The organism is Rhodococcus sp. 06-470-2 (genome assembly GCF_002258235.1).
Classification (GTDB): Bacteria; Actinomycetota; Actinomycetes; order Mycobacteriales; family Mycobacteriaceae; genus Rhodococcoides.
The window spans coordinates 55,491-113,161 of the sequence record NZ_NOYB01000037.1 but is presented as its reverse complement, the minus strand read 5'-3'; the positions used below and the strand labels follow the sequence as shown (position 1 = coordinate 113,161).

Here is a 57,671-nt window from a genome sequence, read left to right as displayed (position 1 = left end):
CGGCCGACGCACTGATGCTCGTCGGAGCTCACTCCGGGCGGGCACGCGTACTGCGTCACTGGATCGACCCCGCGGTCACCGACGAGAACGATCCGTTCTCCACCGACCCAGAGCTCGATCTGTACGATCCCTCTCGCACTGTTCCCCTGGACAGGGGCTGGGTCGAGCAGTACCGCGCAGCTCAGCTCGAACGCATCAGAAGGATCGACGACTGGGCGATTCGCGAGCTCGACACTCTCTCTGCACGGGACGCTTCGGATCACGCATTCGTGGTCCACCGCACCGTCGCCGATCCCCGGTTCGTCGACCTCACGCTCGATCCGAGCGATCGAGAACTGGGCAGCATGTACGGAGATCCTCAGCGCGCCAATACCGCTGCCGGTGGACTCGCACGATTCGTATCGGTACGCAGTTGGCTGAGTACCTGGAGTTCGGATCACACCGGAGCCGACGCCCTGAAAAATCTGCCGAGGATCGAAGCACCCACGCTGATCGTCTCGCTGCTCGGCGATCAAGCCGCATTCGCCGACGACGCCCGAGCGATGCACGATGCCAGTCCTGACTCGACACTCGTCGAGCTGCCCGAACTCAATCACTATCTCGTCGACCAACCCCACGGTGTCGGCGTCGTCACCGACGAATGCGGCACCTGGATGGAGAAGAACGTATGACCCTCACCGCGGACACCGGACGCGTCCCGACCGCCTTCACCTACTGGGAGCATCGGAAGAATCCGCGTCTCGCCCGAGTGGAATCGACGGTGCGAAAGCTGTTCGGCACGTCGCTCTTTCCGTCCGACGACCTCGCCGCCGACTTCTGCGACAGCCTGTTCCACGGAGACCCCGTCGCCGAGAATTTCGTCGACGAGGTGTTCGCTGCGGATCCGAAGGCCGGGCGCGCACTGCTCGACCGAGCGTTGGTGGAGGGCATCGACGCCCTCGACGACGTACCGGCCACCATGCGTGTTCTCTTCGACGAGTTCGAGACGCTTCCGGAGTGGGTGCGGCCGGAGCTCGTCGAACAGGGCGCGGCCATCTGGCGGCGCTGGGGAACGATGTTGTTCGCTGTTGCGGGCGGCATCACCCTCGAGATGTACACCGAAGCGGCCGTTGCGACGCCCCTGTCCCTTGCCGGCGGCTACGCGGGCGACAACGCGCTACGTCGATTCCTCGAAACCTGCCAGTTCTGGGTCGACACGTCGGAGCCGGGGGCACTGCTGCGCATCGGCTCGACCGGCCGCGCAACCGCGATGAAAGTGCGGGTGATGCACGTTGCAGTCAGACGTCGCATCGACGGGCATCCCGAATGGCACACCGAGAAGTGGGGCTACCCCATCAGCCAGGGCTATCAGATGCTGACGCTGCTCGGAGGCAGCACCGTACCCGCGTTGGCGCTGCGACTGGTCGGGCTGCAAACCACACCCAGCGAGATTCGCGCGCTGTTGCATTTTCAGAAGTTCATGGGTCATCTGCTCGGGGTGAACGTGGACAACTTTCCGACCACGATCGCCGACTCACTGCGCATGACGGCCATGGTCTCGGCAGCACGCAGTTACGACGCCGGGGTACACGGCAAGGAACTCATCGAGTCGTTTCCCGCCAGCTTTGCGCCCAGGCCGCACCAGAAGGGATTGGCGCGCTTACGAGCTCGGTACAACCACGGAATCTACGGCGCGTACACCACGTTGTTCATGGGCCCGGCGACGCGTGCGAAGTACGACATGCCGTCTGCGTTCCCGTGGATTCTGATCGTGATCGCACGGTTCCCACTCATCACCGTCCTCGAGCTCGTTCGCCGAATCGTGCCCGGGGCCGCGCAGCGCATGGAGCGAATCGCCGACGCGCACCGACGCAGTTGGCTTCGTGCCCAAATGGACGGCAGAGAGGCCGAATTCGACGCCCAGGGAGCGTTACGCCGATGAGCGAGAACCTCGAATATCAGACCGGATTCGGAAACGAGCATCACTCGGAGGCGGTTCAGGGCGCTCTGCCCTGGGGCCAGAATTCTCCTCAGCGAGCGCCCTACGGCCTCTATGCCGAGCAGCTCTCCGGAACCGCATTCACCGAGCCGCGCGAGATCAACCGGCGCACGTGGGTCTACCGCATCAGCCCATCGGCGCGGCATCCCAGGTTCGAGCGCATCGACAACCGCCACTTCCGATCGGCTCCCTTGGTCGACGGCGTACTCGACGTCAATCGACTGCGCTGGAATCCGCTGGACACCCCGTGGCCGGACCAAGACTTCCTGGACAGCATCTACACCATGGCAGCGAACGGTGATGCGCTCGAGCGCAACGGAATCGCCGTGCACATGTACCACGCGACGAAGTCCATGACCGACCGATACTTCGCCGACCTCGACGGTGAACTACTCGTGGTTCCGCAGTCGGGTGGGATACGAGTGCACACCGAGCTCGGTCTCTTGGACGTCGTCCCCGGCGAGATCGCCGTGGTCGGTCGTGCGGTGAAGTTTCGTGTCTCGCTGCACGATGATTCCGCGGCCGGATACATCTGCGAGAACTACGGGGCCTATTTCGCGTTGCCCGAACTCGGCCCGATCGGTGCCAACGGTCTCGCGCATGCCCGGGACTTCTCGTATCCGGTTGCCGCGTACGAGGATCGGGCAGACACCGTGCAGGTGGTCCAGAAGTTCGGCGGCCGGCTCTGGGCAGCGGAGTACGACCACTCCCCCTTGGACGTCGTGGCCTGGCACGGTACCCACAGCGCGTACAAGTACGACACGAACCGTTTCAACACGATGGGCACCGTCGGATGGGACCATCCCGACCCGTCCATCTTCACCGTCCTCACCTCTCCGTCGGAGCGACCAGGGCAGGCCAATGTCGACTTCGCCATCTTCCCGCCCCGTTGGAATGTTGCCGAACACTCGTTCCGGCCGCCTCACTTCCACCGCAACATCATGACCGAGTTCATGGGACTCGTTCGTGGACAGCACGATTCCAAGGCCGAGGGCTTCGTTCCCGGCGGGGCGAGCCTGCACAACATGTGGGGAGCCCACGGTCCCGACCTCGAGACGTTCACCACTGCGTCGAATGCGGAGTTGGTGCCCCAGAAGTTCGACGGCTCCTTGGCTTTCATGTTCGAGACCCGACTTCCGTTGATCACGACGGACTTCGCGCACAGTGCTGGGCACCGCCAGCCGGACTACGACTCTTCGTGGAGCGGCTTGCAACGACATTTCGTTTCCCGAGATTCCGCATCCACAGGAGATCCACGATGACCACAGCAGACATCACCCGACCTGAATTCGAGCTACCCGAACCACTGCTTCGCATCGGTGGTGCACCTGTCGCGGCCGCCGACGGTGCCACATACACCTCGACGAATCCTGCCACCGGCGAGGTGGTCGCCCAGATCGCTGCGGCCGGTCAGGAGGACGTGGATGCGGCGGTTCGTTCTGCGCGAGAGCAGTTCGACCACGGTGAGTGGTCTCGTACCAGTGGCCCCGAACGAGGAAAGGCACTGACGCGGTTGGCAGCGCTCATCGATGCGGACGCCGAGACTCTCGCTGCCCTCGAAGCCGTCGAGATGGGCAAGCTCTTTCGCGACTCCGTCGGCGGTGACATTCCCTGTGCCGCCGAGGCGTTCCGTCACTTCGCCGGGTGGGCAGACAAGATCTCGGGTTCGACGATGTCCCTACCCAACTTCGGACCACAGAACAGATTCGGCTACACCGTCCGCCAGCCGCTCGGTGTCATCGCTGCGATCACTCCCTGGAACAACCCGGCCCTGATCGCGGCCTGGAAGCTGGCGCCGGCTCTCGCCGCGGGGAACACCGTCGTCGTCAAGCCGGCCGAGGACGCCTCGTTGTCCACGCTGCGACTGGCCGAACTCGCCGCCGAAGCAGGCATCCCAGACGGGGTGATCAACGTGGTCACCGGGCTCGGTCCCGTCGCCGGTGCAGCCCTGGCCGCGCACCCCGGTGTCGACAAGGTCTCGTTCACCGGCAGCCCCGCTGTGGGGCAATCGATTCAGAGTTTCGCGGGCGACAGCTTTCGCAAGCTCGTTCTCGAACTCGGAGGCAAGGCGCCCCAGCTGATCTTCGAGGATGTGGACCTCGACGCTGCGATGCCCTGGATCGCGATGGGCAACTTCTACCATCAGGGCCAGGTGTGTGCTGCCGGGACGCGGGTCCTGGCCCACGAGTCCGTCATCGATCAGGTCGTCGACGGTCTCGTTGCCGCGGCCGAGAGCGCAGTGGTCGGAGATCCGTTCGACGACAGGTCCACGATGGGAACCATCGTCAATGCGAAGCAGCTCGCCCGTATCGAGGGGTACATCGATTCCGGAATATCCGAGGGCGCACAGTTGATCTGCGGAGGTAAGCGCGAACCCAGTACAGGGATCTACGCGCAGCCCACGGTGTTCCGCGGTACCAACGAACTCACCATTGCGCGCGACGAGATCTTCGGCCCGGTTGCCACGGTGATCAGCTTCCGCACCACCGAGGAGGCAATTCGGATAGCCAACGACACCCGCTACGGTCTCAACGCAATGGTTTACTCACAGAACATCTCTCGCGTCCATTCCGTAGTCGAGAAGCTTCGCGTGGGAACTGTCTGGGTCAACGGGTGGGGTGTACCGGATCCAGCACTGCCCTGGGGCGGCCGATCAGGGAGCGGCATCGGCCGCGAGCTGGGCCGATCCGGCCTCGAAGGCGACACCGAGGAAAAGACCGTACACATCGGCTTCGACGGCCTGTGATGCCCGACTTCACCGCACGAAACGGAGATACACGGATGACAACGACCGAAATCGTCGAAACCTGGAACGGCCCCGGCAGAACCGATGCCGCTCTCACCACGGTCCAACCGCGGCACAACGGTGCGCACCCGGTGCCGGGGAGTCGAACGGGGTTCGAGCACTGGTACTTCGACGCGCACCTCGACGACGGCCACACCATCATCGGCTTCCTCAACCTGCGCCGGCCGGAGGAACCGGCCTTGGTGGCCAAGCCGAGTGTCGAGATCTTGATCTACGCACCGGACGGGACTCGGCGTCAAATCCTCACGCGGTACTCCAAGAAGCAGGCCTCGGCGTCGATCGCTCGGTGCGATGTGAGGGTGGGACCGAACCACGCCTGGGCCGAGTTTCCGCAGGACGGCTTGCCGATTCATCATCTGTCGCTCTCGGAAGAGGACGTGACGTTCGATCTGCGGTTCCACAACGAGCTGCCCAGTTGGATGCCGGGCGAAGGCGAAACCCTGTTCGGCGCAACCGATGTGTTCGGTTGGGTCGTCGCTGCTCCCCGTGCACGTGTCGAGGGGTCGATCACGATCGGAGCAGAGACCAAGGCCGTCACGGGACGGGGCTACGCCGACCACAATTGGGGTGCCGGCGACATGAAGAGTGTCATCGATCGGTGGCACTGGGGGCGTCTGTACGACGACGACTACTCACTGCTCTACGCGCTGGTCAAAACGAAGGACAGACTCGGCGCGCACGAGAGCCGACCGCTCATGCTGGCGTACAGGGACGAGGTGATTCTCAGCTCCGGTGAGGCGGAGGTATCGGAAGGGCCGATGGTGTACAACGCGATTGCCAATCGCGAGTACCCGGAATGGCTGAAGATCGAGATCCCTGGCGTGGTGAAGCTGATCTTGACCGTCGAGACTGTGGTCCACGCTCACGACTTGCTCAGCGACGTACCGGTGGCCGGCCACAAAGCCGTCCGCCCGTTGCTCTATCGACTCGTCGGGCACCCCGGATACTTCCGTTTCGATTCCACCTTCGAGCTCACAGTGGTGCGAGACGGTGTCACCGATGTTCGCACCGGCAGAACGTTGCACGAGCTCGTGGCTCTGAGCTGATCCCCTCACCCCGAGTCGACGGGGACCGAGCGGGCACGGAATGTTCGACCGGTGACGCGAGGCTCAACCGTGCCGTCTGCGATATTCCTGTTCGGCTCCGGGGTGGAGGGGGATGCTGCCGGTCATGACCAGCGACCGCGCATCGAGAAATTGGCTGCCGATCGCCTGGCTGGGAACCAGCCCGGACGACTGATCGAGAAGCACACCCACCAGTGCAGCGACAACGCGGTCCGGCACGTCCGGATGTGCCAGGAGAAGATTCGGAATGCCCACGGAGGTCACCTCCGGATGTTCGCCGTACACGTTTGCCGGTACCAGCACAGCCTCGTACGCGGTACCGAATTCGCGTCTGAGATCAGCGACGACGGTACCCAGATCGAGTAGACGAATCGCGGCTCGAGGCTGGGCAAATGCCGGTGTCGGCAACCCGCCCGCCCACATCACGGCGTCGACTTCGTTGGCCGTCAGGGCATCTGCCGCTGAGCTCATCGAGAGCTGAACCTCTTCGACAGCGCCGTCTTCCGAAACACCCGCTGCACGGAGGACTCGCTGAGATACTTCGGTGGCACCGGATCCCGGGGCACCGATGCTCACGTTTCGTCCTCGCAGATCGTCCACGGACTCGATGGTCGAGTCTGCTCGCACGGCCACTTGGAAGTAGTTCTCGTAGACGCACCCGACTGCCGCCAGCTCTCCGCTCGGATGACTGTAAGCAGCGTCCATGAGCGTCAGTGCCAGCTCGGCCTGCCGAGAACCCAATGCCTCGAGGTTGTCGACGGAGCCGGCAGAGGTGAGCGGAACGATCTGTGCTACAGCGGTTTTCGCGACAGATTCGGACAGCAGTCCGGCGAACTCCCAGAAGAAGCCACCGACCTCGCCTGCAGCGAGGCGCAGCTGCATCGGCGGATCCGAGGCGCAGGCACCCGCGAAAGCAGCGCTCAGTGCCAACAGACCGGCCTGCAGCGCCGTTCTACGCGAGAGCGACGCTGCATGCTCGGCCATGTCAGTCACTGTAGGGCGTCGCAGGTCACTGGAACGCTCGACCCTGCTCTCGGTCGAGTACGGTCTCGGACTTGTTGCGCAGTACGAAGATGTACACAAGCAGCGAGATGGCGATCACGACCGTCACGTAGAGGATGAACCAACCCACGTGCCCGCCGTTCTTCGCGGCTTGGTAGATCAGTGGTGCTGTGCCGCCGAAGGCCGAGTTGGCGAGCGCGTATCCCAAGCCGACGCCGAGTGCGCGGACGTGAGAGGGGAACAGCTCTGCTTTGACGATCGCATTGATCGAGGTGTAGCCGGTGAGGATGACGTAGCCGACGCACACCAGTGCGAGCGACTGCACCACTGACGTCGCCGTCGGCAGGTACGTGATGAGTACGTAGGTGTACAGCACGGCTCCGATACCGAAGAAGACGAGCAGCGGCTTGCGGCCCACCTTGTCGCTGATCATTCCGCCGATGGGCTGCAGCAGCATGAGGAAGACCAGGCCGGCGAGGTTGATCCAGGTACCGGTCATCCCCCGGTCCTCGTACGCGGTCTTGACCATCGAGGGTGCGTTGACGCTGTAGGTGTAGAACGCAATGGTGCCACCGGCCGTCACCATGAAGCAGATCAGCAACGCCCGCCAGTGGTTGGCGACCAATTCCTTCAAGGAACCGGAGGCTTTGTCCGCACCGCTGCGAACGGCGTCGAGTCGATCCTCGGTCAAGGATTCGTCCATGCTGCGGCGCAGCCAGAAGACCACCACTGCCGCGACTCCGCCGATGAAGAAGGCTATGCGCCAACCGAAGTCCTCGATCTGTTCGCGCTCGAGGAACACCTGCATCAGCAGCAGAGTCACCTGTGCGAGCACATGCCCACCGACGAGGGTGACGTATTGGAACGACGAGAAGAATCCCCGACGCTCGCGCGTGGCGGCCTCGGACATGTACGTCGCCGACGCACCGTACTCACCACCGGTGGCGAAGCCCTGAACCAGCCGGCACAGGATCAGGATCACGGCGGCCCACACGCCGATGCTCTCCCGTCCGGGAGTGAGCGCGATGACCAGCGAGCACGCCGCCATCATCGAGACGCTGAACGTGAGTGCAGCCCTGCGCCCGTTGCGGTCCGCGTAGCGGCCGAAGAACCACGACCCGACCGGTCGCATCAAGAACGTGACCGCAAAGATCCCGTACACGTAGATGGTGGAGTTCTTGTCGGCGGAGTCGAAGAACTGATTCTCGAAATACGTCGCGAAGACGGTGTAGACGTACACGTCGTACCACTCGACCAGATTTCCGGACGACCCCCGCAGCGTGTTGAAGACGGCACGGCGGGTGGCAGCGCGAGAGGAAACGGGTGGACTCGGGAGCGTCGAACCGGTGATCGAGGTGGCCTCGTTGGCCATGGTTTGGTCCTTCCACATTCAGCGGACAATTGGGCTGCCGGTCATTGATCGGCAACCGAAGCCTCCCTACTGTGACGGTAAGCACAGCCCGGAACCAAGCCGTTTCGGATTTCCTAACACTCCCTTAGGAAACGACTTTCGGAAGGTGCAGTTCGATCCGCAGTCCCACTGGCCGACGCTCCATGACCCGGAGGGATCCGCCGGCTCGCTCGGTCAGGGCGTGGACGATCGACAGACCCAGACCGGTACCGTCGCCGTGCGAACCGGACGCTCGATAGAACCGATCGACGACCTTGCCGAGTTCGTCGGTGGGCACGCCCGGTCCGTTGTCGGACAACCACATCGTGACGTCCGCGTCACTGCTTCGATAGTCGATCTCGATGCCGGAGCCGGAGCCGGCGTACTTGGTTGCATTGCTCAGCAGAGCGTCGAGAATTCGAGTCAGGTCGTCCTCCGACATCGCAACGCGACAATCCGCATCGGCATCCGGCTCCGAGACGTGAACGGTCATTCCCGCCACGACTATCGTGCTGGACCAGAATTCGACTCGATCTGCGACAACCGCACCGAGATCGCAGCCGGGAGACCGGGTGCTCGCCGGGGTTTCGGCAGCTGCGAGAACGAGCAGACCTTCCACCACGGAGCTCAAACGATCCACCTCGAGTGTGGTCCGCCGGTGCGCATCGGTTGCCGAATCCGGCACCCGCATTCCCAGAACGTCCATCCGAATTCGCAATGCTGCCAGTGGGTTCCGGAGAGAATGGGCGGTGTCGGCCACCAATCGACGTTGCGCAGCGGTGGCGGCCTCGACGTCGTCGGCCATGGCCTCGAAGGCACTGGACAGCTCACGCACCTCCGGTGGCCCGACGTAGGGCACCGGCTCGAGTCGGTGCGACCCCTCGACCGACACCTGATCGTGGAACTTGTCGCCGAACGAATGGACTCGCGAGGACAATGCGCTCAGCGGACGAACGACCCAGCGCGACAAAGCAACAGCGATCACCGCGACCGTCGCGAGGATCAGCATGGCACCGACAGCGATGACCACCCAGGCAATCGCGACGTCCCTGCGCGCAGAATCGGTGGACGCCTCGAGCACCACTGCGCCGTCCACTTGCGTTCCCCCACCGACCGGGGCGGCAATCAACACCGAGGAATCCGACCACGGCGTCAGACTCGACGGTAGGTCTCCGCGCTGATTGCGCAGCGCTCCTGCCACCGACTGCTGGACGTCGACACTCTGCACGTCCAGGCCTGATTCCGCCCGCACCCCTCCGGTGCGATCGACGACGGCAACTCCCTCGTCGTACAGACTGTTGTAGCGCTGCAACGATTCTTGGATACGGGCTACACCGGATTCGTCTTCTCGCGAGCTGAGTTCCGCAAAGAACGATGCTGCGGCGGCCCGATTCTCGCCGAATCGTTGGGCTCGTTCGCGACCGACCAACAGCGCGAGGGGAACCGACAGAGCAAGCACGACCACGGTGGAGTAGATCATCAACACCAAAAGGACACGCCGCCGCACGTCAGGTATCCCAGCGGTAGCCGAAGCCGCGGATCGTGACGATGGCACCCGGGCGAGAAAGCTTGGAACGCAACGCCGTCATGTGTACGTCGAGCGTTCGTGAGATCGCGACGTAGGCGTCACCCCAGATGGCGTCCATCAACTGTTCCCGGCTCACTGCTTCACCGCGTCGCGTCACGAGATGAGCCAACAGGTCGAACTCCTTGGTGGTCAGCGCAACAGCGCGTCCGCCGACTTCGACGGCACGGCCGGAGAGATCGACGACGATGTCACCGAGCGTCAGCCTGTCGGCCGTGGGTTCGGTGGCCGCGCTTCGGCGATGCGCGGCCACCTCGAGTCTCGCGTGCAATTCACCCAATCGAGCCGGCTTGACGACGTAGTCGTCGGCACCGCCGCGTAGGGCCCGCACCACCGAGCGCTCGTCGTCTCGCGCCGTCAGCACCACCACCGGAACCGAACTCAGCGTCCTGAGCTTTCGAAGAACGTCGAGGCCATCCATGTCGGGCAGTCCGAGATCCAGCAGCACGATGTCCATCTCGTGATAGCCGAGCAGGGCGTCGGCACCGCGGCGCATGCGGACAGGCGTGTGCCCCACCTCGGTCAACGCGTCCACCAACGCATCGCCGAGTCCGTCGTCGTCCTCCACCACAGCTATTCGCATCGAACTCAAGATAGGCCACTGGACGCGCGCGGACGTGACTGTTCACCATCGGGTGTCATCCGCGGGATGCCGCCGGTGAGTGACGGTAGTGAACGCACGGCTGCGGCCCGTGGGAGCACCCAGTTCGTCAGGCAGGTGTACTTGCGCGAAGTCCGGGTGCCAGAGCGATATCGATGACTTGCTCGAGCGTCAGTACACCCTTGGCGTTCACGTCGATTCGGGTGCCGTCGAGCGCGCTCGCAACGACGCGAGTCGTGTGCGTGCTGTCCTGGATGTCGAGCACAGTTCCGTCTGATTGCGTCGACCGCTGGTCGACGAAGCCCGCGAAGCACGGACCAGCGGGCTGATCGGACAACCCGACGGTGACTGTCAGCGTGCCGGTCCGGTTGCCGACGGTGACGGTTCCGAGCGCGTCGGCCTGGCCGTCGAGCGACTGCCGTACTGCGCCCGCGTCGAAACCGAAGGTCGGTGCGAACGGTTCGGGTTCGACGGTCGCTCCGGTGGGAAGTGCCGCGATCAGGGCATCGGTCATCGACTGTGCTTTGGAGTCGAATCTCCACGGCACTTCGGAGTTGTCGGCGTCGCCCTCGATGGCGAATGCGTAGTTCACTCGCACCGAGTCCTCGGGCTGAACGACCTCCGCGCAACCTGGAATCGTGATCGGGTCGGGCTGCGGTTCGTGCAGCAGTCCGGCAACAACCGTGCCGACAGCAACAATCCCGACGATCACTGCAACCGTCGACCACACCGAGCCCCGTGCGCCTGTCGATGTCATACGGTCCTTGTCATTTTCGGAACGTTGCGTGTCGCGGGGTGTAGTTCTGTGCTCACTGGGGCACACCCACATTGTCCAACCTATGGCGACTCCTCGCCCCGACCCTGTGGAGACTTCATGACAATGCCGACCGACGCAAGCGATGCAGTTCCGTCCGAAGGCAGCAACGACGGCCCACGCGAGCACACCGCCGAAACGGACGCGGTCGAGGGCGCACACGTGGACGACGAGAACGTGCCACACCCTCCCGAAAACGGCAACGTGCAGAACTGAACCGCGAGTCGACGGCATGATCGGTACGTGATCACGAACCCGTCCGTCGAACAGTTTCGCAGGTTGGCGCAGTCGTCACCGTGGCGGTGGAAGACCGTCGAGTTCGAGCTCCTACCTTCTCGCCACACACTGCCGGTGCACGCATGGATTCGTCGTCCTGGAAACATGCGCGTGGAGGACGCCAAGGGCAAGGTTGTCGAAAGAGTGTGCGCTGGTGTGCCGTTCGCCGACACGGTCGTGCAGTACTCGGACGGTGCATGTAGTCCGGCGGAGGGGCGTTGGCCGTCGGACACTTCACCGACGTTCGACTCCGACGGCCTCGTGTCTGCTCTGCCGTCCATCACCGATTCATGGCTCGTGGATTACGACGATCCGTTCTACGAGAACTACCAGTGGATCGCCATGCTCAACCCGATCGAACTCACCCGCTCTGCTCACGATCATTCGTCCACCGAGACGGTCACGGAACTGTCCGAGGTGAGGGCCGTCGAGCATCACGGCCGACCGGCCTGGCAGGCGACTGTAGTCACGACGAACCGATACGACGCCCGATGCGAGTGCTGTGCTCTGCTGAGCGGGCACTACGACTTCGAGGCGGACCACTGGGTCCCGGGACCACCGGAAACCGTGCGACTGGACGTCCAAACCGGCATCTGCGCCTACGTCGGCGCTCTTGGCGACAAATCGACCACAGCACCGTACCTCGACCTGACGATCATCGCCGTCGACGCTCGGATGGACGACCATCTGTTCACGGGCGGTGGCCGCGCGGAAGAAGCAACCTGACCGGTGGCCGGATTCGAGCTCGAATTGCACGGCCGGCTTGCCCGAGTTCGACTCGTGGACAACGAAGTCGCGGCAAACGCGCGCGCATTCGCCAGGCGCGCGCAGGTTCATCGACGATTCCGCGAGCTTTCGGCGAACGCGCACGCGTTTGCGGCGGACAGGGAGAAGCTCGGCCACCCGAGCGAACGCGCGCGCGTTTGCGGCGATCTCTATGTTCGGCGCAACGGAATGATGCTGCGAACCCGCTCGTCCCGCAGCCACAGCGCACCCCACGCGACGATTCCCACGTAGATCGCGAAGAACACTGTGCTCAGCAGCGGCTTCTCGACGCGCCAATTGGTCAGCACCGCACCGCCGAGATAGCCGGTGAGCACGATGGCACCCAGGATCGACGTCACGGGAACTGCGTAGAGAACCAAGATGACGAGCATGACGATGCCGGTGATCGGCGCCATTTCGTCGCGCAGACCGAGGTCGACCGACGCATCCTTCACCACCTGCAGATTCAGAATGTGGCTGATCGCGTCGAACAGAAGAAAGACGATCACGAGGATCTGTAGAACGAGGCCTATCCGGGGGGCGATCTTGCCCGGCGTTGTGGTGTGGGTGGTGGTCATGGCTGCCTCCTCGGTAGCGGTAGATGTCATGTCTTGGACCCGGGCCAACCGCAAAAGTCATCGCCCGCGCCCCGATCAGTAAGGTCGAGGGATGACTGTGCGAGCAGGTGTGGTGGTCACGGGAACCGAGGTTCTGGCCGGTCGCGTCACCGACCGGAACGGCCCGTGGGTGGCTCAGCGACTTCTGGAGATGGGGGTCGACGTCGCCCACATCACCGTCTGCGGTGATCGCCCGGACGATCTGACTGCCCAGGTTCGGTTCCTGGCCGATCAACGCGTCGACTTGATCGTCACCACCGGCGGTTTGGGTCCGACCGCCGACGACCTCACTGTCCCGACCGTCGCCGCGCTGTACGGTCGCAAATTGACACTGGACACCGAGCTCGAAGATCGCATCCACGCGATCGTGCAGCGGTGGCGAAGCCGAATGAGTTCTGCAGCCGACTCCGAGCCGCTGCGCGCCGGTATCCGAAAGCAGGCGATGGTTCCCCTCGGCGCGCAGTCGATTTCACCGACCGGAACCGCACCCGGGGTAGCGATACCCGCCGACGACTCCAGATCACTGCCCGCCGTCCTCATCCTGCCCGGCCCACCTCGCGAACTGCAGGCAATGTGGCCGGAGGCACTCGACAGCGCACCCGTCGCCGAGGTTCTCGCCCGCCGCACGCACATGCGTCAGGACACCATTCGCGGCTATCGACTGTCCGAGGCCGACCTCGCCGCAACCCTGCGGACAGCCGAAAGCGAAATTGCGGGATTCGGCGATCTCGAGATCACCACCTGTCTGAGCCTCGGCGAGCTCGAAATGGTGACCCGCTATACCGAGTCGGCGAGAACTGCCTACGCCGATCTCGAACGTCTCATCGAAAAAATCCATGGCACACAGGTCTTTTCGACCGACGGTTCCACCATCGACGACATCGTGGCACACCGTCTGTCCGGGCATCGCATCGCCACGGCAGAATCGTGCACCGGAGGGATGATCGCCGCACGTCTCACCGATCGCGCAGGATCGTCGGCGTACGTCATCGGCGCGGTGGTGTCCTACGCCAACGAGGCCAAGACCGGCCTGCTCGACGTCCCCGCCGAGGTCATCGAGCAACACGGAGCCGTGAGCGAGCCGGTGGCCGCGCTGATGGCCGAAGGCGCGTTGAACCGACTGAACGTCGACATCGCGGTATCGACCAGCGGCGTCGCGGGACCGGGTGGGGGCACCGAGGCGAAGCCGGTCGGCACCGTCTGTTTTGCCATCGCATCCACCGGCCAACCGACTGTCACCCGCACCCTTCATCTCCCCGGCGACCGGGCAAGTGTGCGTGCACTGTCCACCACCGCGGCAATGCACATGCTCGCCGACGCATTGGAGCCGGCGACCGACGCCTGAAGCATGCTGCGCACTGCCGTCTAGTTAGGTTCGGCATTCCTTATATAGACTCCGTCGGTGCTCAGCGAGATGACCTACCTCGACCGCCCCGGTGTGCGCTTCGCGCGCGACCTCGGCCGCTTCGGTGACGCCCCTGCTCTGATCACGACCGACGAGACGCTCACCTACCGTGACCTCGACGAACGCGTCGAGCATCGGGCATCGGAACTCGGAACGACGCGTCGTCTCGTGGTGATCGCCGGTTCCAACGACGTCGACGTTCTCGTCACGTATCTGGCGGCGCTGCGGGCCGGGCATCCGGTGCTGATGGCTCCAGGCGAGAATCCCGCCCACTTCGATGGCCTGATCGACGCCTACCGGCCCGATGTGGTGGTGCGCACCCTCGACGGCCGCAGCGTCGTCGACAAGGACGACCGACGGCCCGCGCGCCACCTGCACCCCGACCTCGCGTTGCTTCTGAGCACGTCCGGCTCCACCGGTTCACCCAAACTCGTCCGACTCTCACACCGAAACGTGCAGTCCAACGCCGAGTCGATCGCCGAATATCTCGGCATCCGCGGCACCGACCGAGCAGTGACGACCCTGCCCATGCACTACTGCTACGGATTGTCGGTCGTGCACAGCCACCTCCTACGCGGTGCCGCGTTGATTCTGACCGATTCGTCCGTCACCGATCCCGACTTCTGGACCCTCGTGCGGACTCAGCGCGGAACGACGTTCGCGGGTGTGCCGTACACCTTCGATCTGCTCGACCGGATGGGGTTCGATCAGCTGGATCTGCCCGATCTGCGCTACATCACGCAGGCCGGCGGCAAGATGCCGCCGGACCGCGTCCGAAAATACGCAGAGCTCGGTCGACGTCGGGGATGGGACCTCTTCGTCATGTACGGGCAGACCGAGGCAACGGCCTGAATGGCCTATCTGCCATCCGATCTGGCCGTCACTCACCCACACACCATCGGCCGTCCGATTCCCGGGGGAGCCTTCCGACTGGAGACGGTCGACGACTGTCCCAGTGGGACAGGCGAACTCGTCTACTCGGGGCCGAACGTCATGCTCGGCTACGCCGAGAGTCCCGACGACCTTCGCCTCGGTGACACCCTCGCCGGCGAACTGCACACCGGCGATCTCGCGCGACTCACGGACGACGGATTCTACGAGGTGGTGGGCCGCCGAAGTCGATTCGCGAAGGTCTTCGGCCTGCGTATCGACCTGCAGCGCGTCGAGTCAGCGCTCGCGCAACATGGGTTCACGGCATGCTGCGCCGGTGGTGTCGACGAGCTGGTCGTCGTCATGGAGGGCGGAGACATCGACGCCGTCCGCCGCACAGCCGCGGACACCAGTGGTCTTCCCGCTGCAGCGGTTCGGGTGTGTCTCGTCGACCGAGTGCCGCGAACGCCCACCGGCAAACCCGATCTGCGAGCGGTGGCGGACATCGCTGCCCGGCAGGATCTCGTCACATCGGACACCGTCCCACCTACCGCCGATGTGAAGGCTCTGTTCGCCGAGATCCTGCACTGCTCACAGGTGGAGGACGACAGTACGTTCGTGAGTTTGGGCGGTGACTCGCTGTCGTACGTCCGAATGTCCCTGCGGCTGGAGGCCATGCTCGGCCATCTGCCCGAGAACTGGCACACCACACCGGTTCGAGACTTCGATCGAGGTCCGCGCTCACGCCGCGGCTGGCGCCGAGTGGAGACGAACGTTCTGCTGCGCGCCCTCGCGATCCTGCTGATCGTCGGCTCGCACATTCACCTGTTCGCGGTACTCGGCGGGGCTCACGTGCTTCTCGGTTTTGCCGGCTACAACTTCGCCCGCTTTCACCTCGGGGCTGCAGATCGCACCGAACGAACACGACGTGTGCTCCGAAGCGTCGCCCGGATAGCGATTCCCAGCATGGTGTGGATCGGACTCGTCATTGCCCTCACCGGGGACTATCGAATCACCAGTGCATTTCTGCTCAACGGGATCCTGGGCCCGGACGGGTGGTCCGCGGAATGGCGGTACTGGTTCGTCGAGGCGATCGTGTACATCGTGCTCGCCGCTGCCGCGACACTGTCCGTTCCGTGGCTCGATCGGCTCGAACGTCGTCATGCGTTCTGGTTCCCGATGGGCCTCGTAGGCCTCGGACTCCTCACCCGGTACGGGCTGGTCGACATCGACGACAGCCCCAACCGCATCCTGACCGCGTCGGTGGTCTTCTGGTTGTTCGCGTTGGGTTGGGCTGCGGCGCAGGCAAATACGATTCGGCAACGACTGTGGGTGACGGTAGTCATCGCGGCCACGGTTCCCGGGTTCTTCTTCGGAGACACGCAACGAGAAATCATCGTCACCATCGGCCTGTGCATGGTGGTATGGCTGTCGTCGGTTCCATTCCCCGCGTTGCTGGGCCGGGTGGCAGGAGTTCTGGCGAGCGCCTCCCTCTTCATCTACCTCACCCATTTCCAGGTCTATCTGCCGCTGCGCGACGACCATCCCTGGCTGGCATTCGCCCTGTCGATCGTCGTCGGGATTCTCTACTGGCAGGCGGTCGAATTCGCACTTTCCCTCCGCAGTCGAATCGTCGACGTATTCGCGGGCCTCCCGAGAACATGCGCGTCCGACTTGTCAGACTCCCGACCACGAGCGCACAATTTGGCACCATGGCATTGATCTCGAAGGGCTTCGTGGGCCGACGACGCGGCGACGACGGGCGCACTCCCCCCGGTCAGTACCTGACCAAGGACTTTCCCGTCCTCGCGATCGGGCCCGCGCCGGTGGTCGCGACCGACACGTGGTCCTTCTCGATCGCCACCGAACGCGGCGACACTCGAAGCTGGACCTGGGACGAATTCGCGGCACTTCCGCACGAGAGCCCGACCGTCGACATCCACTGCGTCACCAAGTGGTCGAAGCTCGATACGACGTGGAAGGGCGTGAGCCTGGACGTTCTGTTGGACGGACTCGACACCGATGCCGGGTACGTCGTGGTACACGGCTTCGACGGCTACACCACCAACCTCCCGCTCGAAGACCTCAGGGATGGAAAGGCCTGGCTGGTCACCGAGTTCGACGGCGCTCCACTGGCTCGCGAACACGGCGGTCCCGCAAGGCTTCTCGTTCCGCATCTGTACTTCTGGAAATCCGCGAAATGGATCTCACGCATCGAGCTCACGCTGGAGAACGAGCAAGGCTTCTGGGAGCGTGGTGGATACCACGACTACGGAGATCCGTGGCGCGAGCAGCGATACCAGGGCGACTGACGTGACATCGACGGCCGGGGCGAAACCCTGGCTCGTTGCCACGGTGGCGGCCGTGCGGCGTGAGACACCCACTGCGTCCACCCTCGTTCTCGACGTCGACGGTTGGCCCGGCCACCTTGCCGGGCAGCATGTGGACGTCAAGCTCACCGCCGAGGACGGCTACAGCGCACAGCGAAGCTACTCCTTGGCGTCGGCACCCGACGGCACGTCGCGTATCGAGATCACGGTGCAGAACGTCGCGGACGGCGAGGTGTCGCCCTACCTGGTCGACGTCGTCGAAGCCGGTGATCGCATCGAAATCCGCGGTCCGGTGGGCCGATGGTTCGTCTGGCGGCCGTCCCAGCCCTCAGAGAGACCGTCCCCGCCGATCCTGTTGGTGGGTGGCGGTTCCGGCATCGTCCCGCTCCGCGCGATGGTTCGCGCGCAGGCCTCCGCGACGGGCGGACGGGTGCCGTTCCGGGTGCTGTACTCGGTGCGCGAACCCGCGGAGGTCTACTTCGCGGACGAGTGGGCTCGCCCTCCGGCGGGCGTGGACATCACCATGATCCACACGCGGCGCGCTCCTGCCGTCAACGCACGACCCCTCGGCCGCATCACGATCGAAGACCTCGACGCCCACGGATGGCCGGCGGAGTTCGAACCACGCTGCTACATCTGCGGTCCCACGAGCTTCGTCGACACCGTGGCCGACATGCTGGTGGAGCGGGGCCACTCGGCCGCGAACATCCGAACGGAACGTTTCGGACCGAGCTGAAGGGCGATGAATCAGACGATGCCGCGGAGAAACTCGATCTTGAGGCGGCTGTAGTCGTCGGTCCACTGTGAATCAACCGACATGAACGAGTGGTCGAGTCTCGCCTGATTCTTGCTGTACAGGTTCAGGCGATTGGCGACGCCCATTCTGTCCAGCTGGGCGCTCAATTCGGCTGCCTGGTCGGGAAAAGTCCCGGTGTTGCCGTCGGAGATGAAACTCGGTGGAAAGTCGGCGGTGACATTGTCGATGACGTTCGCCTCCGCCAGCAGTGCGGAGTCGGTGGTGTCGAGATAGCTTCGTGCAGCGATGTCGAAGAAGAAGCCGTTCGACGGGCTCGGTGATTGCGGTGCGCCCGCTCTACCGACATCGAGGGCTGCACTCTCCAACACGATCGCCTTCAGAGCGCTTCGGTCCATGGTGGGTTCGATACCCAGTGCTCGCGCGTACTCGGAGTTGGTCTGCACGGTGGCGTAATTGCCCACGATGTGACCACCCGCGCTGGTTCCGGCGAGCACGACGCGACTCATGTCGAGTCCGTAACGGTCGGCGTTCGTTTCCAGGAACTGCATGGCCTGGCCCAGTTGTATTGTCTGCGTCGGGAATCGGTAACTCGGTGCGAACGCGTAGTTCACCGACACCACGTTGTAGCCGGCGTCGAGCATGGGGCCGGCCCACGACGCACCGGCGGAATCTGCGCTGGGAGCACCATCGGTTTTGTCGCCGACGATCCAGCCACCACCGTGAATCGTGATGTATGTGGGCCGGCCGACCGATGGATCGTCGTCGGCGATGTAGATGTCGAGGAACGAATTCGGAAGCGTCGAGCCGTATTCGACGTCGTTGGTGAGGCGCGCACCGTCGACCACTGTCGTCGCAGTCCGGGCGTCGGCCTCGAAGGAATTGCTCTGCCCCACTGCATGCAGGGATCGAACCAGCGGAGCCGGACTGGCCGCCGTGCCGACGACCACCGCCGAGACCAGCAATGCAACAGCTGCAGCGACGCCGACCGGGATTGCGGTGGCCACCCTCCGCCTGGAGGCCCTCGAACGGCCTACCCACGCCGCCGCGAGCACGAAGAAGCCGAGCACCGTGGCCGCGGTCAAGGTCGTGACCCACAGTGCGTGAAGGCCCGTCACCAACCATGCCGCCTGAGCGACCACGACGACACCGCCGAGCGCGGTTCCCAGCGCGGCGGGCTTACCGGCGCAGGACAAGCGCACCAGAGCGATCGACACGACAGCCACGGCGATGACCCACAATCCCACCGCGAGCTGCTGCCGGATGAGGACGAACTCGAGCCACGCGAGTACGACGCCGGTGCCGCCGGTGGCCGCGAGCGCAGTCGTCATCGCTCTCGAACGACGCGCTGATCCGCCCTCGATGCCGTCCGGCACAGTCTTCCCCTCTTCGTTCGCGAGTGCGCTACCGAGCAGACGCGTGACGTTGCCTGTGCAGTTCGCGAACGGTGTCGCCGAACTCGGCCACCGGACCGTCCACAACTATGCCCGGCACGATTTGTTCGATGGGCGACGCCGTGATTGCCAGTGGTGCAGCACCGAATTCTTCGAGCCACGTGAGCAATTGAGCCGTCGATGTGGCGTAGACGATGCGACCGAGTCCGACGATTCCGAGGCTCGCAGCACACATCACGCAATGCTCACCGGAGGTGTAGACCGTCGCCGATCGCCGCTGATCGGCGTCCAGGTTGGTCGCAGCCCACCGCGACAGTGCGATCTCGGGGTGCTGGGTGGGATCGTTCAGGTCGCCGACCCTGTTCCTGTCCTCGGCCAACACTTCACCGCTGTCCGACACCAACAGCGAGCCGAACGGATCGTTGCCCGTTCGCACTGCGTCCGTTGCCAGATCCACGGCCCGGGCCAGGAATGCACGGTCGCTCGCGGAGATGTTCACACGGCACCGGTGCCGACGATCGAAGTTTTCACGCCCTCGACCGTACCGTCTCGAAACACACCGCCTGCTGGACCAGTAGTACAGCACCGCCGCTGGGTATGGTCGGCGGGTGAGCTTCTCGGTACGGCCTGCCACGTCGTTCGCGGACGTGCGTGCGATTCTCGGCCCGAAGAATCCGACCTCGTCGGTGTGTTGGTGCCTGAGTCACCGCATCGATTCCGCGACCAACAGGTCACTCGTCGGCCCGGAACGCGCCGCGTACGTCGAGAAGCTGACCCGACGAAAAGTCGCGCCGGGTGTGCTGGCCTACGACGGAGACGAGGTGGTCGGCTGGGCTGCGGTCGCGCCGCGCGCGGAGTTACCGTTCGCGCGGTCCAACAAGATTCCGCACGTCGACGATCTGCCGGTCTGGACGGCCTGGTGCTTCCGAGTCAAGGCCGGCCACCGCCGTCGCGGGATCGCGCATGCGTTGTTGGACCGTGCGGTTCGGTTCGCAGCCGATCACGGCGCTCCCGCGATCGAGGGCTATCCGGTGGACAACAAGGGTGCGAAGGTCGACCTCACGATGGCCTACGTCGGCACCCGCGGGTTGTTCGAGTCGGCGGGCTTCGAGTTCGCAGCCGAGACGACGTCTGTATCCGGCGGTATCCCGCGGGTGATCATGCGAAAAGACCTGCGCCGCTGAGGTGATGCGTCCTACCCAGCGCCGACCCACATCGTTGCACCTTTCCGCGAGCGGTTCCGGCCGACCTGGCGCCGCGGTACGGATGATCCAGCCATAATTCGACAAGCACAGTGGGTGTGAGATCCATGTCGCCTGCGATGGGCTTCCCATACTGTCTGCAGACATGACCATCGATCGAGTACCGGTATCCGGCGGGCACCTCGCCGTCGAAACACACACCGGCACCAGCGAGCCCATCCTCGTGGTGCACAGGGTCTCGAGCCAGCGCATGCTGTGGAGCTGGCTGCGCGCCGAGTCTCCGCACCTGACACTCGTCGCCCCGGACCTTCGCGGCAGAGGTGACAGCGTGGACGTCACCGGACCGTCGTCGTTGGCGCAGCACGCAGACGATCTCGACTCCGTTTTGGATACATTGGGGCTCGACGCGGTGCACGTCTGCGGAATGTCGATGGGTGGATTCGTGGCGGTCGAGTTCGCGGCCCGGTACCCGTCCAGGGTGAAGAGTCTCATCCTCGTCGACGGGGGCGTGCCGGTGGCTCCGCCCGCCGGCCTCACGCAGGAGAACGTTGCCGCGGTCTTCTCGGACAGGATCGCTCGAACTCAGCAGCACTGGAACGACATCGGCGATTACATCGAATTCCTGGTCTCGACGTCGTTGCCGCTACTCGACCCCGCCGATCCGCTCTTGCGAACGTACGCCGAACATGATCTGTTCGACGGATCGGTCCGGCTGTCGTCCGATGCGGTCGTCGCAGACGCCACGGACGTCTTCTTCGGTGCCTCTCGGTTCCGGGAACTGACGATGCCGATTCGATTCCTGCACGCGCAGTGGAGCGTTGGCACCGATTCCGCGCCGATGTACTCGAGCCAGATCGTCGACGCGCTCGACCTGACGTCCATCACCGCGATGCCGGGACTCGATCACGCCGGGACGATCATGACTGCGGTCGGTGCGGCCGCAGTGGGAGAAACGATCGACGAAGCAATCGACGCGGGTGCGGATGGAGTCGGGCAGTTCATCGATGCATAGCAGATGCGTCGGCCTCGAACGGTGCCCATGGGGTGTCTCGAAGCGCAGGACAGTGTTCGGGTGTCGGGTTGTGTGCAATGTCGATCATCCGATCGAGGACGTCACGCGTGGCGGCCAGATCTGCCATGTCCGCGGTGATTCGATCTCGTTCGATTCTCATGATCTCGAAGGCCTCGGGCGAGCTCTGGCCGCTGTCTATACACGGCAGTAGTTGCAGAATCTTCCGACTCGAAAGACCAGCGGAGAAGAGTTGCTGGAGTAACTTCACCCGCTCGACGGCAGACTCGGCGTAGACACGTTGTTCGCTGGAGGTGCGTTCGGACGCCAGCAAGCCCTGCTCTTCGTAGTAGCGAAGAGCTCGCGTGCTCACTCCTGCCAGGTGTGCCACCTCGCCTATACGCATCCAGTATCTCCCTCGGAGCAACGTTCGATTTTCGGACTTGCCCTTGACGTTAACGTGAAGTTTTAGCCTTGTCGATATCGGACCGATCAGGACCGAAAAAACGAAACTCGCGAAGAAAGCAAGGTTCCATGGACTTCTCCGACCAGATCGCCCTCGTCACCGGAGCCAACCGCGGCATCGGCCGTCACTTCGTCCTCGAACTACTCGATCGAGGCGCGAAAAAAATCTACGCGACGGCTCGCAGACCCGAAACGCTCGACTTCGACGACAACCGGGTGGTGCCGTTGACGCTCGACCTGCTCGACAGCGAATCGGTAAGAGCAGCGGCGTCGGCGGCGTCCGATGTCACACTGCTCGTCAACAATGCGGGCATCTCCACCGGCGCCGCGCTCGTCACCGGTGACCTCACCGAGGTTCGGCGCGAGATGGACACACATTTCTGGGGCACACTGCACGTCGTTCGGGCATTCGCCCCGGTGCTCGCAGCACAGGGTGGCGGTTCGATCGTCAATATCTTGTCGGCTCTATCATGGTTCGCCACAACGGGATCCGGTGCCTACGCTGCCGCGAAGGCCGCCGAATGGAACATGACGAACGGAGTACGCCTGGAACTTGCACCGCAGGGAACTTTCGTACAGGGCGTACTTCTCGGCGCTGCAGATACCGACATCGCCGCCGGATACGACGGACCGAAGATCGATCCCCGCACAGTGCCGCGTGCCGCCCTGGACGGTCTGGCGGCCGGCTCCATCGAAATCATCGTCGACGAATGGACCGATATGGTGAAGTCCTCTCTCGCCGGCGATCCCGCAGCTTTCTATGCACAGATGGCCGAACTACTCGGAGCGAACTGACTTTCCAATCCAACTCCCGCCCGCCACCGAAAGGCGCTGGGCGCGGCCATACGGGTCCGATCCGAGAACTGTGGGGTGCACCGAACCGTTCGGTCGTGCAGAGGGATATGAGCGGCGAAGTGTCACACTGCGGAGCCACTCTTTCACGCTCTACCGGGTTCGATCCCGAGCCAGGATGCGTTCGAGGTAGTCGAGATCCTCGCGGAGCATCGAGATGGCCCGCTCGGGCCCCTCCGGTACGACGGGCTTGCCGCTGTCCTGAGCAACGGTGCGCAGTGCCATGTCGGCGAGTTGAGTGGCCACGCTCCGATCGGCGTCGGGGTCACCGCTCTGGTGCCACCACGCGACCCAGTTGAGCATGCCGATGATGCCGAGTGCCGCAGTGCGCGGATCGACCGGCCGGAATTCCCCTGCCTTGACACCACTTTCGACGACCGTCACGAACTCCTTGAGCACGTGCCGGCGACTCTGCTGGTAGGTGTGCGACATCTCTTCGGGGAGATCGGCTTCCGATCTGATGATGAGCTTGAAGCGATCGGCGCTCTGGGCCTGATTCAACGCGATCGCGGTCGCCATCTTCCGTAGCTTCTCCGTGGGCCCGAGGTCGGATCGCTCGTTGATCTCGTGCAGAACAGCGGCCGGCGTCTCGGTGCTCTCGCTGATGAGTCGCGAGAGCAACTCGTCCTTGTTCGCTACGTAGTGGTACAGCGCCGGCCGAGTGAGACCGGTGGCGTCGGCGATGTCCTGCAGGGTGGTACTGGCGAAACCCTTCTCCGCGAACAACCGCGTGGCCTGGTCGAGAATCTGCTTCTCGACCAGCTCCCGACGCGGGTTGCGCGCCGATCCCCGTGGTGAGTCCTCGCGTGTCATGACCGAAGAATAACCGTCGCTCCCGTCAAGGACCGACAGACACCAGGTGGGTGCGCGCACCGACGAGACCTGCCACCGCGTCGGGCATGCACTCCTTGGGCACATCGACGACGACGAGTGCGCTGGTGTTGCGCATCATTCGCTCCGCGACATCGAGACGGGTGAGGACGTGATCACGCTCCTCGGACCCGGTCAACCACACCGTTGAGCTCGCCTTGGCCTCGTCGACGACGGCCGTCGCCTTCTCGTTCCACGCAGACTCGACGTCCACGGAGACCACCGTCGTCGTCGGATCGTCGCGAAGATCGGACGGGGCGAATCGGTCGGGGAACGACCGCCCACCGTGGTCGATGGGCCGCGAGAGGATCCACCGAGATACGTCGACGGGAACCTCCGAGTCGGCCGGGACCTGTGCGTAGCCGGCAATTCCCTTCCACGCCACCTCGGGGGCGGAGTCGAGAAACCGCTCGAGACCGACCTTCCCGGCTCGCGTCATGTACGCAACCATGAGCTGGTCCACGGGTAGATCCATCCGCTGAGGGAAGGACTCCCACCACTGTTCACTGCGCACCGCGATCTGTTGGAGGTGGTCCACCGCAGGGCGACGCACCCGTTCGTACTCGGTGAGGGCTTCGTCGACCGTCGCAGCCGACGCCAGTGCGGCATCGAGGGCGATGGCGTCCTCCATGGCGAGCTTCGTTCCCGATCCGATCGAGTAGTGGGCTGTGTGGGCGGCGTCCCCGAGAAGAACTGTGTTGTCCACCGCCCACTTTCGGCACTTGACGGTTCGGAACTGCATCCACCTGGTCCGGTTGCCGATGAGGCTGTGATCCTGGAGTGTCTCGGAGAATGCCTTCTCGAGGTAGCGCAACGACGCCTCGTCGCTGTCGGCCGGATCCGTGGCAGCTGTCGTGACGTCGAAGCCCGCCCGGTGCCACGTGTCGAGATCGGTCTCGATCAGAAACGTACTGCGATCTGCCGCATAGGGATACGCGTGAGCGACGAACGTGCCGTGCTCGGTGGTGACGGGCACGAAGATGGCACTCGGCAGTGCGAAATCCGTTCCGCACCAGAGGTAGAGGCCGGTTCCGGTGGTGATGTCCGCACCGAAACGGTCGTCGGCCGTGCGTGTCGCGCTGTTGATTCCGTCCGACGCGATCACGAGGTCGGCATCGAATTCGTGCACCCGGTGACGTTCGCCGAACACGAGCCGAACCCCGGCGTCGCGTGCTTGCTCCTGCAGCACGGACAGCAGTCGGGCGCGGCCGATCGCGAGAAGATCGCCGTGGGCCAAGCGGGCCGTGCTGTCGCCGACCTGCATGGACATCTCGTGCGAATAGGATTCGGCCACAATCGCATCGAGAGATCTGGCGTCGGCCTGCCGAAGGTTGCGCTGCGTCCGTGACGCCAGCCCCACTCCGAAGCCGAACGTCGTATCCGGTGAACTCTGTTCGTAGACCGTGATCTCCGCGTCGGGATTGGACAGTTTCAACAGCCTTGCGGCGTAGAGCCCGCCCGGGCCTCCGCCGATGACTACGACGCGGTCGAGTTTCATCGTTGCCTCTCGAGCTTCGCGGCGATGTCGAGCCGCAGACGCTTCTTGTCGATCTTGTTGACGTTGGTTCGGGGAAGCTCGTCCACCCATTCGAGACGTTCGGGCCACTTGAACTTGGCCACGCCGAGCCCCGTGAGGTGTTCCTGCACGTCGGCCATCGTCAATGGCACCCCGTCGGTGACGAGATACGCGCACGTCTTCTCGCCGAGTCGAGGGTCGGGCATCGCGACCACGGCCGCGGAACGAACGGCTGGGTGATCGAGCAGCAGCAGCTCCACCTCCTCGGCGTTGATCTTCTCGCCGCCGCGGTTGATGAGGTCCTTGATCCGCCCCTCGATCGTGACGTACCGCTCGCCTGCGACGACGGAGATCGACGCCAGATCGCCGGTCCGGTAGAAACCGTCGGAAGTGAAGGCAGTTCGATTGTGCTCGGGGGCACCGAAATACCCGGTGATCGTGTACGGACCACGGCAGCACAGTTCCCCGACTTCCCCGTCGGGCAGCTCGATCTCCGTACCGGGATCGAGGATGCGCACCTCGTCCTCCGCGCAGACCGGGGTGCCGACGGTGGCGATCCGGGCGTCGCGGGGAGCGGCGACCGGGGTGACGGTGAGCAACCCCTCGGACATTCCGAACAACTGACCCGCCCAATGATCTCGACCGTCGTCGACGCGGTCCATCAGTGCCGGTGACACTTTGGCACCGGACAGGATCACGTGCCGCAGACGCTCACGCACGCAATCGAACTCGGGACTCGACACGGCCTGGTAGTGACCGTGGCCGATCAACACCTCGGTGGCTTCCGCGCGTTCCATGAGGTCGAACGCCGATCGGACGTCGGCTGTCGCGAGTACGAGACACGCGCCGACCGAGTGCGAGGCGTGCAGACCGCAGGCAATCCCTGCGTTGTGGACGATGGGAATCAGATGGGCGACGCGGCTGTCCGATGTCCACTCGAGCCGCTGCGCGTACATGAGTGCGTTGTTCCAGTACTCGGCATGGATCCGCGGAATGACCTTCGGTACTCCCGTTGTCCCGCCGGACAATTGGAAGGCAACGACGTCCTCGGGATCGGTCTCGGCCTCGATGGCTTCGACGACTGCTCGGGCCTCGGTGGGGTCGATGCCCTGCCCGAGGTCCTCGAGGCGCAGCTCGCCACCCTCCGCTGCTCCGACGGTCACAACATGGCGAACGGTCTGGCTGCCCGCGGCATGCTCGTGGGCGAACGAGACCAGATCGAACGACGGCAGACCGGCCTCCACCACGTGCGCGACCGCACCCACCGCGGCACCGATGTGCGCGATCTCGTGCATCCGGTGCGCGGCCAGTGTGGCGACCGGAACGAGCCCGGCCTTGAGACAGCCGTACCACGCCAGCACCGTCTCCAGCCGGTTCGTCAGTTGGAACAGCACCGGATCGAGGCGCAGCAGACCCAGTCGAACCAATCCGGCGGCGATGGCGTCGGTACGACGGTCGAGTTCGGCGAAGGTCATCGACCCCTCGGCGCTGATGACGGCGAGCCGGTCCGGATACCGGACAGCGATGTCGCGGAACCGTCGGCTGGTCGGTAGCGAACTCCACGAACCGCTCTGCAGATAGTGCTGTGCTCGGTCCTGCGGGTATCGCACCAGCCTGCCGTCCCAGTCCGAGTGGGTCGCCTCGGTGGTCACCGTCATCGCTGAGCCACCGCGGGAAGCAATCGAGAGATCTCCAACGAATGATCGGGGTGGTCGGCCGGGACGATTCCCGAGTAGACGGCCGTCCAGCATCCGGGGCAGCACAGTTGGCGAAAGACGATGGGAGTGTCGACGTACTCGGCCGGATCCGAGGTCACCTGCGGTCCGGCCGCCGAGGACGGGCCCTCGTAGCGAGCCAGATCCAGTACACCGCTGTTCTTCTCGTCACCGAGCAGTCGCCCGCACTGTGCGCAGGCGATGACCCGAACGTCCCCGACGGTCACCTCGGACAGGTTGTCGTCGAGCCGCCTGGCCAGCGAAAGATCCATGATGGGGGCGTCGGAATGCTGGGTGGAACGCGTGCGCCGTTCGTCGATCATGTCCCGACGTCGTCGCGCAGTTGCTGCCTCGTCCACCTTTCCCCCGTCGATCACCACGCCGTAGACGATGTTCGCGCCCTCCGCGGTGACCTTGCCTTCGCGTAGGTCCACCACGACGGCCTCCGGATCGCGATGCAACGGATCTCCGTAACCGCCGCCGCCCTGCCAGTGCATGTACAGCACTTCACCCGGAGCGACGTAGCTTTCGGCGTAGCACGCGCCGAATTCCTTTCCGCCGCCCAGCTCTTCGAGGGCCCCGGGAATCTTTCCTGCTGCGAACTGCTCGATGACGTCGGTACTGCGTGCCAGGATTTCGAGTCCGGTGTTACCCGGGTATCCGCCGGCGAGACCGTTGTTCTGCGCCACGGCTTTACCCGCAGACGCAAGCACGAGGCCCATCGGGAGCGAGGTGCCGTACGGCGTGACAGCGAGCGATGCACTGACGCCACCTCGTTGACGACCGGGTCCACCGGAGTCGGGCTCTTCACGACGCCACAGCGTGAGCAGCGGGTAGAGGAACTCGGTCATTTCCGTATCGGGGATGCGCCCCATCGGAATACAGAAGAGTCCGCCGGTATCCATGCCGTCTGCGGTCGGGCGTGCGCCGTAACCGCCTGCCATCGGTTCCATCATGATGTTGAGGAACGGAACGGGTTGTTCTCCGCGTTCGTCGAGGCCTGCGATCACGGCGGTGTCCCAGGTGCCGCAACATGCAGCCTGCACGCTCTTGCCGAGGTCGACCGATCGGTCGAGCATCTGCGACAGACATTCGGCGATGAGGGTTCCGGTCAGCCACGCCGGCCCGATGGGACCACGGCTGACCGCCGCCGGGAAGCTCGCGTTGTTGATGGTGCCCTCTTCGGAGACCAGATCGAAGCATCGCATCAATCCGCCTGCGGACCAGGGAATGTCACCCGCGAGGATCGGAAGCAAGGCGAGCATGACGCCGCCGCGCATTCCTGCGTAGGTGCAGTTGATGACGCCCGTCTGCTTCTGGGTACCGGTGAAGTCGAACGTGAGATGGTCGGCGGTCTTGCTCATCGCGACGGTGATCTTGTGCACGTCGCGATCACCGGTGTGCGACTGGTCCTGGTAGCCGGTGGCCTTCCAGGTCCCGTCGGGCAGCGACGAGAGTTTGCTGCGCAGTCGGCCTTCGGCGTCGGTCATCATGCGCTTCATGACGGCCTTGACGGTGTCGGCACCGTACTGCTCGATGACGGCGAGCATGCGATTGCGTCCGACGGTGTTCGCACCGATCTTCGCCCGCAGGTCGAGCCCGACCAACATCGGAACTCGGGAGCGTCGCACCCAGAGATCGGCGATGTCGCGCTGGAGTTCGTAGTCGCGGACGACCTTGACCGGTGGAGTCGGAAGCGATTCGGAGAACACATCTTTCGCGGACGGGTCGAACGACCCGAGTCCGGAACCGCCGAGGTCGGGTTCGTGGCAGATCGCGCTGGTCCAGGCGAACAGCTTGCCCTCGTGGAAGATGGGTTGGTAGACGATGACGTCGCTCTGGTGCAGTCCCCCGCCGACCCATGGGTCGTTGCACAGGAACATGTCACCCGGCGCGATTCCGGGGTTGGCGGCGCGATGTTGCAGGGTCCAGTAGATCGCCAGGTCCACGGCTCCGACGAGCATGGTGTTGTAGAGGCCGACCTGAACCTCTTGCCCCAGTTCGTCACTGATCGCGAAGTCGAAATCGTTCGCGTCGGTGACGATGGGTGAGCCCGACATTCGTTTGAGTGCCTCGCCCATCTCGTCGGTGACCGACCAGAGTCGGTGCCGGATGACCTCGTAGGTCAACGGATCGAGGTCGTCGATCTGCTGCTGCGTGACGGTATGCACCGGCAGGGTCGGTGGGAGGGCGCGCGCGAGAGCGTCGGGATCGACGGGGCGGGACGAGAAGATCTCGGACCCGGGAATTGCTGATGTCATGGTGCGGTTCTCCTGTGGTCTCAGCCGGCGACGATGTTGAGGTTGCCGAGGCGGTCGACAGTTCCGGTGGTTCCGTGCGGGACGACGACGGTCGTCGTAGGGACTTCGACGATGGCGGGGCCGGCGAGGACGTGCCCGGCAGCGAGCTTGCTGTAGTCGTAGATATCGGTGTCGACGTAGCCGATTCGACCGTCCAGGTTGACTTTTCGGGAGCCGATGCGGGCGGCCGATGCGTCGGCGGAGTCGGCCGACTTCAATTCGGGCAGAGTCGGCGAGAACGGCAGCACGCCCGTCGCGCGAACGCGATAGGTGATCGCCTGAATGCCGGCTTCGCGGAATCCACTGTCCTTGCCGTACAGATCTGCGTACCGCTGCTCGAAGAGGTCCGAGGCATGGGCGACACTCGCCGAGTCCAGCGAGCCTCCTGGAACGGTCGTGGCCACCTCGGCCAGCTGCATCGTGTACCGCATGTCGATTTCGCGTTCGACCTCGACGGATGTGAAATTGAGACCCTGCCGACCGAGGGCATCACGCACCCGCTTCTCGAGGCTCTCGAAATTGGCCTCGGCGCGGGCCGGATCGAGGGGCATCGCGGCCGGGTCGGACAGCTCGGCCGCGAGCACGATGTTCGACGACGCAAGACCGTAGGCCGAGAACGCCGACGCCACCTGCCCGAGCGGAACGATGACCTCTTTGACGCCGACCTCGGCGGCATACGCGGCGCAATGCGACGGTCCGGCTCCGCCGAATGCGTAGAGGACGAAGTTGCGCGGATCGTGTCCGGCTTCGACGACGGTCTTGCGCAGGAGATCGCCGGTCTGCGCGTTCTGCACGGCGTAGATCGCAGCCGCCGCATCCTCGATCGACAGACCGAGCGGTTCCGCGATTCGGCGTCGAATGGCCTCGCGCGCAAGCTCTTTGTCGAGTGGTTTGCGACCGCCGAGCAATCCGCGTTCGGGGAGGATGCCGAGGACGAGGTTGGCATCGGCATTGGTGGGTTCGGTTCCGCCCTGCCCGTAACAGGCGGGACCGGGTACGGCTTGCGCGCTGTGCGGTCCGATCTGAAGATTGCCGCCTGCATCCACCCAGGCGATGGCGCCGCCGCCGGAGCCGATGGCGTGTACCTGGAGGGTGGGCACGTTGATCGGGTGGTGATTGATGATGGTGCTCGACGCGCGTACCGGTTCACCGTCGACGACCAAGCCGACGAGGAACGTGGTTCCGCCGACGTCGGTGGCGATGATGTTCTCGTGTCCCAGCTGCTTTCCGAGCGACACGGCACCGACCACGCCGCCGGTCAACACGGAACCGACTGTGCTGATGGCGTTCTTCGGGGCCTCGGCTGCGGCAACGGCACCGCCGTTGCTCTGCATCACCAGCAGTGGGCCGGCGAGGTCGAGGGCACGCAGCTTCTTCTCCAACGAACCGAGGTAGTCGCGCAGTCCCGGACCGATCTGAGTGCTCATGATCGTGGTCGCGTTGCGGGCGAACTCACGGATGCGCGGGCTCACCTCGGAGGACAGCGAGACGAACATGTCGGGCGCGATCTCGTGCACCAGTTCACGAATACGCTGCTCGTGCACCGGGTTACGGAACGACCAGAGCAGCGAGACCGCAATGCCGGAGACGCCGTCGTCGACGAGGCTTCGGATGGCGACGCGCGCGGACTCCTCGTCGAGGGCAACGACGACATTGCCGTCTCGATCGAGCCGTTCGGTGACCTCGAGTGCATGCCGCTTGGGAACCAGACCGTGGGACTTGCTCTGCCCCAACACGTTCTGCAGTTGCTCGGGCGAACCACCGAGGTAACGGCCCTCGACGTTCATGATGTAGATCGAATCCCGATGCCCCTTGGTGGTCAGAAACCCGACCGGCGGGACATTGCCCATCACCAGAGCATTGAGCGAGGACGTGGTGCCGTGCGCGATGTGGTGGGTGTTCGCGAGCATCTCCTGCACCGGGCATCCGAGCTGCTCGGCCAACGCTTCGAGAACGTCGATGACGCCCTGGGAATAGTCGGGTGGAGTCGAGGGCGCCTTGGCCGCGACCACGGTGCCGGAACTGTCGTCGAGTACTGCATCCGTGAACGTTCCGCCGACGTCCACTCCGATCACATAGGTCATGCCGGTGTGCTCCTTAGGTCCGAGTCGAAGACGTTCTGGCGTGTGAGAGCGAGGCACCCTCGAACACTGCTTACGTCTGCGTCGAGTATTCGACGTGACCGACGACATGTCAAGCACGAATGTGAGTGCTGTCACCTCCCTCGATTCCGTCCGACTCGATACTGCCGTTCACTTCCGCTGGTGGACACCACTTGACGAATCATCGCAAACGTCGAATACTCGTCATCAACGTCAATTACCGAAAGGCAGTGCATGAGCATTCACCGTGTGGGCTTGGTCGTTCCGAGCTCCAACGTCACCGTGGAAACGGAGATGCCGGCCCTGTTGGCGCGACATCGACACGCGCGGTTCTCGTTCCACTCCTCGCGGATGCGCATGCAGGCCGTGTCACCGGAGCAACTGCGAGCGATGAACGCCCAGCGAGAGCGGTGCATCCTCGAATTGGGTGATGCCGGGATCGACGCCGTTCTCTATGCCTGCCTCGTCGCCCTGATGGTCGCCGGGCCCGGGGAACACCAACGCGTCGAGGGGTTGGTGGCCGAGCAACTCGCCACGGGCGGATCCGATGCAGCCGTCCGGTCGAGCGCGGGAGCCCTCGTGGAAGGCCTGCGCGCTCTGGACGCGAGCAACATCGTTCTCGTGACGCCGTACATGCGACCACTCGCGGAGAAGGTGGTCGAGTACATCGAGGCCGAAGGTATTCGTGTACTCGATTGGCGTGCCCTCGAAATCTCCGACAACGCCGAAGTCGGCTGCATCCCTGGCGAACGAGTCATGGACGCGGCCAGATCTTTGGATCTCACCGGTGCCGACGCACTGGTGATCTCCGCGTGCGTACAGATGCCGTCCCTGCCTCTCGTCCAGGCTGCCGAGGACGAGTTCGGGATTCCCGTGCTCTCGGCCGCCACGGCAGGTGCCTACAGCCTGCTCCGTGCGCTCGACCTGTCCGTCGATCTACCGGATGCCGGCTCGTTGCTCCGCGCGGACGCCGTCGTCGCGTCGTAGATCGTCACTACGTAGAGAGGAAATCTCCATGTCCGACTTGCCACACAAGGTTCGGGGCGTCGACCACGTCGCCTATCCCACGTTCGATCCGGCAGCGACGGTCGAGTTCTACCGCGACGTGCTCGGGTTCCCCGTCGTCCATTCCATCTGCGCAGCGGGGTGGGGACCGGAGAAGCATCCGGACTTCATCCACTTCTTCTTCGACATCGGCAACGACGACCGACTCGCATTCTTCTACTATTTCGGTCTCGAACCGTTCGACGGTGGACCACAGGGTGATGCGTATTCACGCTTCGCAGAGGACGTACCGATCTTCTTCATCCGCTCGCGTCACCTGGCGATTCACGTCGACAGCGAAGAAGACCTGATGGAGTATCGACGACGGCTCGACGGCAGCGACTGGCCCGTGGAGATGCAGATCCAGCACGAGACGATCGAGTCCATCTACACCCACGATCCCAACGGCTACATGATCGAGCTCACCCGCGCGATGCGTCCTGTCACGCCGCAGGAGGACCTCGACGCGAATTTGACGATCGACGCCCTGATCGACGTCGTTCGCGGACCCGACCCGAGTATGGCGAACCTGTTGACCCGCAAGGCCGAGTTGATCGTCGAGCGTGCGGCCGACTGGTCGGCCGAGAACGAGGTGGGGGTGTCGTGACCACGCTGTACGTCCTCGACATTCCGGAGAACACGACGATCGCGTCGGTTGCGGACATCGATCCGGCAGTGCGCGTGGACCATGTCGGCCCGTACTTCCGCATAGTCTCGGACGGGGACATCGTGATCGATCGTCGGGCGACCGGATGCAGGCACGCAGTCTGGTACAGCAGTGTCTCGGGCCTGTCCGACTCTCGAATCACACAGTGGGACAAAGACGCTCTGCGCGTCGAGGGATCATGACTGCGGCCCGTCTCGGGGCCGGTCGCTACATCGACGCCGCCGAGGCACCGAGCAACACCGTCACCTCGACGCACGAGCTGACCACCGCAGACGGCGCCAAGGTCAGCGGAGTGTTGAGAACGGTTCCCGGTGCCGACGTCGTCGTGGCGTTGATGCACCCGAGACAGGATCTGACGCACCACGTACTGGTGCCCGAACTCCTCGCCCGCGGATACGCGGTGTGGACCCAGGGCACGCGTTCGGTGAACAACGACATCTCCCTGGTACACGAGCAGGCATTGCTCGACGCAGCCGCCGGGCAGGTATTCCTGCGTTCAGGGTCGTTCGATCACGTTGTGACGCTGGGACACTCCGGTGGCGGCACCCTGTTCGCGTTCTACCATGAGCAGGCCGGTCTTGCGCCGGAGCATCGACTGACGGCCACCCCGTCCGGTCGGCCGATCGATCTCGCGTCGGCGGAGATGCCGGTGCCGGACGGTGCGATCTTCATGGCTCCGCACCCCGGACAGGGTGCGCTGCTGCTGCGACTGATCGATCCGTCCGTCGTCGACGAATCCGACCCCATGTCCATCGACCCGTCGCTCGATCCCTTCGATGCAGCCAACGGATTCGTCGACGCACCGGAAAGTTCGTCGTATCCGGAGGACTTCGTTCATCGGTATCGCGCCGCGCAGCACGAGCGCGTCGCTCGGCTGGACGCGCTCGCGCGGTCACGGGTCGCCGAAGCATCCGAGGCCCGACGGCGTTTCAAGACAAGCGGTGATCCTGCCGACCGTCGAGATGCGTTGGCGCCGCGCATATTGACCGTTTATCGTACCGACGCGGACCTGAGATTCACCGATCTCTCGCTCAGTCCGAACGCTCGACCGTACGGTTCGTTGTTCGGCCGACGGCCGGATCTGACGAACTACGGGCTCGTCGGTTTCGCGCGCCTGTCCACGCCCGATGCGTGGTTGTCGACGTGGTCCGGTCTGAGCTCCAACGCCGACTTCGTTCGGTGCGCACCGTCGGTGACGGTCCCGTCGTTGTTCGTCGAACTGACCGGCGATCAGGCGTGTTTCCCGGAGGACGCGTCGAGGATGGTCGAGGCTCTGGGCTCGATCGACAAGTCTCGTGTGGCGATCGAGGGCACCCACTTCGGCGGCCCCATTCGCGACGGGGCGCCCACCGGCGCTTCTCTGGCCGCCGCCGATATCGGTGCCTGGTTGTCCGACCACTTCATCTGACCCTCTTGCGAGCGGAAACACATGTCACGTAACACTTTTTCTCCCGTGGTCGCACTCTGTCTGGCGGCGCTGACGCTGGAAGGGTACGACCTTCTGATGTACGGCACGGTGGTTCCGTCGCTCCTGGCGTACGAGCCGTGGGATCTGGATCCGGCGACCGTCGGGGTACTCGGATCCGTGGTGGGAGTCGGCATGCTCGCCGGGGCACTCGCCGCGGGCAGCATCGCGGATCGCTGGGGTAGGCGACGCGCCTTGATCGCCGCAGTCGCGTTGTTCTCGGCCGCGATGGGATGCTGTGCGATTGCACCCTCACCCGAGATCTTCGGAGCAGCGCGATTCGTCGTCGGCGTCGGAGCAGGAGTGTTGATGCCGACCGCTGCATCGATGCTGATCGAATTCTCCCGACTGGACACGAGAGCACGAACGGTCGCACTGGGATTCGTGGGCACCAGTGTCGGCGGTATCGCGGCGGGGATCCTGTCGCTGTGGCTCGTCCCGGCGTTCGGCTTCCGAGCGATGTTCGCAGCAGGGATGATCCCAGCGTTGTTGATTCTGCCGGCAATGCTCAGACATCTTCCCGAATCACCCGCGTTCCTCAACTCGCGAGGCAGGACGGATGCAGCACAGAGGATCTCGACCCATTACGGACTCGAGGAAGCATCGGAGAGTGCCGGTGGCGACCCGACATCGACGGATCGCGGAATCGGCGCGCTGTTCACCGCGAACCGTGCGCGAGTGACGTTGTCCTTCTGGGTGATGACCCTGCTGTGCCTGCTCGTGTTGTTCGGTGTCGCGACCTGGTTGCCCGCTGTCATGAGGTCGGCCGGATACCCACTCGGCGCCGCGCTGTCCTTCTTGCTGGTGCTCAATGTGGGCGGTGCAGTAGGCGCTCTCGGCGGTGCTCACCTGGCCGATCGTTACGGCATCAAACCGGTGACCACCCTCGGATTCGTCTGTGCAGCAGTATCGTTGGCCTTGATCGCGACCACTCCCCCGATCGGCATCGTGTACGTTCTGGTACTGATCGCAGGAATGGGTACGACCGGGACGCAGATCCTGCTGAACACCTTCATCGGTGGCTACTACCCCGTGGCCTGCCGGACAACAGGATTGGGAGTCGCACTCGCGGTGGGGCGACTCGGCGCGATCGTCGGCCCCACCTACGGTGGACTGTTCGTCGCCGCCGGTGCAGGTACCAGCACTCAGCTGTTGGCTTTCGCCCTGCCCGCAATCATCGGAGCCGCAGTTACGATTCTGATTCCGGCGGGCCGCCGTGACACTTCCGCAGCGGATGTCTTCTCCACCAGGTCGTCGGATCGGTCGCGTCCACGATCGTGAACTCCGGCAGCAACCCAACCGATTGCATCCGAGGACAACTCGGCCGGCCAGAGCATTCTGTTCTCGATCACCTGGACCTTCGAGCGCCTCGGTGCCGGCCGTGACCCGTGCCCAATTCGAGCCCTCTGCAGTGTGAACAGGGTCCGAAGGCCCTGTTTCCGGTCCATCCGACCACCGAGAATCGATGCATGACCAGCTCTGTCGACAATCGAAGGAATCTGACGGTCGTCGGTATCGACGGCTCTGTATCGTCGCGAAATGCTCTGGGATGGGCCGCAGCCGACGCGGTCGGTCGAAACACCACACTGCTCCTCGTCCGTGCAGGCGTGGATCGAGACATCGCACGAGCCGGAGCAGCGAATGCACACAGCGGTACCGCGTCGGGTGCTCGCGCTCGCGCACGGTCCGCGTTGGCCGCCGCGCGAGTTGTCGCAATGTACGTTCTGGGTGACGACGCAGACGTCGAGACAGTACTCGAACCCGGACCACCGGACGAGGTCCTGAGGATGTACGATGACCGTTCTCGCCAACCGCACGCCACTGATTCCGTCGTGGCCGGCGCTACCGGACTGGTCGGACCTGATGGCACGATTCGAGGCCATGCCGCCGTGGAGTGCGCTGGAAGGTCACATGATTCGGGTCGAAGAAACCCTGGAGGACGACCGATACGTGCTCCGGGCGGAGCTGCCCGGTATCGATCCGGAACGGGACGTGGACATCAGCGTGCACGACGGCAAGCTCTTCATCAAAGCCGAACGTGCAGAGCAGAAGACGGAGGGCACGCGATCGGAGTTCCGCTACGGCAGCTTCCACCGCACGATCGATCTACCGGCCGGAGCGAAGGACGACGCAATCGAAGCCACCTACGACAACGGGATTCTGACGGTCGATGTGACACTTGCCGGATCCGAGCCGGACACGCCTGTCCGCCACATCGAGGTCAGGAGCAACGGGGTCCAACCCAACGGGGTCGGAACCGACTGAGGGTGCCGTCGTCCGTCGGCCCGAACCGTGTAGTCGGCTGAATCGAGGCCTACAGGCGAGCACAGCGGCCCCTGAACATCGACACTCACCTACTCACTCGAAAGGACTCGAACAATGTCCACAACGACCAGTGCGTCCATGCACGCACATCCCGACATCGCTGCACTGCGCGATCGCTACGACGCGGTGTTCAACAGGCCCGTGGGACAAGTGACAGATGGGCTGCTACTGCTGGCCGGTCTGTACGCGGCGAGCTCGGCCTGGATTCTCGGCCTGGCGCCGCTGTCGAGTACAGCCGCCGACGGCCGTGCCGCGTTCGCCATGACCAACCTGATCACCGGTTCTGCGATCGCAGTCCTCGCGCTTGCACTCGGAGCCGCGTACGGACGAATCCACGGGGTGTCCTTCGTGGTGCCGCTCCTGGGGATCTGGCTGATCGTGTCCCCGTGGATCATCGCTGATCTCGAGCGCACGAACGGCATGATCTGGTCCAACGTACTGGTCGGAATCGTCGTGCTCGGGCTCGGCGCAGTTGCAACGGCCATGGGCACAGGACGCTTCACGGGTATGCATCGCAGCGGACGGTAGCCGTCCGCGCGGAACACGAGAACGCCGAGCCTGTCGGGTTCGGCGCTGTCGTGTATCGACCGTGTACCGACGCCACCGGAGGGCACCGGGCCGACCGATAGCAGCGAACGACGCTACCTCTTCCCGCGCGTGGAGGCACCGAATCGACATTCGTACCCATCGCGATCATCGGCTTCCTGCACGGGTGGTGTCGGCCGACGGGAGCGCGCGGGACCGATGACGCTCTCCCACCACGGCTTGAGCGGACTAGGGTCGCGCCAGACGACGTCCGGTACGGGATCGGCTCGCACAGAATCGAACGATCCAGAATTGTGCATCGGGCACCTCCGTCGAAAGATCGGGCGGCGAAGACTGGTGTATCCACAGGATGGTCCGGGCCGGCAGGAGGAAAAAGAGCACAAAGTCCCCATTCGCGGAGGTCCGGGCATGGACCGTCCCACCCGCTGCGGTGTCAGACCGGTCCGAGTCGCCCGCTCACTGTTGCCATCCCGAACCGACATCGGTCAGAACCAGCACACACTGTGCGGCCGCCAACAGTCCGAAAGCGACGATCAACAGCAGCGGCGCGCCCACGAACAGGCAGGTCACGAACAGTCCGGAGACCACGACCAACTTGACGAGCGAAGGCGGCGGTTCCATGGCATTCCCCAACGGTCGATTCTGCGTCTCACTGTGACAAACCACGATGGCATCCACACTGCGGTTTGTAGAGAGCACAAAGACCATTCATGGGCTCGACTCGCCCGCGGCACAACGCATAGACAAACCACGCCCCGAGACTCAGCGGTGAGGCTGCTGCTCGGGCTCAACGCGACGCGGCAACAGTCCCGGATCGGAGCCGTCGGGCCAGATACGGTCCCGTGATGCTGTCCGGGGACGACGCGACTTCGGCGGGCGTTCCGGTAGCAACGACAGTGCCCCCGTTGTCGCCGCCGCCGGGACCGAGATCGATGACCCAGTCGGCGGAGGCTATGGCATCCAGGTCGTGTTCCACCATCACCACGGTGTTGCCTGCATCGACAAGCAAGTGCAGCTGGCGCATGAGCAGGGCGACGTCGGCGGGATGGAGTCCTGCGGTCGGTTCGTCCAGTAGATAGAGGGCAGTACCGCGACGGGTGCGCTGCAATTCGGTCGCGATCTTGATGCGCTGCGCCTCGCCGCCGCTCAGCTCGGTGGCGGGTTGACCGAGTCGAAGGTAGCCGAGCCCGATGTCGTGCAACGTCTCCAGACTGCGGGACACTGCCGCGATATCGGCGAAGAACATCGCTGCCTCGTCCACCGACATGTGCAGTACGTCGGCAATTGTCTTGTTGCGCCAGGTTATTTCGAGAGTTTCCGGGTTGTACCGGTCACCGTGGCAGGTGGGGCAGGGGCCATAGGTGCCGGGGAGGAACAGCAACTCCACTTCGACGAAACCGTCGCCCTGGCACGTGGGGCATCGTCCGTCCGCGACGTTGAAGGAGAACCGTCCGGGTGCCCATCCGCGGGCCTTGGCCTCGTCGGTGGCGGCGAACAGTTTGCGGACGACGTCGAACATTCCGACGTAGGTGGCCAGTGTCGATCGGGGGGTTCGGCCGATAGGGCGTTGATCCACCCGGACCAGGCGGGTGAACGACTCGATTCCGGAGACCTCGGCCACGTCGACCTCGATCTGTGCGTCATCGTCGTCTGTCGCGGTCTCGAGTCGGTGGCGCGCCACCTCGAACAGGACCTGGCTGACCAGTGTCGACTTCCCGGAGCCCGACACACCCGTCACCGCCGTAAGGACCGCGCGAGGGAACTCCGCCGTCAACTCCCGCAGATTGTGCCGGGTGACCCCGGCCAGAGTGAGCCAGCCCTGGGTGGGGCGCGCCTGCCGCTGCACGGATTCCGCTCGACCGAAGAGGTGCCTGCTGGTGACCGACTCCTCGATCTCTTCCAAGCCTGCGACGGGGCCGCTGTACAGCACCCGTCCGCCGCCCTCACCGGCCGCAGGTCCGATATCGACCACCCAGTCGGCGCGCCGGACCACGTCCATGTCGTGTTCGACCACGAACAAGGTGTTTCCCGACGCCTTCAGCTGGTCCAGGACGTCGAGCAGCGGCTCGGCATCCGCGGGATGCAGTCCGGCGGACGGTTCGTCCAACACGTACACCACCCCGAACAGACCCGAACGGAGCTGAGTGGCAATTCGCAACCGCTGCGTCTCGCCGGGCGACAGAGTCGTCGAGCTACGCCCGAGCGCCAGATATCCCAAGCCCAAATCGAGCAACACGTCGATCCTGGCCAGCAGATCTGCGGTGATGCGTACCGCCACCTCCGTGGTCTCCCCCGACTGTTCGGCAATGGGGCGCAGTAATGCGGCAAGTTCTGTCAGCGAGAGCGCATTGATCTCGGCGATCGACCGGCCGGCAATGGTGACGGCCAACGCGTCGGCACGCAGTCCGCTGCCGGAGCACATCGGGCAGCGAACGGTCTCGGTGAATTGCAGAGCGCGTTCTCGCATGCGCTCGCTGTTCGAGTCGGTCAGAACGTGCATGACATGGCTGCGGGCGCTCCAGAACTTGCCTTCGTAACTGTGGTCGACTCGTCCCTCCTCCGGTTCGATCCACACCTTGGGGTGCTCGTCGGTGAACAGGAGCCACTCCCGGTCCTTCTTCTTCAGCGTGCGCCACGGCACGTCGATGTCGATCCCCATGCCGGCGACGATGCTGCGCAGGTTCGCCCCCTGCCAGGCACCCGGCCACGCCGCGATCGCGCCCTCCCGAATGCTCAGCGACGGGTCGGGAACCAGCAATTCCGTTGTCACATCGTGGAACTCGCCCAAACCGCCGCATCTCGGGCAGGCACCGGCGACGGTGTTGGGTGAGAACGCTTCCGCCGGGAGCATGGGCGCACCGTCGGGATAGGTACCGGCCCGGGAGTAGAGCATGCGCAGCAGGTTCGACATCGTGGTGATGGTGCCGACGCTGGAGCGCGAGCTCGGCGACCCCCGGCGTTGCTGCAGCGCAACGGCCGGGGGAAGGCCGGTGATGGACGCGACATGAGGTGCGCCCACTTGCTGAAGCAGGCGGCGGGCGTAGGGGGCAACCGACTCGAAATAGCGTCGTTGCGCTTCGGCGTACAGGGTGCTGAAGGCCAGTGACGACTTTCCTGACCCCGACACCCCCGTGAACGCGACGAAGGCATTGCGGGGTATGTCGACATCGACAGCTGCCAGGTTGTGCTCGGTAGCGCCGCGCACACGGACGTACCCGTCCCACGTTGAGTCCGTCACCGAACGAGCCTAGCTGGCGCGCTCGGCCCGAGAGCACAGAAGCGACGAGATGCCGTGCATCGGTGCCATCGTGCCTCGCCGTATGTCGAGGTATCTTTTCGGTAGGTCTGCTCGTCGCGCCGTATGCGACGAGTACGAAGACCGCACAGAGGGAGGCGGCATGGCCGAGGAATACAGCACACGGCCGCTGTTTCGCAACGGTGCCGGCAGTGCCGCGATGATCCTGGGCATCGTGGCCCTGGTCTGTGCGTTCGTACCTTTCATCGGCGACTTCGTCGCTGTCCCAACAGGTGTCGCCGCCGTCGTGTGCGGGTGGGTCGGGGTGAGCCGGGACGAGAAGGGCATGGCGACCAACGGCCGCGAGGCAATGATCGGCGCAGCTCTCGGCGGCGCGGCCATGTTCGTGGTGTTCGTGGCATACGCTGCCACCGTCGTGTGAACGGTGACGGAAGGCGAGTGGTGCCACGAAGAGATTCGTTGCTTGCCGGCCTGGCCACCGACCTCGTATCAGCATGCCGATCACGCCGGACCGAAGAGTCGAGGCACTGGAGCGTCCATCGACGAACCGCATCGACATTCGTCACCATCGATGTGAATTCGGTGCCCAGTGCCGCCGGACTCCACAACCGCGCAACGAATTTCGGATCAGACGGTCTCGGATCAGCTTTGCAAGAGACAATGCCGACGCCCCATCCCGAACTCGCGCCGTGATCGAGAAATCTTCCGGTTCGATCGCCGAGAATCCGGTTTCGGTCTTTTTAGCTGATTAACGGCAAGAAGACAGGCCGACTCCGAATATCATCGACCCAGAAGTAATACGTGTTGGGCTTATCAGGCTGCCGCGCAACCGAAACAAGCCATCGCACCTCTACGGCCTTGCTTTGCTCGACGAACTGTTTTTCGAATTGCTCCGCCCCGAGGTACGCGTCACGCCGTGATCGACACCGAGGGCCGAGGAGTAACTGTGACACAAATTCTTGCTGCGAGACAACGACATCGGGTCCCGGCCGAGCACCGTGTGCTCGGTCTCGACCGTCGGACTTTTCCACCGGCACTCTTCGTCGTCGCGATCTTCGTCGTCTTGACCGTGATCCTTCCCCGTGTCGACGCGGCCATCGGCTGGGAAGACCCGGTTCTCGCCGGTGAGCAACTCGCGCTGACGGACTCCATCGTCTTCACACCGACCACCGGCTGGGATGTCGAGGCCGGCTTTCGTGTCGACGACGAAAGCCGTCGTTCCGGGGACGCCACCGTCGCCGGGAAGGGCGTCACCTTCCAGGTCTCGTCGGACACGTTCGAGGGCACACCGGATGAATTGCTGGACCAAGTGGAGAAAGTCACCTCCCGCACCGACGACCCGACCTTCAGAGTCGACGGCGACAGGACCACTCTCACCACGACGTCAGGCGAGAGCGGTGTCGCACAGCCATACAGCAGCGTGACCGGGGACGGTGTGGTCGCGGCATTCGTCATCGCCGGCAGGGGGCTGAAGATCACCGCCTACGGGCCTCCCGCTCAGATGACCGCGGCCGTCGACAACATCCAGACCATGATCGCCAGCATCCGGACCGTCGACAGGAACAACTCATGAGCGAGACCGGCACCGACACCACACGCAGCTCCGAGGCCCGCCAACGGCAGGCCAGAGCAATGGAGATCTCCGGCTGGGGTGAGCGCTTCCACTTCGTGCAACCCCACAATCTGTGTTTCTGGGTGTTCGTCGTGCTGACCGGCATCGGCGCGTTCCAGGTGTGGGCGTACTTCGCACCCAAAACCGGGTTGTACGCCGACGCCTTTGCGATCTCGGCAGTGCTGTGCGGATTGTGCGGGCTGGCGTGGTTCGCTTGGTTCCGTCATATCGACCGATGGGAACGCCAACCGGGCCGACTCATCCTCGCCGCGCTCCTGTGGGGCGCAATTCCGGCCACCTTTGCATTCGCCCTCACCGCGAACAACGCAATGATCAGCATTTACAACAAGCTTCTCGGCCAAGTGTGGAGTGCCAACTGGGCAGCCGGAGCCACCGCACCGATCACCGAAGAGGCCGCGAAGCTGTGCGGATTCATACTCCTCATGAGCCTTGCCCCGCGGTTGATTCGGACCGCGAACGACGGTCTGATAGTCGGCGCGTTCATCGGGCTCGGATTCGCGATCTTCGAGGACTTCCTCTACGCCGCCAACTCCACAGCTCAGGCCTTCGGTACCGATCCGGTCGACCACGCCGTACAGATGTCGTTCACGCGCATAGCGGTCAGCTTCGTTTCCCACCCGCTGTTCAGCGCCCTCGTCTGCACCGGTGTCATCTACATCCTCGGCACGGCGGCCCAGCCACGCCGGATCGGCCGCGGTGTGGCATTCGTATTGGTCGGAATGTTTCTGCACTTCACCTGGGACGACGCCGGCGGTCTCGGCCGAGGCGGCATCCTCACCTTCCCCGTCATGCTCGGCTCCATCGTGCTCGGGTTCACGGTCTTGACGATCGCGTTCCGGCGAGCAGCACCCCGCGAGTACCAGTTCGTCCGCGACATCCTCGCCCCCGAGGTCGAAGCAGGAACCGTGACCGACGCCGAGGTCGACGGCATCCTGGACAAGAAAGCGCGCAAGGCGTTCATCAAGTCCGCGCCCCACCACAAGTCCCGTCGAGCACGCAAGCACCTACGTCGGGCGATTCTCGACCTCGCGCATGACTTGGCCCATGACAAGGGATCGGACACCGAGGCCGTGCGCCACTCTCGCTCGGAAGTCGAGCGGTTGCGCGTCAAGGCCGGCTGACCCACCGCCGACCGAAAGCACGGCCTGCAGGTCGTCACTGTGCCTCCAGGCCTGGAGGTCCGCCCCGACTTGCCCGCGCCCGGGCCATCCCAAGCAACACCAGTGCTGCCGCCGTCGCCATGAAGGCGAAGCCCGGTGGTTCCACGGCGCCCCAATTCAGATCGATGGTCGACGCTGTCCGCGCGCGTCACTGTCGTCTTTGCCTGCGAGAGCAAGGTGCACAACAGTTCTCGTGCTGCCGACGCTGTCGGGAAGGTTCTCCCGAACGCACACACCGTCGTCCTGACCGGCTGCAGTCACCACATGCTGCCGATGCTGTCGGCCGGGGAGCTCGGTGCCGTGCTTCTGAGCGCCCGGCACTGACACCTGTTGTCGGACTAATCCAATATTGCGTTCACCGACCGCCGCGCACTGTACGGTGACCGCGGGGATGGGTGCGGCTGGAGAAGAATGTCGGGGGATCATGACTGTGTTCGGTGTGCTCGATCGCGTATTGGCTCGACGACTGCCCCTGGAGCCTCCGGACGATCCGCATGCCGCGATCCTTCCGACACCGATCGACAACGACGCCTTCTTTCTCACCCCTCCCGGCATCGAGGACCTTGCACCCGGTGCGGTGATTCGGCAGCGCACGACCCGCGGTCTGGTGCCCCGGCCGCGAACCGCCCTGCATCAGTTCATGGTGCGATCGACCGACGCGCGGGGTCTCCCCGCCGGCGTCACCGCCTCGCTGCTGATCCCGAAGCGGCCGTGGACCGGGCGCGGACCGCGGCCGGTCGTCGCCCACAACGTGGCCATCGATTCCCTCGGAGCCAAGAGCACGCCGTCGTACCGGCTCGTGCACGGTGTCGGTGCCGACCTCCCGCCGGTGATGCCGCTCTGGCTCGCCCGCGGATACGCCGTCCTCGTCGCCGATCACCAGGGCCCGCGGATGTCGTACTCCGAAGGCACGATGGCCGGGCATGCCGTCCTGGACTCGATGCGCGGGATGACGGTCGTCGCCCCGGAGCTCGCCGACAGCCCAGTGGTGGCCTACGGCTACAGCGGCGGCGCGATCGCCACCACGTGGACCGCGCAACTGCACCCGAGGTACGCGCCGGACGTGAGGTTGGTCGGTGCCGTCGCCGGTGGAACACCCACCGACTTCTCGATGCTGCTGGACACCATGAACGGCACCGTCGCGGCCGGCCTGCTGGGTGCGGCGAGCATGGGTCTCGCACGTGAGCACCCCGAGATGGTCGAGTTGTTCGGCCCGAAGGCGCTGCTGTTGGCGTCCTGGGTGAAGGACATGTCCGTCCTCCCCCTGGCCCTGGGCGGGCTGGTACGCATGCGAATCGAGGACTTGGCGTCCGAGCCCGACCCGTTCGACTCCGACATCGCGCGGCGGGTGATCGCCGCGAACCGTCCGGGCGCCGACGCGCCGTCGGCGCCGGTCGCGTTCTTCCACGGTTCAGCGAGCAAGTGGATCGGCGATCGCTTCATCCCCGAGGCCGGCGTGACTGCCCTGATCGAGCAGTGGCGCAGCAAGGGTGCCAACGTGCACTACGAGCCCGTGGCAGGCGACCACTTCATCGGCGCCATGACCGGGCTACCATTCGTGTTACGTTGGACCGCAGAACAATTCGCCGCCAACGGTTCGGGTTAGCTCGCCGAAGCAACATAGCGCTGTGACCTACGGAAATATGGTGCCCCCAGTCGGACTCGAACCGACACTGTGCGGATTTCAAGTCCCTGGAAGTGGATTCACCTGAACTACACTGGACTCGATATTTGTTTATTTCCAACACTTTTCGTACATTGCCGTTCGGGCCAGTCCACCTCGAATCGTACCGACTTGTGACACTCTCGTGACACCGAACTGCCGCCGATCCTCCGACACCGGACAGTCCTGATCAGTGTCGGACAGCCACGGTATCGGGTGGACGGAGACTGTCCTGGTGCACCGATGCTCTGTGCGGACTCGTGACAACGAGACTTGTTCGTCGCGAAACAATATCGCCCTCGAGTCAGTCGAAAAGTGCAACGGCGAACCCCACTGCATCGGTCCAACGGCTTGTTGGACAAATGCTGCTCCAGGCGAGGCGTTAGCCATCCGGCGATGACGCTGACGGAGGCGAACAATTGCCGAGTTGCCAACACCAGACACGATGCCGCCGACAACATCGCGCGGAAACGGCAGTTACCGCATCGTAAATAGAACATGACACTGAGCAATCCATCAAGTCCGTAGCGAAATCATTCGCTGGGTTGCTGCGCTACTACCTCGACATTGGCGTTTGCGAACTGAGCCCGTAGTACGTCTTTGCGGATCTTTCCGGTCGGGTTACGCGGGATTTCATCGAGCACGACGTATCGCTTCGGGATCTTGTACCGGGCGAGGTTGACTCCGAGCGCGGCGGCAAGTGATTCGGGGTCGACGGTGGAACCGGCCGAGACCGTGATCGCCGCCAGCGCCGATTCACCCCACTTCTCGTCGGGCACACCGAACACGGCGCAGCCCTCGATCCCCGGCAGCTCGAGTATCGCTGCCTCGACTTCCGCTGGATAGATGTTCTCTCCTCCGGAAATGATCAGATCCTTGAGGCGATCGACGATCGTGACGAACCCTTCGTGGTCCGCGACGCCGATGTCACCGGTGCGGAGCCAGCCGTCGTCGAACACGTCCGCGGTCGAATCGGGCCGACCCCAGTACTCCTTCATCACGTTCGGGCCATGGATCTGAATCTCGCCTCGTTCACCGGGTGCCACCGTGCGCGAGGTGGCGTCGACGATTCGGACGTCGGTGAACGTGTGCGGTACGCCTGCCGTTCCCATCTTCCGTTCGGCATCGACCGAGGTGAGAATCGTTGCCCCAGGGCCACTTTCGGTGAGACCGTAGCCCTGACACATCTTGATACCACGCTCGGAATAAGCGCGCAGTGTCCGCGGCGGAACTGGTGCCGCCGCCACCACGATCCGTCGCAGAGCAGTCAGATCGGTGAGAGCCCACTGCTCGTGCGCGACGAGCGCATCGAGAATCGTGGGCACCCCGAACGTGTAGGTCACCGATTTCGATTCCAGGATGTTCAGGACTCGACCTGCGTCGAATCCCTCTTCGATGACCACGGACCCACCCTTGAAGAGAACCGGCAGAGCAACGAAATCCAGTGCGGCTGTGTGAAACAGCGGTGCACAGACCAGGGCGACTTCGTCACTGCACAGGTCCAGATCGAGTATCGGGTTGAGCACCGAGAACAAGATGTTCGAGTGTGTCATCACCACACCCTTGGGTCGGCCTGTGGTGCCGGAGGTGTACATGATGAAGCACAGATCGTCTCCCGTCACCGGCTCGTCGATGCGGGCCGACTCTGCGCCCTCGATGGCGGAGTCGTATTCGTCCCCGAGCACGATGCGAGTGACGCCTCGGGCTGCGACCGCCTCGGTTGCGACGTCGGTCAGCGCGTCGGAATGCAGGAGCACCGACAGCCCGGCGTCGTCGACCGCAAACGTCACCTCGGGTCCGGTCAGTCGAGCGTTGAGGGGGACGAAGATCGCTCCGAGTATCCCGCAGGAGAACAGAACCTCCAGATACGCAGGATGATTGGTAGACAGGAGCCCTACTCGATCACCCTTGCGCACACCGAGCCGACGAAGCACGTGCGCCAGTCGCGTGGTGCGGTCGTCGAGCTCGTGGTAGGTGAGGCGCTCACCGCGGAATTCGATCGCCGTGGCATGTGGAGATTGCCTGGTGCGACGCCTGATCCACGAACCGACTCCTTGATTGCGCATCTCGATCCAATCCTTCGGTGTGCGAGTTCTGTTGTACGGCAAATTCAGTCGAACATGCGGTACACGGCTTCGACGACAACGGCGGGGCGCTCACTGCCCTCCAGTTCGATCTTGGCCGCGACCGTCAACTGAGCTCCGCCCTTGGGGAGCTCCTCGAACGTCTTCAGGGTGGCGGACAGGCGCACGCGTCCACCGGCCGGCACGGGGTTGGTGAAGCGGACCTTGTTGAGGCCGTAGTTGATCTTGGTCGTCACGCTGTCGACGACGAGCACTTCTTCCCACATCGGGATGATCAACGACAAGGTGAGGTAGCCGTGAGCGATCGGCCCGCCGAAGGGGCTCTCGGCTTTCGCACGCTCCGGATCGATGTGAATCCACTGATGATCGTCGGTGGCATCGGCGAAGGTGTTGATTCGCTCCTGAGCAATCTCGATCCACGAACTGGTTCCCAGCTCGGTGCCTTCGAGCGGCTTCAGTTCCGCAAGGGTGGCGACACGGGTGACGGTAGCGGTGGTCATGAGTTCTCCTGGACTGTGATGTTCAGTGCGGCAATGGCATTGGTCTTGAGTACGAGCGGGCGAACCTCGTCCTTGATCTCGAGCTGTGCGAAGTCCTTCATCCAGCGGTCCGGCGTGAGTACCGGAAAGTCAGAACCGAAGAGCACCTTGTGCTTGAGCATCGAGTTGGCGGCACGGACGAGCTGCGGCGGAAAGTACTTCGGCGACCAGCCGGATAGGTCGACGAAAACGTTCGATTTGTGAGTGGCGATGGAGATCTGAGCATCGGCCCACGGCACGGAGGGGTGCGCCATGATGACGGTCAACTCGGGAAAGTCGGCCGCGACGTCGTCGAGGAGCATGGGGTCGGAGTAGCGCAGCTTGATCCCGTGTCCGCCGGGCAAGCCTGCACCGATTCCGGTCTGACCGGTGTGAAACAGCGCGGGCACACCGGCTTCGACGATGGCCTCGTAGATCGGATAGAACCGCCGATCGTTCGGCTCGAAGCCCTGCAAGCTCGGATGAAACTTGAACCCTTGCACGCCAAATTCGTCGACCAGACGATGGACGCGTCGGACGGCAGCCTTGCCTTGCCATGGGTCGACCGATCCGAACGGGATCAGCACGTCGTTGTGGCGGGCCGCACCTTCGGCGATGTCCTCGACGGAGTTCGGTGAATGACCCGATGCCGCACCGGCATCGACGGTGAACACCACTGCGGCCATGTTGCGTGCGCGGTAGTAGTCCGCGATCGCATCGATGTTCGGGGTGCGATCCTCACCGGACTTGAAGTACTTCTCGGACGCTGCCATCAACTCGTCGTCCAGTGAGCGATGGCCACACCCGTCGACTTCGACGTGAGTATGCACATCGAGTGCTTCGATGGCGTCGAAATCGACAGCGCACTGATACTTCGAGGTCATCGTGCCGGCTCGACCGGAAGGTTCTCGCCCACGGATTCGAGGTGGTCGGCGAAGGATTCGGTCCATGCGGCGGCGATGTTCTCGGCCGACCAGCCACCGTCGTGGTAGTTGGTGGCAATCATGTCCGGGTGGGTCCACAGTGCGAGACGATCTCCGCCGATGGCGAACGCCTGGCCGGTGATCTCTGCGCCGGCATCACTGGCGAGGAACGAAACGATCCCGGCTGCGTCGGCGGGCGACCCGAAGCCGAGTTCGCGGCGCGCGAACGGCGGCACCTCGTCACCGTTCTTCATCGCCTCGATGTACGGCTGCAGGAACGGGACGGTTTCCGTCATCGCAGTCGCGGCAACCGGACACACGGCGTTGACGGTGATGCCCGCGCGCTGCAGTTCCATCGCCCAGGTACGAACCATGCCGACGATGCCGGCTTTGGAACCCGAGTAGTTGGTCTGACCGAAATTGCCCCGCTGCCCTGCCGGGGAGCCGATGCAGACGATGCGACCACCGTCACCCTGGCCCTTGAACTGGACGACGGCTTCACGAACACACGTGAAAGTGCCACGCAGATGCACGTTCACGACAGCATCGAAGTCGTCGTCGGTCATCTTCCAGATGACCTTGTCGCGGAGGATGCCTGCATTGGTGACCATGACGTCCAGGCGTCCGAACGCCTCGACGGCACCGGCGACGAGCTTCTGCGCGGTCTCGGTGCTGCCGACCGGAGCGACTACGGCAATTGCCTTCCCGCCCGCACCGACGATCGAGTCGACAGCCGCGTCGGCGATCTCCTGGTCGACGTCGTTGATCACGACAGCCGCACCGTGACGAGCCAAGTCCTGTGCGTAGGCCAGGCCGAGCCCCTGCCCGCTTCCGGTGACCACAGCCACCTTGTTGTCCAAGTTCATGAAGTGTCTCCTTGCGTCGATTCCCACTGATGTCAGGTAAACATCAATGATTTATAAAGTCAATTATTGCAGTTTGTTAAGATCGCCGGCAGACCCCGAGGAGTGCCTGTGACCGACCTTCATCCGTTGTCCGAAGACATCGGCTTCCTGCTGACCCGCGTGAGCGCGCTCATGATGGATTCGGCCAACAAGGCATTGGCGTCGTTCGACATGCGGGTGCGGTCGTACTCGGTTCTCGTCCTGGCGTGCGAGCGGGACGGAGGGCTCGGCCAACGCCAGATCGCACAGAGGTTGGGACTCGATCCGAGCCAGATCGTCGCGTTGGTCGACGATCTCGAAGGCCGGGGCTACCTCTCGCGGCAGGTCGATCCGGATGATCGGCGCAACAAACGTGTCGAAGCCACCGACTTGGGGCGAGCTGTGTGCACGCAGGCGCAGCACGCCGTGAACCTCGGTCGAGCCGATGTGCTGGACGGGCTCCCGGCCGGCGTCGACGTCACCGCACTGCGTGGTGCGCTGCGGGCCGTGGTCGAGCAACCCCGAGAACAAACCCGAGAGCAAGCCCGGGAAAAACCCCGATAGCGACTGGTCGTGTGCCGAGGTCATCGAGATGCAGTCGAGAGGTCCAGGCACATCAGGTCACGTCCGACGATGATCTGCCCGTGGAAGTCCGCTGCCACGGCCTCGCACCACATCTCGTCCGTCACGCTGGTGTCGGCGGGTACCAGGTGCGTCAGAACCAACGTCTTCGCCCCGGCTCTGGTAGCGAGTTTCCCCACCTCGTGCACCGAGGTGTGGCTCTCGTGCAGATGCTGCAACATCGCGTCGGGATTACTGACAGTGAGCAGATGCTGCAGATGATCGGGATGGAAAACCTCGTGGACGAGAAAGTCGCAGTCGCGCGCCAACTCGACGAGCGCCTCGGACGGGGCCGTGTCTCCCGAGAACACGACGGATCGATCCGCGGTGTCGAACCGGTAGGCGAACGACGGAACCACCGGCGGATGCTCCACGACAGCTGCGGTCACCACGACCTTGTCGTCTTCGTAGACCACCCCTGAGCGAGAGATCTCGCGGGGTTCGACGAAATCGCTCAGGGGCGCCCGGCCCGAATGCTCACGTCGCCAGTGCAGATCTTCTGCGTGCAGCCCGAGAAACTTCTGGAAGGATTCCAGCATCGGTGGAGGTCCGACGACAGGCACAGTGTGGCGTAGGCGAGCCCATCCGGTGAGGAAGAACGTCCACAGGTCCGCATTGTGATCGGAATGATGATGGGTGAGAAATCCCGCCTCCACCGATGCGTGGTCGAGTCCGGCGAGGACGAGCTGTCTACCGACCCCGTTTCCGAAATCGACGATGTATGTCGAATCACCCACGGTCAGAGCTTGACTGGGCGCCGCGCGGTTCGCTTTCGGCATCGGACCGCCCGAGGTGCCGAGAAGTCGCAACTCGGTGGTCAACGGAATATCCCCTTCGTCAGCTCGATGGTTTTGGTGGTCTCGGCCCGGTACTGATCGAGGGGAATTTCCGCCATGGCCGACTCGATGGCGACATCGGCGGGAGGCAGACCGTCGGGAGCGCTGATATCGGGGTAGACCGAGTAGTTACCGGTATCGGACAGCGCTCGTTGGCCTTCGTCGGTCAGCATCCAGTTCAGTAGCAGTTTCGACGCGCTCGGCGCGGGGTCGTCCACGAGTAGGCAGTTGTAGTGCGTTTCGAGACGAGCGCCTCGCTCCGGTGCGACGAACGCGATCGGAAGGTTCTTCTCTTCGAGTCGCTTCATCGAGTTGTAACTCAGGATCGAGGCAATCGACTGTTGCCCGCCCGCCACCGATTGAATGCCCAACTGCGAGTTCGCAAGAATCGTCGGCTGGTTGGCGGCAAGTTCTCGGAGCCACGTCTCGTCGTATTCACCGCTGTAAAGCATTGCGGCGATCGAGACACTGGCGTCGTTCACGGTCGTGGGATCGGTGAGTGCCAGCTTTCCTTTCCATTCGGGGTTCGTGAGGTCCTGCCACGACGTCGGAACATCGGCGGCGTCGACGAGTTCGGGGTTGTAGGCGAATCCGAATACCCATCTGGTGATGCCGTTGAACGAATGGTTCGGTCCGACCAGGCTCGGGTCGAGGTCTTTCGCGGTGAACGGTTCGTAGGGATCGCACCGTCCGCTGTTGTTGGTCAACAGGGTGATGTTGGTGCCGCCGTTGACCATCGACGCGACGTGGTTGCCGCTCCCGAACTCCTGGTCCAGACGGGTGGAAAGGTCTGCGCCGTAGGTGTATTCGGGCAGTACCTGAATATCCGGGTAGCGACGCATGAATTCCGCGTATGCGGGTTTGTATCGGTCTTCTCCCGGCCCGTATGTCACCACCGAGGTCTCTCCGTTCGCGACAGCGGCGTCGTACAGGTCGTCGAGAGCGGCAATGGTGTCCTGGTCGCCCAGGTTTGCATCGGAGAGCGGGGCACCGTTCTCGGCCTGTGGCGCGCAGGAGGAGAGCGCAATCACGGTGACCGCAGCAATGCAGACGGCCCTGATGCCTACTGTGTCACGCAACGTTGGCTTGTACATTCGTGTCCTCCAAAACCTGTGCGTTGCGGGGGATTCGAAGGGAGACCGTTGCCCCTTCGGGGTACGCGGAGATACCGGAAGCCGCACTGTTGGTGCGTAGTTTCACGGTGTGGCCGGCGACCGCGAAGGTGATCTCGATCTGCTCTCCCAGATACACCGCCTTCGTGACTGTGGCGGCGACGACGTTGGCTCGTCCGAGCTCGTGGTCCGAGATGACTGTGTCGGTCGAACGGAAGGCCACCAGAACATCCGATGTGCGCGACGAGGCGGCGATGTCGTCCACCTCGATCGCCCCGACCCCGTCGATATCGACGATGCCCGAACCCGAGTCGGTCCGTGAACGGATACGGCCGCGCAGCATGTTCTCGAATCCCACGAAGTCCGCGACGAATGCGTTCTTCGGACTGGAGTAGATCTCGTGCGGGGTTCCCAGTTGCTGAATTCTGCCCTTGTCCATCACCGCAATTCGATCCGACAACGTCAGTGCTTCGGTCTGGTCGTGCGTGACGTAGATGGCCGTCGTGCCGAGTCGTTTCTGGAGGATGCCGATCTGGTCGCGCATTTCCCCCCGAAGCTTGGCGTCGAGGTTCGACAGAGGCTCGTCGAACAGGATCAGGCGCGGCTCGGCCACGAGAGCTCGAGCAAGCGCAACTCGCTGTTGTTGTCCACCCGAGAGCGCGGCGACGGATCGGTCGCCGAGCCCCGTCAGCGACACCTGCGCCAGAGCCTGCTCGGCCTTGTCCTTGGACTCGCTACGGTTGACGCCTCTGCGGCGCAACGGATATGCGACATTGGACAGCACCGACATGTGCGGCCACAGCGCGTAGGTCTGGAACACCATCCCTGCGCCACGCTTGTCCGGTTGCAGATCGAGCCCTGCGGAGGCATCGAAGACGGTGTCTCCGCCGATTCGCACGTCCCCACCATCGGGGCGTTCGAGGCCGGCGACACAACGCAACGTGGTGGTCTTCCCGCAGCCGCTCGGGCCGAGCAGCGTGAAGAATTCTCCGTCCTCGATATCGAGGTCCATCGTGTCCACGACGGTGTTGTCACCGTAAGTTTTGGTCATGGAACGTAGCGAGACCGAGGCCATGTCATTCATCTCCTGTTCGGGCGGCCGATGAGACCGGGACGAGTTCTTCGTGGATCGAGGTACTCGGACCGTGGCGGTCCGAGCGCGCGGTTGGTGGGTCCGACGGTGCCGAAGACTGTCGGCGAGCCCCGGTCATCGATGCAGACAGTCGTATTCCGAGGTAGATCACTGCGCCCAGGGTCAGCGCAGCCGCCAGGAACAAGCAGAACAATGCCGCGGCCATCGCTCCGTTGCCGTCCGAGTAGAAGCGGTAGACCAGCACCGACATGGTTCGGGTCTGCGGTGTGGACAACAGGACGGGGACCTCGAGATCGCCTGCGATGTGGATGGCGGTGATCAGCCAGCCGGCCAGGAAGCTGGGCACGACGAGGCGAAAGACGATGTCGATAGCCGAGCGAACGGCACCGGCACCGCTGATGCGTGCGGCTTCTTCCAGGTCGATGGACACCTGCGCCAGCGCCCCGTCGATGGTTCGGGCGGCCAGTGGGGTCGTGACGATCACGAGTCCGATCAGCAGAATCCACGAGGTGCCGAACAGTGGGCGCAACGGCGAGACGGCGAGAAATGCCCACGACAGTCCGAGGCCGAGGATGATTCCGTTGACCGCCCAGGGAAGCCACGTCGTCAGTTCGAGGGATCTGCGCACGAAGCGACTTGCATGGCGGCCGACGATGCCGAGGGTCAACGACAGCGTGACGGCGATCAGACCGCCGAACACCGACAGTTTGACGGTATTCCAGACCGCAGGCCCCACCGTCGGGTCCACCAGTAGGTCGCGGTAGTTGGTCAGTGAATAGCCCGCTTCGACTCCGAACAGTGGTTGCAGAGAACCGAGAACGAGTTGGATGGCAGGTAGGACGACGGCGATGGCTGCGAAGAACACGATCAGCCCGTCGGCGATCCAGCGACCCCGACCCAGGTCCCACTGCTCGGCCTTGCCGCCTTTGCCCCCGACGGTCACCCAGCTGCGCCGGTCCAGAATTCGCCACTTGAGCGCAATGAGTGCGAGTACCGCCGCGATGAGAACCAGGGCCAGCGACGCCGCTCCGGCGTAGTCCGGGGGGATCTCGTCGTTGAGCGAGGAATAGATCTGCGTCGAGAAGGTCCGAAATCCCGACGGTAGCCCGATGATCAAGGGCATCTCGAAGGCAACCACACCGATGACGAGGGCAACGATCAGAACACCCAGGATCGACGGCAACAGCAGCGGCAGCGTGATCAGGAAGAACGTCGTCGTCCTACTGGCTCCCGACATCTGGGACGCTTCCTCGATGCGCGAGTCGAGGCGGCGGAAGGAACCGAGCAACATGAAGTACGCGAGCCCGGAAACCTTGAGGGAGAGCACGAACCACACTCCAACACCTCCCCCGATGTCGACCAGCGAGTCCCCGAGTCCGACGAAGTCGAACATCTTGTTGACCAGGCCGGCCCGCGGCGTTCCCAGCAGTGCCCAACTGAGGGCGAAGAACAGTCCCGGCGTGGCCAGGACGATGAACATCAGCGGGGTGACCAGTCGAGAAAGGCGGGCGTTGGTTCGCACGTTGACCCAGCACATGGCGACTGCGATCGTGGTGGCGGTGATGCCGACACCGACTGCGAGAACGAGGGAGTTCGCCAGGTAGGAGTAGGTCGCGGTGTCGGTGAACGCCCCGGTGAATCCGCTCAGCGACCAGCCGCCCGGCTGCCCGGGTGGACTACTGCGAAACGCGCCGAGGATGACAGCGAGAAACGGCAGCGCGTACATGCCGACGACGATGAGGACCGGTACTGCGAGGCCGGCACCCCGTACGGAGAACGAGCGAGACATACGGCGTGGTGACATTGCCTCATCTTTCTGAGATGACAGCGATCGCGGTTGGCGATCGTCGGATCCGGGCACGGAAGTCCATGGATGTTTCTGACCAGCCCCTACCCGACGACAGTTCGGGGCGAGCCGACGGGCACCGCGTCCTGTGACGTGGCTACTGATCAGCATCATGGTGTGTCCCGCGTCTCACTGAGAGTATTCATTTTATTGACGACAGTCAACTAAAGAGCGAACATTGATGAAGATGCGTACCGATGTAACCGAAGAGGACGGAGATCGAGCTGTGCAATCGCACGTTCCGGAGCCACGATTGGAACTGTTGATGGAGACCGAGGTGACGCTGGGTCCAGTCCTGGACCTGGGTTCGACGCCGTACGGACACCGGCGGATCGTTCCCATTTCCGGAGGCCGCTTCTCCGGTCCTCGCCTCGATGGAGTGGTTCTACCCGGGGGTGCGGACTGGCAGATCATCCACCCGAAAGGATGGGTGCGAGTCGAGGCCAGGTACACCCTGCAGGTGAGCAACGGTGACCTTATTTCCGTTGTCAGCCAGGGTGTTCGGCATGGGCCGGCCGATGTCATGGCCGAGCTGCTCGCGGGAGGATCTCCGGATTCGGCCACGTACAGGTTTCGCACCGCGGTGACGCTGGAGACGTCGAGCTCGGACTACTACTGGCTCAACCACATCGTTGCCGTCGGATCCGCCGAACGAGCTCCGGTAGCGGTTCACCAGAACTTCTACGAGGTGCTGTGAGCGCGCCGGACAGCGAGCTCAACGCGTGTCGGTGACTGTCGGATCGGGAGTCGCCGGTGCGACTTCGTCGATGACTCGGGACGCCTCCTCGATAGAGGCATTCTCGTATTCGCCGGCCAGCTTCTTGAACAGATGCTCGGCGTCGATGGCGGGCCAATCCTCCGGGAGTAGTTCGGCAGGCAGGTGGGGATCCTGTCGGACGGTTTCGAGCCAGTCGGTGTGCAGGACGAGTTGGCGTGCCATCGGGCTGGGGAGTTCGAGGCCGGTCGACCGTTCTCGGCTCCACCGCTCGGAGAAATCGCGGTAACGACCTGCGATCGCCTCGATGTCGAATGCGCGCTCGGCCATGTCTTTCGAGCTGGTGGACCCGGCCGCCGAAGCGGCGAGGACGGTCACGTTTCGCTCGAGCCCGAGAGAGTCGACGATGGTGCCCACATCCTTGCGGCCCGGGGCAATCCACATGGCGTGTTGCAAAAGGCCGAAACCGGCCCATGACAGGCGAGATCTCAGGTCGTGTCGGTCGCTGCGCCGGTCGTCGGGTAGCGAGAAGCCGACGACGGTCCAGGTTCCGTCCCAATCACGGTTGACGGCACCGGTTTCCCAGATCCGTCGATTGCCGTCGATGAGTACCTCGGTAGCTCGCTCCGTCAGCTGGTAATAAGCTTTGCGGCCCATTCGGTGCTTACACAACAGGTTTCGGTCGACCATCCGAGTGAGTGTCGAGCGAACTGCTTTCTCGGAGACATCGACGGCACCCAGTACGTCGATGATGCTGCCGGAATACACCGCGGTGTGCCTACCGAGGACGTGGATGCCCAGGAAGTTCAGCATGAGCGATTGCGGTCTCAGTGCGATGCCCACCTCGGACGGTTCCCGCTCGCCGGGCACTGCTGAAACGGTCATGTTCGCCATCCCTCTTACGCGCGTCACAATTATGGGGTAGATTCGAGACATCATCGCTCGAAGAACTGTGGAGACGAAGTATGTCAGACGAAGAACGATCCGGACGGTGCACGGTGATCACGTTGGGTACCTGCGGGGGCCCCAAGCTGCGCGTGGACCGAACGGGAGTGTCGACGGCGATCGTCGTCGACGACGCGGTGTACATCGTCGACCTCGGTTACGGAGCAAGTCGGCAACTCATCGCTGCCGGATACGACTTCTCCCAGGTAAGAGGTATTTTCGTCACCCATCTCCACTCGGATCACATCAGCGATCTGGCGAACGTGCTGTTGTACGGGTGGTACCAAGGTCTTTCGGAATCAGCGAAGCCGGTGACCATGTTGGGGCCCGGATCGCGTGGCGCGTTGGCACCTGCACACGCGTTTGCCCAGGAACCGGCCATCGTCAATCCCGAAGATCCGACACCGGGATTCGCCGAGTCCTATCGCTATCTGCTGCAAGCACATTCGACGGACATCAACGATCGGATTCGGGACAACCTGCGTCCCCACCCCGACGAGGTTCTCACCGCGAGAAACATCGAGATCCCGTTCCAGGTAGGCTTCGATCCCGATACGAACAACGCTCCTGAGATGGAGCCTTTCGAGATCTATGCCGACGAGCATGTGCGGGTGTTCGCAACGCTCGTCGAACATTCGCCGATGTCACCGGCA

General features: G+C 63.8%; 53 protein-coding genes and 2 pseudogenes (2 of these 55 cut by a window edge). 30 read left to right on the top strand and 25 right to left on the bottom strand.

Annotated features, from left to right (window positions below):
- The 5 genes in view from CH276_RS20555 to CH276_RS20535 are tightly spaced (at most 35 nt apart) and all read left to right on the top strand, a layout consistent with a single transcriptional unit that may run on beyond the window.
- A protein-coding gene (locus CH276_RS20555) for an alpha/beta hydrolase (protein ID WP_094631525.1) crosses the window boundary here: on the top strand, positions 1–671 show its 3' portion. The gene continues 433 nt to the left of window position 1, outside the view; only the last 671 of its 1,104 coding nucleotides appear in the window; its start codon lies off the left edge, out of view; the stop codon is at positions 669–671.
- The gene (locus CH276_RS20550; protein ID WP_094631524.1) at positions 668–1,921 is read left to right on the top strand and encodes an oxygenase MpaB family protein; all 1,254 of its coding nucleotides are present in this window, start codon (positions 668–670) and stop codon (positions 1,919–1,921) included. Before CH276_RS20555 ends, CH276_RS20550 begins: the two co-directional genes overlap by 4 nt.
- The gene (hmgA, locus tag CH276_RS20545; RefSeq protein ID WP_094631523.1) at positions 1,918–3,240 is read left to right on the top strand and encodes a homogentisate 1,2-dioxygenase; all 1,323 of its coding nucleotides are present in this window, start codon (positions 1,918–1,920) and stop codon (positions 3,238–3,240) included. The genes CH276_RS20550 and hmgA overlap by 4 nt, the downstream gene beginning before the upstream one ends.
- Positions 3,237–4,724: an aldehyde dehydrogenase family protein gene (locus CH276_RS20540; protein WP_094631522.1), complete on the top strand. Its 1,488-nt coding sequence runs from the start codon at positions 3,237–3,239 to the stop codon at positions 4,722–4,724. Before hmgA ends, CH276_RS20540 begins: the two co-directional genes overlap by 4 nt.
- Before the next feature lie 35 nt (positions 4,725–4,759).
- Positions 4,760–5,830 (top strand): lipocalin-like domain-containing protein, encoded by a 1,071-nt coding sequence (locus CH276_RS20535; protein WP_369597437.1) that lies wholly within the window; start codon positions 4,760–4,762, stop codon positions 5,828–5,830.
- A 63-nt stretch (positions 5,831–5,893) separates the two neighbouring features.
- On the opposite strand, the gene CH276_RS20530 is transcribed toward CH276_RS20535, so the two are convergent.
- The 5 genes from CH276_RS20530 to CH276_RS20510 all read right to left on the bottom strand — a co-directional run bounded on the left by CH276_RS20530 (position 5,894) and on the right by CH276_RS20510 (position 11,183).
- Entirely contained in the window at positions 5,894–6,832 is a 939-nt protein-coding gene (locus tag CH276_RS20530) for a TAXI family TRAP transporter solute-binding subunit (RefSeq protein ID WP_094631578.1), read from the bottom strand.
- A 25-nt stretch (positions 6,833–6,857) separates the two neighbouring features.
- Positions 6,858–8,222: an MFS transporter gene (locus CH276_RS20525; RefSeq protein WP_094631577.1), complete on the bottom strand. Its 1,365-nt coding sequence runs from the start codon at positions 8,220–8,222 to the stop codon at positions 6,858–6,860.
- A 124-nt stretch (positions 8,223–8,346) separates the two neighbouring features.
- Entirely contained in the window at positions 8,347–9,747 is a 1,401-nt protein-coding gene (locus CH276_RS20520; RefSeq protein ID WP_254924350.1) for a sensor histidine kinase, read from the bottom strand.
- A 1-nt stretch (position 9,748) separates the two neighbouring features.
- Positions 9,749–10,408 (bottom strand): response regulator transcription factor, encoded by a 660-nt coding sequence (locus tag CH276_RS20515; protein ID WP_094631520.1) that lies wholly within the window; start codon positions 10,406–10,408, stop codon positions 9,749–9,751.
- Between the two features lie 127 nt (positions 10,409–10,535).
- Complete coding sequence (locus tag CH276_RS20510; RefSeq protein ID WP_094631519.1) at positions 10,536–11,183, bottom strand: hypothetical protein; 648 nt, start codon at positions 11,181–11,183, stop codon at positions 10,536–10,538.
- A 117-nt stretch (positions 11,184–11,300) separates the two neighbouring features.
- On the opposite strand from CH276_RS20510, the gene CH276_RS28550 reads away from it, so the two are divergent.
- Together CH276_RS28550 and CH276_RS20505 are read left to right on the top strand one after the other, a co-directional pair.
- Positions 11,301–11,456: a hypothetical protein gene (locus CH276_RS28550; protein ID WP_176459362.1), complete on the top strand. Its 156-nt coding sequence runs from the start codon at positions 11,301–11,303 to the stop codon at positions 11,454–11,456.
- Positions 11,457–11,483: 27 nt separating this feature from the next.
- On the top strand, positions 11,484–12,242 hold the full coding sequence (locus tag CH276_RS20505) for a hypothetical protein (protein WP_094631518.1): 759 nt from the start codon (positions 11,484–11,486) through the stop codon (positions 12,240–12,242).
- A 209-nt stretch (positions 12,243–12,451) separates the two neighbouring features.
- Here CH276_RS20505 and CH276_RS20500 read toward each other — a convergent pair whose 3' ends face one another.
- Positions 12,452–12,889 (bottom strand): DoxX family protein, encoded by a 438-nt coding sequence (locus tag CH276_RS20500; RefSeq protein ID WP_441344235.1) that lies wholly within the window; start codon positions 12,887–12,889, stop codon positions 12,452–12,454.
- Positions 12,890–12,950: 61 nt separating this feature from the next.
- Here CH276_RS20500 and CH276_RS20495 point away from each other — a divergent pair, with 61 nt between their 5' ends.
- The 4 genes and pseudogenes from CH276_RS20495 (at position 12,951) to CH276_RS20480 (ending at position 18,239) form a co-directional block, all read left to right on the top strand.
- A complete protein-coding gene (locus CH276_RS20495) occupies positions 12,951–14,243 on the top strand; it encodes a competence/damage-inducible protein A (protein WP_094631517.1) in 1,293 nt (430 codons plus the stop codon).
- Positions 14,244–14,312: 69 nt separating this feature from the next.
- Positions 14,313–16,895 (top strand): annotated as a pseudogene (locus CH276_RS20490) (AMP-binding protein).
- Positions 16,886–17,485, top strand: a complete 600-nt coding sequence (locus CH276_RS20485) for a sulfite oxidase-like oxidoreductase (protein WP_094631516.1) — start codon at positions 16,886–16,888, stop codon at positions 17,483–17,485. Before CH276_RS20490 ends, CH276_RS20485 begins: the two are co-directional and overlap by 10 nt.
- 1 nt (position 17,486) lies before the next feature.
- Positions 17,487–18,239 carry a ferredoxin reductase gene (locus tag CH276_RS20480; RefSeq protein WP_094631515.1) on the top strand — a complete coding sequence of 251 codons (753 nt, stop codon included), beginning with the start codon at positions 17,487–17,489 and terminating at the stop codon, positions 18,237–18,239.
- Between the two features lie 11 nt (positions 18,240–18,250).
- Here the strand turns inward: CH276_RS20480 and CH276_RS20475 are convergent, their stop codons facing one another.
- Positions 18,251–19,633 carry an alpha/beta hydrolase gene (locus CH276_RS20475; protein WP_141214758.1) on the bottom strand — a complete coding sequence of 461 codons (1,383 nt, stop codon included), beginning with the start codon at positions 19,631–19,633 and terminating at the stop codon, positions 18,251–18,253.
- 28 nt (positions 19,634–19,661) lie between these two features.
- Positions 19,662–20,150, bottom strand: coding sequence for a nucleoside deaminase (locus tag CH276_RS20470; protein ID WP_094631513.1), 489 nt, complete (start codon positions 20,148–20,150; stop codon positions 19,662–19,664).
- A gap of 109 nt (positions 20,151–20,259) precedes the next feature.
- On the opposite strand from CH276_RS20470, the gene CH276_RS20465 reads away from it, so the two are divergent.
- Both CH276_RS20465 and CH276_RS20460 read left to right on the top strand, forming a co-directional pair.
- The gene (locus CH276_RS20465) at positions 20,260–20,835 is read left to right on the top strand and encodes a GNAT family N-acetyltransferase (protein ID WP_094631512.1); all 576 of its coding nucleotides are present in this window, start codon (positions 20,260–20,262) and stop codon (positions 20,833–20,835) included.
- 163 nt (positions 20,836–20,998) lie between these two features.
- Entirely contained in the window at positions 20,999–21,865 is an 867-nt protein-coding gene (locus CH276_RS20460) for an alpha/beta fold hydrolase (RefSeq protein WP_094631511.1), read from the top strand.
- Here CH276_RS20460 and CH276_RS20455 read toward each other — a convergent pair.
- A complete protein-coding gene (locus CH276_RS20455) occupies positions 21,852–22,268 on the bottom strand; it encodes a MerR family transcriptional regulator (protein ID WP_094631510.1) in 417 nt (138 codons plus the stop codon). The genes CH276_RS20460 and CH276_RS20455 overlap by 14 nt on opposite strands.
- Positions 22,269–22,396: 128 nt before the next feature.
- On the opposite strand from CH276_RS20455, the gene CH276_RS20450 reads away from it, so the two are divergent.
- Positions 22,397–23,122: an SDR family oxidoreductase gene (locus CH276_RS20450; RefSeq protein WP_094631509.1), complete on the top strand. Its 726-nt coding sequence runs from the start codon at positions 22,397–22,399 to the stop codon at positions 23,120–23,122.
- A 150-nt stretch (positions 23,123–23,272) separates the two neighbouring features.
- On the opposite strand, the gene CH276_RS20445 is transcribed toward CH276_RS20450, so the two are convergent.
- The 5 genes from CH276_RS20445 to CH276_RS20425 are packed head-to-tail and all read right to left on the bottom strand — an operon-like array spanning position 23,273 to position 31,664.
- Positions 23,273–23,992 (bottom strand): TetR/AcrR family transcriptional regulator, encoded by a 720-nt coding sequence (locus tag CH276_RS20445; protein WP_176459361.1) that lies wholly within the window; start codon positions 23,990–23,992, stop codon positions 23,273–23,275.
- 25 nt (positions 23,993–24,017) lie between these two features.
- Entirely contained in the window at positions 24,018–25,547 is a 1,530-nt protein-coding gene (locus tag CH276_RS20440) for an FAD-dependent monooxygenase (protein ID WP_094631507.1), read from the bottom strand.
- Positions 25,544–27,223 carry a (2,3-dihydroxybenzoyl)adenylate synthase gene (locus tag CH276_RS20435; protein ID WP_094631506.1) on the bottom strand — a complete coding sequence of 560 codons (1,680 nt, stop codon included), beginning with the start codon at positions 27,221–27,223 and terminating at the stop codon, positions 25,544–25,546. The genes CH276_RS20440 and CH276_RS20435 overlap by 4 nt, the downstream gene beginning before the upstream one ends.
- Entirely contained in the window at positions 27,220–29,541 is a 2,322-nt protein-coding gene (locus tag CH276_RS20430) for a hydantoinase B/oxoprolinase family protein (RefSeq protein ID WP_094631505.1), read from the bottom strand. The genes CH276_RS20435 and CH276_RS20430 overlap by 4 nt, the downstream gene beginning before the upstream one ends.
- 20 nt (positions 29,542–29,561) lie before the next feature.
- Positions 29,562–31,664, bottom strand: coding sequence for a hydantoinase/oxoprolinase family protein (locus CH276_RS20425; protein ID WP_032394843.1), 2,103 nt, complete (start codon positions 31,662–31,664; stop codon positions 29,562–29,564).
- Between the two features lie 252 nt (positions 31,665–31,916).
- Here CH276_RS20425 and CH276_RS20420 point away from each other — a divergent pair, with 252 nt between their 5' ends.
- The 8 genes and pseudogenes from CH276_RS20420 to CH276_RS20385 all read left to right on the top strand — a co-directional run bounded on the left by CH276_RS20420 (position 31,917) and on the right by CH276_RS20385 (position 37,711).
- Positions 31,917–32,669, top strand: a complete 753-nt coding sequence (locus CH276_RS20420; protein ID WP_094631504.1) for a maleate cis-trans isomerase family protein — start codon at positions 31,917–31,919, stop codon at positions 32,667–32,669.
- 28 nt (positions 32,670–32,697) lie between these two features.
- Positions 32,698–33,333: a VOC family protein gene (locus CH276_RS20415; RefSeq protein ID WP_045196184.1), complete on the top strand. Its 636-nt coding sequence runs from the start codon at positions 32,698–32,700 to the stop codon at positions 33,331–33,333.
- Entirely contained in the window at positions 33,330–33,575 is a 246-nt protein-coding gene (locus CH276_RS20410; protein ID WP_032394846.1) for a hypothetical protein, read from the top strand. The genes CH276_RS20415 and CH276_RS20410 overlap by 4 nt, the downstream gene beginning before the upstream one ends.
- Complete coding sequence (locus tag CH276_RS20405; protein WP_094631503.1) at positions 33,572–34,801, top strand: alpha/beta hydrolase; 1,230 nt, start codon at positions 33,572–33,574, stop codon at positions 34,799–34,801. Before CH276_RS20410 ends, CH276_RS20405 begins: the two co-directional genes overlap by 4 nt.
- A 45-nt stretch (positions 34,802–34,846) precedes the next feature.
- The gene (locus CH276_RS20400; RefSeq protein WP_254924349.1) at positions 34,847–36,139 is read left to right on the top strand and encodes an MFS transporter; all 1,293 of its coding nucleotides are present in this window, start codon (positions 34,847–34,849) and stop codon (positions 36,137–36,139) included.
- Positions 36,140–36,327: 188 nt separating this feature from the next.
- Positions 36,328–36,705: pseudogene (locus tag CH276_RS29320) on the top strand (universal stress protein); the annotation flags it as partial.
- Positions 36,653–37,123: an Hsp20/alpha crystallin family protein gene (locus CH276_RS20390; RefSeq protein WP_179277611.1), complete on the top strand. Its 471-nt coding sequence runs from the start codon at positions 36,653–36,655 to the stop codon at positions 37,121–37,123. The pseudogene CH276_RS29320 and the gene CH276_RS20390, both read left to right, overlap by 53 nt.
- Positions 37,124–37,237: 114 nt before the next feature.
- Entirely contained in the window at positions 37,238–37,711 is a 474-nt protein-coding gene (locus CH276_RS20385; RefSeq protein WP_176459360.1) for an SPW repeat protein, read from the top strand.
- Positions 37,712–38,185: 474 nt separating this feature from the next.
- Here the strand turns inward: CH276_RS20385 and CH276_RS28545 are convergent, their stop codons facing one another.
- Together CH276_RS28545 and uvrA are read right to left on the bottom strand one after the other, a co-directional pair.
- Positions 38,186–38,350: a hypothetical protein gene (locus tag CH276_RS28545; RefSeq protein ID WP_155290795.1), complete on the bottom strand. Its 165-nt coding sequence runs from the start codon at positions 38,348–38,350 to the stop codon at positions 38,186–38,188.
- A 166-nt stretch (positions 38,351–38,516) separates the two neighbouring features.
- The gene (uvrA, locus tag CH276_RS20375) at positions 38,517–40,967 is read right to left on the bottom strand and encodes an excinuclease ABC subunit UvrA (protein ID WP_094631500.1); all 2,451 of its coding nucleotides are present in this window, start codon (positions 40,965–40,967) and stop codon (positions 38,517–38,519) included.
- A gap of 160 nt (positions 40,968–41,127) precedes the next feature.
- Between uvrA and CH276_RS20370 the strand changes: the two genes are divergently transcribed.
- The 5 genes from CH276_RS20370 to CH276_RS20355 all read left to right on the top strand — a co-directional run bounded on the left by CH276_RS20370 (position 41,128) and on the right by CH276_RS20355 (position 45,384).
- Positions 41,128–41,406: a hypothetical protein gene (locus CH276_RS20370; protein ID WP_032394877.1), complete on the top strand. Its 279-nt coding sequence runs from the start codon at positions 41,128–41,130 to the stop codon at positions 41,404–41,406.
- A 525-nt stretch (positions 41,407–41,931) separates the two neighbouring features.
- The gene (locus CH276_RS20365; RefSeq protein ID WP_141214757.1) at positions 41,932–42,558 is read left to right on the top strand and encodes a hypothetical protein; all 627 of its coding nucleotides are present in this window, start codon (positions 41,932–41,934) and stop codon (positions 42,556–42,558) included.
- Positions 42,555–43,739 (top strand): PrsW family intramembrane metalloprotease, encoded by a 1,185-nt coding sequence (locus CH276_RS20360; protein ID WP_094631498.1) that lies wholly within the window; start codon positions 42,555–42,557, stop codon positions 43,737–43,739. Before CH276_RS20365 ends, CH276_RS20360 begins: the two co-directional genes overlap by 4 nt.
- A gap of 135 nt (positions 43,740–43,874) precedes the next feature.
- Positions 43,875–44,102: a hypothetical protein gene (locus tag CH276_RS28260; protein WP_094631497.1), complete on the top strand. Its 228-nt coding sequence runs from the start codon at positions 43,875–43,877 to the stop codon at positions 44,100–44,102.
- Positions 44,103–44,202: 100 nt separating this feature from the next.
- On the top strand, positions 44,203–45,384 hold the full coding sequence (locus CH276_RS20355) for a lipase family protein (RefSeq protein ID WP_094631573.1): 1,182 nt from the start codon (positions 44,203–44,205) through the stop codon (positions 45,382–45,384).
- 590 nt (positions 45,385–45,974) lie between these two features.
- Here the strand turns inward: CH276_RS20355 and CH276_RS20350 are convergent.
- Genes CH276_RS20350 through couN form a run of 4 tightly spaced genes read right to left on the bottom strand, consistent with a single transcriptional unit; the run spans position 45,975 to position 49,832 of the window.
- Positions 45,975–47,507: an acyl-CoA synthetase gene (locus CH276_RS20350; RefSeq protein ID WP_094689127.1), complete on the bottom strand. Its 1,533-nt coding sequence runs from the start codon at positions 47,505–47,507 to the stop codon at positions 45,975–45,977.
- Positions 47,508–47,551: 44 nt separating this feature from the next.
- Entirely contained in the window at positions 47,552–48,025 is a 474-nt protein-coding gene (gene couM, locus CH276_RS20345; protein WP_094631496.1) for a p-hydroxycinnamoyl-CoA hydratase, read from the bottom strand.
- Positions 48,022–48,927: a 4-hydroxyphenyl-beta-ketoacyl-CoA hydrolase gene (gene couO, locus CH276_RS20340; protein ID WP_094631495.1), complete on the bottom strand. Its 906-nt coding sequence runs from the start codon at positions 48,925–48,927 to the stop codon at positions 48,022–48,024. Before couO ends, couM begins: the two co-directional genes overlap by 4 nt.
- Complete coding sequence (gene couN / locus CH276_RS20335; RefSeq protein WP_094631494.1) at positions 48,924–49,832, bottom strand: 4-hydroxyphenyl-beta-hydroxyacyl-CoA dehydrogenase; 909 nt, start codon at positions 49,830–49,832, stop codon at positions 48,924–48,926. The genes couO and couN overlap by 4 nt, the downstream gene beginning before the upstream one ends.
- 108 nt (positions 49,833–49,940) lie before the next feature.
- Here couN and CH276_RS20330 point away from each other — a divergent pair, with 108 nt between their 5' ends.
- Entirely contained in the window at positions 49,941–50,414 is a 474-nt protein-coding gene (locus CH276_RS20330; protein ID WP_254924346.1) for a MarR family winged helix-turn-helix transcriptional regulator, read from the top strand.
- Positions 50,415–50,434: 20 nt separating this feature from the next.
- On the opposite strand, the gene CH276_RS20325 is transcribed toward CH276_RS20330, so the two are convergent.
- From CH276_RS20325 to CH276_RS20310, 4 genes are all read right to left on the bottom strand, one after another.
- Positions 50,435–51,208, bottom strand: coding sequence for an MBL fold metallo-hydrolase (locus CH276_RS20325; protein ID WP_176459359.1), 774 nt, complete (start codon positions 51,206–51,208; stop codon positions 50,435–50,437).
- 80 nt (positions 51,209–51,288) lie between these two features.
- Positions 51,289–52,386, bottom strand: coding sequence for an ABC transporter substrate-binding protein (locus CH276_RS20320; protein ID WP_176459358.1), 1,098 nt, complete (start codon positions 52,384–52,386; stop codon positions 51,289–51,291).
- Positions 52,379–53,470 carry an ABC transporter ATP-binding protein gene (locus CH276_RS20315; RefSeq protein ID WP_217901421.1) on the bottom strand — a complete coding sequence of 364 codons (1,092 nt, stop codon included), beginning with the start codon at positions 53,468–53,470 and terminating at the stop codon, positions 52,379–52,381. Before CH276_RS20315 ends, CH276_RS20320 begins: the two co-directional genes overlap by 8 nt.
- A 25-nt stretch (positions 53,471–53,495) precedes the next feature.
- Positions 53,496–55,316: an ABC transporter permease gene (locus CH276_RS20310; protein WP_176459356.1), complete on the bottom strand. Its 1,821-nt coding sequence runs from the start codon at positions 55,314–55,316 to the stop codon at positions 53,496–53,498.
- Positions 55,317–55,545: 229 nt separating this feature from the next.
- Here CH276_RS20310 and CH276_RS20305 point away from each other — a divergent pair, with 229 nt between their 5' ends.
- Positions 55,546–56,055 (top strand): DUF3237 domain-containing protein, encoded by a 510-nt coding sequence (locus CH276_RS20305; RefSeq protein WP_094631570.1) that lies wholly within the window; start codon positions 55,546–55,548, stop codon positions 56,053–56,055.
- 18 nt (positions 56,056–56,073) lie between these two features.
- Here the strand turns inward: CH276_RS20305 and CH276_RS20300 are convergent, their stop codons facing one another.
- Complete coding sequence (locus tag CH276_RS20300; protein ID WP_217901420.1) at positions 56,074–56,958, bottom strand: PaaX family transcriptional regulator; 885 nt, start codon at positions 56,956–56,958, stop codon at positions 56,074–56,076.
- A gap of 80 nt (positions 56,959–57,038) precedes the next feature.
- On the opposite strand from CH276_RS20300, the gene CH276_RS20295 reads away from it, so the two are divergent.
- Positions 57,039–57,671, top strand: partial view of an MBL fold metallo-hydrolase gene (locus CH276_RS20295; protein WP_094631490.1) — the 5' portion only. 393 nt of this gene lie beyond the right edge of the window; 633 of the gene's 1,026 nt are visible here — the first part of the coding sequence; the start codon lies at positions 57,039–57,041; its stop codon lies off the right edge, out of view.

Bases quoted from the DNA above. Each gene is read 5' to 3' on its own strand.
- CH276_RS20435 (WP_094631506.1), bottom strand. From the start codon at position 27,223: ATGACGGTGACCACCGAGGCGACCCACTCGGACTGGGACGGCAGGCTG.
- CH276_RS20425 (WP_032394843.1), bottom strand. From the start codon at position 31,664: ATGACCTATGTGATCGGAGTGGACGTCGGCGGAACGTTCACGGATGCA.
- CH276_RS20415 (WP_045196184.1), top strand. From the start codon at position 32,698: ATGTCCGACTTGCCACACAAGGTTCGGGGCGTCGACCACGTCGCCTAT.
- CH276_RS20455 (WP_094631510.1), bottom strand. From the start codon at position 22,268: ATGCGTATAGGCGAGGTGGCACACCTGGCAGGAGTGAGCACGCGAGCT.
- CH276_RS20445 (WP_176459361.1), bottom strand. From the start codon at position 23,992: ATGACACGCGAGGACTCACCACGGGGATCGGCGCGCAACCCGCGTCGG.
- CH276_RS20530 (WP_094631578.1), bottom strand. From the start codon at position 6,832: ATGGCCGAGCATGCAGCGTCGCTCTCGCGTAGAACGGCGCTGCAGGCC.
- CH276_RS20370 (WP_032394877.1), top strand. From the start codon at position 41,128: ATGGCCGAGGAATACAGCACACGGCCGCTGTTTCGCAACGGTGCCGGC.
- CH276_RS20420 (WP_094631504.1), top strand. From the start codon at position 31,917: ATGAGCATTCACCGTGTGGGCTTGGTCGTTCCGAGCTCCAACGTCACC.
- CH276_RS20430 (WP_094631505.1), bottom strand. From the start codon at position 29,541: ATGACATCAGCAATTCCCGGGTCCGAGATCTTCTCGTCCCGCCCCGTC.
- CH276_RS20300 (WP_217901420.1), bottom strand. From the start codon at position 56,958: ATGACCGTTTCAGCAGTGCCCGGCGAGCGGGAACCGTCCGAGGTGGGC.
- CH276_RS20525 (WP_094631577.1), bottom strand. From the start codon at position 8,222: ATGGCCAACGAGGCCACCTCGATCACCGGTTCGACGCTCCCGAGTCCA.
- CH276_RS20450 (WP_094631509.1), top strand. From the start codon at position 22,397: ATGGACTTCTCCGACCAGATCGCCCTCGTCACCGGAGCCAACCGCGGC.
- couM (WP_094631496.1), bottom strand. From the start codon at position 48,025: ATGACCACCGCTACCGTCACCCGTGTCGCCACCCTTGCGGAACTGAAG.
- CH276_RS20510 (WP_094631519.1), bottom strand. From the start codon at position 11,183: ATGACATCGACAGGCGCACGGGGCTCGGTGTGGTCGACGGTTGCAGTG.
- CH276_RS20440 (WP_094631507.1), bottom strand. From the start codon at position 25,547: ATGAAACTCGACCGCGTCGTAGTCATCGGCGGAGGCCCGGGCGGGCTC.
- CH276_RS20355 (WP_094631573.1), top strand. From the start codon at position 44,203: ATGACTGTGTTCGGTGTGCTCGATCGCGTATTGGCTCGACGACTGCCC.
- CH276_RS20360 (WP_094631498.1), top strand. From the start codon at position 42,555: ATGAGCGAGACCGGCACCGACACCACACGCAGCTCCGAGGCCCGCCAA.
- hmgA (WP_094631523.1), top strand. From the start codon at position 1,918: ATGAGCGAGAACCTCGAATATCAGACCGGATTCGGAAACGAGCATCAC.
- CH276_RS20500 (WP_441344235.1), bottom strand. From the start codon at position 12,889: ATGACATCTACCGCTACCGAGGAGGCAGCCATGACCACCACCCACACC.
- CH276_RS20460 (WP_094631511.1), top strand. From the start codon at position 20,999: ATGACCATCGATCGAGTACCGGTATCCGGCGGGCACCTCGCCGTCGAA.
- CH276_RS20535 (WP_369597437.1), top strand. From the start codon at position 4,760: ATGACAACGACCGAAATCGTCGAAACCTGGAACGGCCCCGGCAGAACC.
- couO (WP_094631495.1), bottom strand. From the start codon at position 48,927: ATGACCTCGAAGTATCAGTGCGCTGTCGATTTCGACGCCATCGAAGCA.
- CH276_RS20315 (WP_217901421.1), bottom strand. From the start codon at position 53,470: ATGACCAAAACTTACGGTGACAACACCGTCGTGGACACGATGGACCTC.
- CH276_RS20310 (WP_176459356.1), bottom strand. From the start codon at position 55,316: ATGTCACCACGCCGTATGTCTCGCTCGTTCTCCGTACGGGGTGCCGGC.
- CH276_RS20405 (WP_094631503.1), top strand. From the start codon at position 33,572: ATGACTGCGGCCCGTCTCGGGGCCGGTCGCTACATCGACGCCGCCGAG.
- CH276_RS20495 (WP_094631517.1), top strand. From the start codon at position 12,951: ATGACTGTGCGAGCAGGTGTGGTGGTCACGGGAACCGAGGTTCTGGCC.
- CH276_RS20385 (WP_176459360.1), top strand. From the start codon at position 37,238: ATGTCCACAACGACCAGTGCGTCCATGCACGCACATCCCGACATCGCT.
- CH276_RS20305 (WP_094631570.1), top strand. From the start codon at position 55,546: ATGCGTACCGATGTAACCGAAGAGGACGGAGATCGAGCTGTGCAATCG.
- couN (WP_094631494.1), bottom strand. From the start codon at position 49,832: ATGAACTTGGACAACAAGGTGGCTGTGGTCACCGGAAGCGGGCAGGGG.
- CH276_RS20350 (WP_094689127.1), bottom strand. From the start codon at position 47,507: ATGCGCAATCAAGGAGTCGGTTCGTGGATCAGGCGTCGCACCAGGCAA.
- CH276_RS20485 (WP_094631516.1), top strand. From the start codon at position 16,886: ATGGCATTGATCTCGAAGGGCTTCGTGGGCCGACGACGCGGCGACGAC.
- CH276_RS20390 (WP_179277611.1), top strand. From the start codon at position 36,653: ATGACCGTTCTCGCCAACCGCACGCCACTGATTCCGTCGTGGCCGGCG.
- CH276_RS20515 (WP_094631520.1), bottom strand. From the start codon at position 10,408: ATGCGAATAGCTGTGGTGGAGGACGACGACGGACTCGGCGATGCGTTG.
- CH276_RS20540 (WP_094631522.1), top strand. From the start codon at position 3,237: ATGACCACAGCAGACATCACCCGACCTGAATTCGAGCTACCCGAACCA.
- CH276_RS28550 (WP_176459362.1), top strand. From the start codon at position 11,301: ATGACAATGCCGACCGACGCAAGCGATGCAGTTCCGTCCGAAGGCAGC.
- CH276_RS20550 (WP_094631524.1), top strand. From the start codon at position 668: ATGACCCTCACCGCGGACACCGGACGCGTCCCGACCGCCTTCACCTAC.
- CH276_RS28545 (WP_155290795.1), bottom strand. From the start codon at position 38,350: ATGGAACCGCCGCCTTCGCTCGTCAAGTTGGTCGTGGTCTCCGGACTG.